Raw genomic sequence first — 47,624 nt, forward strand, 5'->3', positions numbered from 1 at the left:
CCAGGGACAACCTCAACGGCTGGGGCTTTGCCGCCCCGTTCCTGGCGTTCTTCCTGGTGTTCCTCGTCTGGCCGCTGTTGTACGGCCTGTACATGAGCCTCACCGGCAAGTCCCTCACCGGCGCCAACGACAGCCTGATCGGCCTGGCCAACTACGCCGAAGCGCTGGCCGACGCCGACATGTGGCATTCCCTCGGCAACACGCTCTATTTCACGGTGATCAGCACGGTTCCCCTGGTGCTCGTTGCCCTCGTCATGGCCGCACTGGTCAACGTCGGGCTGCCGGCGCAGTGGCTGTGGCGGCTCTCCTACTTCGCCCCGTACCTGCTTGCGTCCACCGTCGTCTCCCTCTTCTTCTCCTGGATGTACAACCCCCAGCTGGGCCTCATCAACGATTCGCTGGCGAAAGTCGGGCTGCCCAAGGTGGCCTGGCTGAACGACCCGAACGTGGCCATGTGGGCCATCGTCATCGCCACCCTCTGGTGGACCGTGGGCTTCAACTTCCTGCTGTACCTGGCCGCCATGCAGAACATTCCCGCCCAGCACTACGAGGCGGCATCGCTGGACGGCGCCGGAGCGTGGCGGCAGTTCTTCTCCATCACCCTGCCGCAGCTCACCCCCACCACCGTGATGATCGTGCTCCTGCAGATCCTGGCCTCGCTGAAAATCTTCGATCAGGTGTACCAGATGACGGCCGGCGGACCCGCCGGTTCCACCCGGCCGGTGGTGCAGTACATCTTCGAAACCGGGTTCACCGGCTACCGGCTGGGCTACTCCGCAGCCATCTCCTACATCTTCTTCGGGCTGATCGTGGCCGTCTCGGTCATGCAGTTCTTCATCACTCGCCGCAGGAGTGCATAACCATGGCAACCCAGACCCTCACCCGCCCCGCCGCCCGCAGCGCGTCCGCTCCGCGGCTCCGCCAGCCGCGGACGAAGATGACGGCGGGCAGAACCGCAGTCCTCGCGGTCGCCGCGATCCTCGCCGTCCTCTGGCTGATTCCCTTCGCCTGGGCAACCGCCACCGCCTTCAAGAGCGAGACGGACGCCGCGGCACCGAAAGTAAGCTGGATTCCGCCGTCGGGCTTTACCGCCGACGCGTTCGTCAAGGTGTTCCAGGACGGCAACATCCCGCTGTGGACCTGGAACTCGCTCTACACCTCCGCGGCCATCACCGTGATCACGCTGGCCATTTCCGCGCTGGTGGCCTACGCCCTGTCCCGCATCGACTTCCGCGGCAAGAAAGTGCTGATGACGGTGATCATCGCCTCCATCATCATTCCGCCGCCGGTACTGATCATCCCGCTCTTCTACCAGATGGTGGCACTGCACATGATTGACACGTCGTGGGCCATCATCCTGCCGCAGGTCATCCACCCGGCAATGGTGTTCGTGCTCAAAAAGTTCTTCGACCAGATCCCGCGTGAACTCGAGGAGGCCGCGGTGATGGACGGCGCCAGCCGGATGCGGATCTTCACTCAGATCATCCTGCCGCTCTCACGCCCCATCCTTGCCGCCGTCGCGATCTTCGTGTTCATCAGCGCCTGGAACAACTTCCTCTGGCCCTTCATCTCCACGAACGACGGCTCCATCCTGACCCTGCCCGTGGGGCTGCAGACCATCAAGAGCGCCTACGGCATCCAGTACGCGCAGAACATGGCCTCCGCGCTGCTCGCGGCCCTGCCGCTCATCCTCGTCTTCCTGTTCTTCCAGCGCCAGATCATCAAGGGCGTTGCGACGACGGGACTCGCCGGCACCTGAGCCGGGCGCCTTCGCTTTGCACTGACTGTCAAGAACCTGAACCACGACCAAGGAGATACCCCACATGTCCCGCGCAAGGATCACCCTCGACCGCGACTTCACCATCGGGGAAGTACCCCGCCGCCTCTTCGGCTCTTTCGTTGAGCACATGGGCCGCTGCGTCTACACCGGGATCTACGAGCCCGGTCACCCCGAGGCCGACGAGAACGGCTTCCGCCAGGATGTGCTCAAGCTCGTCAAGGAGCTCGGTGCCACCGTCATCCGCTACCCCGGCGGCAACTTCGTCTCCGGCTACAACTGGGAGGACGGCATCGGTCCCCGGGAAAACCGCCCCCGCCGGCTCGACGGCGCCTGGCACACCTTGGAGACGAACGCCTTCGGCTTGCATGAGTTCGTGGACTGGTCCCGGCAGGCGGGCACCGAAATCATGGAGGCCATCAACCTGGGCACCAGGGGAGTGGACGCGGCCCGCGAAATCGTGGAGTACGCCAACCACCCGGGCGGCACCTACCTGTCCGACCTGCGCGCCAAGAACGGCCACAAGGACCCGTTCAACATCAAGCTGTGGTGCCTCGGCAACGAGATGGACGGACCCTGGCAGATCGGCCACAAGACTGCCGAGGAATACGGCCGGCTGGCGCAGGAAGCCGCGAAGGCCATGCGGTTCGTGGACCCGGACATCGAACTGGTGGCCTGCGGCAGCTCCAACTCCGGAATGCCCACGTTCGGCGCCTGGGAGCAGACCGTGCTGACCCACGCCTACGAGGAGGTGGATTACGTCTCGCTGCACGCCTACTACCAGGAGCACGACGGCGACGTCGGCAGCTTCCTTGCCAGCGCCGTCGATACCGACTACTTCATCGAATCGGTGATCGCCACGGCCGACGCCGTCCGCGCGAAGGGCAAGCACAAGAAGCACATCAACCTGTCCTTCGACGAGTGGAACGTCTGGTACCAGCGCGGCCTCGACACCGAGGACCAGCCGCACAACGTCTCCAAGGCCGGCTGGCGCGAGCACCCCCGCGTCATCGAGGACAAGTACAACGTGACGGACGCCGTCGTCGTCGGCACCCTGCTCAACTCGCTGCTCCGGCACGGCGACCGGGTCAAGATCGCCAACCAGGCGCAGCTGGTCAACGTGATCGCCCCGATCTTCAGCGAGGAAAACGGACCGGCCTGGCGCCAGACAATCTTCCACCCGTTCGCCCGGATGGCCGAACTGGCGAAGGGCCAGATCCTGCGCCTGTCCGTCGACTCCGACAAGTACGGGAATGCCCGCTTCGGCGACACCGACCTCGTCGACGTCAGTGCGACGTGGAACGAGGAAACCGGCCGGGTGGCGCTGTTCTTCGCGAACCGCGGCCTGGAGGAGGCGGCCGATGTCGAGGTGGCCCTGCGTGGCTTCGACGCCCGGCAGGTGCTCCGCGCCGAGGTCCTGGAAATCCCGGAGGGCGGGGACCGCTTCACGATCAATGCCCAGGGCAGCCCGGACCGCGTGGGCCTGAAACCGCTCGAAGGGGCGAAGGCAAGCGGCTCCGAGCTGCGCCTGAGCCTGCCGGCCCTGTCCTGGGCCGTCGTCGAGCTGGACGTGGTCAAGAACTAGAGGGGAGACGACGACGGCGGGTGGTCCCGCCGTCGTACGTCCCTACACTTTGCGTGCCTACGCAGGGTAGACGGCGATGGCCGTGGCTTTGATGACGAAGTAGACGGTCATCCCGGGGGTGAGTCCGAGGTCTGCCGAGGCTGCCGGGGTGATGTCCGCGGACAGCCCGCCGGCGTGGACGCGGATCTGGTCGCCGTGGGGTTCCAGGTCCGTGACGGTGACGGCGAACGAGTTCCGCGGGCTGCCGTGTTCTGCGCTCAGGAAGACCGAGACCGCCGTCGGCGAAAAGACGGCGACGCCGTCCTGGCCGGGGACGGCACCGTCCTCGGGGTGCGCGGTGATGTCCAGTCCGCCGTCGGACGTGAGCCCACGGCCGGTGATAATGCCGGGAAGGAGGTTCATGCCCGCCAAACCGGCGGCGAACTTGCTGCGAGGTTTCTCCAGGACGCCGCGGGTGGGTCCGGCCTCGGTGATCCGCCCTCCTTCGACGACGATGGCCCGGTCCGCGAGCATGAGGGCGTCCAGGACGTCATGGGTGATGATGATGGCCCGGCGGCTGGCGAGGACGCGTTTGAGGAGCCTGCGCAGCATGGGGGCGGCGTGGATGTCGAGGGCGGCCATGGGTTCGTCGAGGAGCAGCAGCTCGGGGTCCGTGGCCAGGGCACGGGCGACGGCGACGCGCTGGGCCTGTCCGCCGGAGAGCTGGCCGGGCCGCCGGTCAGCGAACTCCGACGCTTCCACCTCGGCCAGCCAGTGCCGCGCCGTCTGCAGCGCACTGGCCCGGTTCGCGCCGGCCGCCCGCGGTCCGAAGGCGACGTTCTCCAGCACGTTCATGTGCGGAAACAGCAGCGGTTCCTGGGCGAGCAGCGCTGTTCCCCGGGTGTGCGGCGGCAGACAGTGACTGTTCCCGGCGTCGAGGTTGAACAGCGTTTTGTCTCCGAGAACTGCATGCCCGCTGTCCGGACGGATGAGCCCGGCGATGATACCCAGCAGAGTCGACTTGCCGGCTCCGTTGGGCCCCAGCACCGCGACGGTTTCGGCCGGTCCGAGGCTGAGGGAAACGTCGAAGTTGCGCGCGTGCAGCGCGGCGTTGAGTGTGAAGGTCATGCTGTTGGTGCCGGCTCCGCCGCCAGCGCCCGTGGGCGCCGGTAGGAAAGTCCGACGACGGCAACGGCCACCGCCACCAGCACCAGTGAGAGCGCGACGGCGGCGTCGGCGTCGGTTTCGCGCTGCAGGTAGATTTCCAGCGGCAGGGTGCGCGTGACCCCCTGCAGGCTGCCGGCGAACGTCAGGGTGGCGCCGAACTCCCCAAGGCAGCGCGCGAAGGACAGCACGGCACCGGAAGCCAGCCCCGGCAGCACCAGCGGGATGCTGACGCGGCGCAGTACCGTGGTGGGGCGCGCGCCCAGGGTTGCCGCGACCGCCTCGTATTTGGTGCCGGCGGTGCGCAGGGCGCCCTCCAGGCTGACCACCAGGAACGGCAGCGCCACGAATGTCTGCGCGAGAACGACGGCGGTGGTGGAGAAGGCGATCTGGATTCCTGCGAAGTCCAGGCTCCGCCCGAGCAGTCCCTGCCGGCCGAACGTGTAGAGCAGGGCGATGCCGCCGACAACAGGCGGCAGGACCAGGGGGAGCAGCACGAACGCCCGCAGCAGCCGCTGGCCCGGGAAGCTGGCACGGGCCAGGACGAGGGCCAGCGGCACGCCAAGTGCGATGCACAGCAAGGTGCTGGCGGCCGAGGTCCGCAGGCTCAGGCCCAGTGCGGTGAGGGAGGATTCCGAGGTGATGAGCGGGACGAACTGTCCCCAGTTCACCTTGGCCACCATGGCGGCAAGAGGCAGCAGGACAAACAGGGCTCCTGCTCCCGCGAGGACGAATACCCACGGCGGGACGCCGGTGTAGCCGGTGTCCCGCCTGTTTATTGTGCGGGCCGTCCAGGCCGTGCTACGGGGTGCCGAAACCGGCGTCACTGAGGACCTTCCTGCCTTCGCTGCCCGTGACCATGGCGATGAAGGCCTTGGCCAGTTCCTTGTTCCTGCTGCTGCCCACGGTGGCGATCGGGTAGGTATTCACAGCCTGGTCCGACTCGCTGAACGTGATGCCTTTGACCTTCCCGCCTGCGTTTCTGACGTCGGTGACGTAGACCAGGCCGGCGTCGGCTTCCCCGGAGGTGACCTTACCCAGGACATCTGTGACGGAGGATTCCTCACTGACGGGTTTCAGGGTGGTTCCGGTGGCCTGTTCCACCTTCTCGGTGGCGGAGCCGCAGGGCACCTGCGGCGCGCAGACAACCACCTTGAGGCCCGGCTTCGCCAGGTCGGCGAAGGACCTGATCGACGCCGGGTTGGCTGGTGGAACCGCGATCTCCAGGACGTTGGTGGCGAAGTTGCGCGCCGTTCCGTCTATGAGATTTGCGTCGGAGAGCTTGGCCATGTTCTTGGTGTCGGCGGCGGCGAATACGTCCGCCGGGGCCCCCTGGCTGATCTGGGTGGCCAGGTCAGAGGACCCGGCGAAGTTGAGCGTCACCTTGGTGCCCGGGTTCGCGGCTTCGAATTCGGAGGCGATCTTGGTGAAGGTCGCCTTCAGCGACGCGGCGGCAAACACGGTCACGGTGCCGGCCGCCGTCGAACTGCCACGCCGGGCTGCCCCGTTAGGGGTATTGCCGTTCGCGGTAGTGGAAGTGGCGCAGCCGGACAGCCCGGCGGCAAGGAAGCCGGCGGCCAGCAGGGCGCTGATGCGCTCGCGGCTGATGCTCATATGATGCTCTTTCCCTGGGGTGTTTCGATGATGACCGTGGTGGCCTTGACCACGGCGGTGGCCACGGACCCGAGTTCCAGGCCGAGTTCGCGAACGGCTTCGCTGCTCATCAGGGAAACGACGCGGAACGGGCCGCACTGTAGCTCTACCTGTGCCATGACCTTGTCCGCAGTGATGCCGGTGACGAGGCCAACGAACCGGTTGCGGGCAGAGCTGCCCACGCGGGTGGGGTCCTCGGGCAGCTGCGCCTGGTCGCGGGCGAGGTGCGCGAGTTCAAGCCCCTCAACGGCCAGCCGGCCCGAGGCGTCCTTCACCGGGGTCAGGGTCCCGTTCTCGGTCCAGCGCCGGACGGTATCGTCGCTGACGCCCAGAAACCGCGCTGCTTCGGAGATGCGGATTTTCGGCATGACACCATATTCCACTATTTGCGGTTATTTCCGCAGTTTTTTACCGCGAATCAGAATCTGACTACAAATCCTGCTCGCCGGTAGGCTGCTGAGGATTGTCATTCAATCTAGGTAGTGACACTATCTATGAGTGAGCGGAATCGACTGGCTGCAGGAGCTGACCCGGGCTGCTCTCCCGCATGCGGTGCTAGGGCTCTTGGCGAACGGGGAGATGCACGGCTATGCCATGATCGAAGTCCTCCGCTCCGGAGGGTTCCCGCGGACCCAGGGCGGGACTTTGTACCCGCTCCTGCGGCGGCTGGAGGAGCAGGGGCTGGTCAGCCATGTGTGGCAGCACGACGCAGCTGGGCCCGGCCGCAAACAATTCACCATCACCGAAGAAGGCCGCGCGGAGCTGACGCGCGCGGCGGAGGCCTGGCAGCAGATGGATGACGCACTCAGCAGGCTTCGAACCAGCAGACAGGACAACCCATGACGTACGAGCGCGACCTTGCCTTCAACCTTCGGATCCGCGGCATCCCGGAGTGCGAGATCGCCGAAATAATGGCGGAAGTGCGGGCCCATGAAGCGGCCACCGGGACGCCGGCAAAGGACGAGTTCGGAGCCGCCCAGGAGTATGCCAAGCAGTTCCCGAAGGGCAAGAGCCGGTCACGGGGAACGGCCATCACCGCCGTGGCAGTGGCAGCGTCCCTCGTGTACGTTCTGGCCGTCGTCGTCACGCCGTTCCTTGGCGTCGATATCCGGGAATCCGTGGGGCCCATGACCCTGCTGCCGGCGCTCGCCGTATCCCTGGGAGGCGTCCTCGCCGGATTCCTCACCGACTGCCTCCGCCCGGTGTCTTCGTCCTCCCAAGCCTGAACGAGCTGCCCGAAACTGACGTGATGGCGGGATTCGAACCCGCGTCAACGGTTTTGCAGACCGCTCCCTGGCCACTCGGGCACACCACGTACCGGTAGCCTAGGCAAGCCCCGGCCCGATGTCGCCTGTATGTAGAACTCGGTCTTGGCATTGCGGCTGACTACGCCGCGGCCGGCTTTACGCCGCCTGATAACCCGTCAGGTCCAGCGTGTACACCACCAGCTGGACTTTCGGAGCGGGCCGGGGCCGCTCCCGTTCCGGCCGCCGGACAAAGCCGAAGCGCCGATAGAGCTGCTGCGACCGCTCGTTGTCCGCCCCGGTGTCGAGCACCAGGCCGCTGGCACCGGTGGCTTGCGCGAGGTTTGCCGACTCGGCGAGCAGCCTCCAGCCGATGCCCGAGCGGCGGGCCTGCGGCAGCACCGCCAGCAGCCGCAGCTCCATCTCGCCGTCGAGTGCCTGGCGGGCCAGGGATGAACCAAAAGGCAACAGGCTCGCGGTACCTACCAGGCCGCCGTCGGCCGCGTCCTCAGCAACCAAAAGCACGCCCTCCCTGGCCCGTGAAGCGGCGTCGAGCAGCAGTTCCAGGCGGTCGGGCGCAGGCTCCGGGGCGCCGGGAAGATGGTGCCCAAAGCCTTCATAGGTCAGGCGTCCGACGGCGTCGAGCTCCGACTCCGCGGCCTCGCGGATCCGGTACTGCGTTGCTGTTCCTGGCAGTGTCACGCGTGGACTCCTTTGAGGTTGAGGGGCTGGCCGCCAGCCTGCATCACAGGCTAAACGCGCCGCCGGGACGGTTCCCACAGCAGCGACATCCCCCGACGTTCTTCGTCACCCAAGGCCTGATTTTGGACTGTTTTTGTTACGCCCCGCTTCGGCCGGTGAAGCTGCGTTTCCATGCGCGTCAGTTCGTTGCAGCCGGGGTTTGGAAGCGGGCAGCGAGGTGCTTCATTGGGAGTACACGCTTCGAAAGGACACGCCATGACGGAACTCTCAGACCTCAGCCCGCGCCGGATCCGCAACGTGCTGGGCCACTTCGCAACGGGCCTGACCGTGATCACCGCGGCCACCGAGAACGGCCCTGCCGGGTTCACCTGCCAGTCCTTTGCGTCCCTCTCGCTGGAACCGGCGCTGGTGACTTTCAGCCCGGCACGGACCTCCAGCACCTGGCCGCTGCTGCGCCGGGCGGGCCGCTTCACCATCAACATCCTCCCCGCCGGCCACCAGCACCTCGCGGCCCAGTTCGCGCGGTCCGGTGCAGACAAGTTCGCCGGCGTCGACTACTCGCCGTCGCCTCTCGGCAACCCTGTCCTCGACGGCGCCCTGGCCTGGGTGGACTGCGAGCTGCACCAGGAGTACGACGGCGGGGACCACACCATTGTGGTGGCCGCGGTCCGCGCGCTGAGCGCCCGTTCGGACGTCGATCCCCTCCTCTTCTTCAAGGGCGACTACGTCTCCGTGCAGCCACGGGCGAAGATCCTGGAGGGCGCCGCATGACACGGGGCGCCGCATGACACGGGTCAAGGCCACGTCCCGGCGGCGCGGCCGCCGGCATGCGCAGCCGGAAACCAGCGACGAGGCGTTGCAGCCTGCGGAGGACTGGGCAGCCATCGAGGTGGGGGCCACGGTTGAAGTCACGCTGGCCGCCGGGCACTCCTACACCGGCCACATCGATTCCAAGACGCACGATTCCGGCTTGGTGTGGGTCATTGATTCCGCCGGGCAGGGCCGCCAGATGTACGGCAACCGCGACGGCGTCCGCCTCCGGCCGCATTAGGCAGGCGGGAATGAGCGTCCTCCTGCTGTCCGCGGCCTTCATTGTTTGCCTCGCGGCGGGCGGTGTTTGGTCGGCAGTGCCGCTGCTGACCGGCGCGGCCGATGCACTCCCCGCTAAACCGGACACGTATTCCGCAGATCTGGATTCCCGGGACGCGGCCCCCGGATTCCCCCTCTACCCCTACGGCTGGCCGCCGTAGGGGTATTTTCCGCTGTCCGCCGCCGGGTTTCTGGTGCCCCGGGGTAGCGGACCCCGGGTCACCTAGCCACCGGTCACCCGGGCCGCAGGTCACCAGCCGCCGGTCACGGCGCCGGCGATGCGGCCGTCGACCAGGAGGGCCAGCAGATCGCCGTCCGCCCGGACGCCGTCTGGCAGTACGTCCGCCAGCAGTTCACCGGTCCCGACGGCGGTGAACGCAACCCCGTGCCGTGCCGCCGGTTCCTGCGCCTGGGACGGTCCTGCCGACAGGGCGGCCTGCAGCGAACCCAGTGTCACGGCAGCCGCCACCTCCCGCGGGTGGACACTGCCGAATGGGGTTCCGCGGTCCAGTGCGATGAAGGCCGGCTCGCCGTCCTCCAGGCCGCGCCGCTGCAGCTCCGTATGGGCCTCGGATACCGTGCAGGAGACTGGCAGAATGTGCACGCCTGCGGCGGGGGACGAAAGCAGGCTTCCGGCGGTGCCGTCCGCCGCCGCCGGCCTAAGGAAGCCCGCGGAGGTCAGCCAGCCGTCGTCGAAATATGTGGAGAGGTAGTTGCGCCCCGAATCGGGGATGATCACCACGATCGTGTGGCTTTCGTCCAGCTCCGCGGCAAGCCGGAGGGCTGCGGCCAGCGCCGTGCCGGCCGTGCCGCCGATGAGCAGGCCCTCTTCGCGGGCCGCCTTCCGGGCGGACAGGATGGATTCCTTGTCGCTGACCCGCACGTAGCGGTCCACCAGGGAGGTATCGAATGCCTGGGGCCAGATGTCCTCGGCTGAATCAGGGTGGACGGCGTGGCCGGCCCCTTCGACGTACTTGGCGGCCCCGTCGCCGCCGCCATATGCGGAGTGGTCGGGGTCAGCGGCCACCACCTGCACTGATCCGCCGCTTGCCTGTTTGAGGAAGCGGCCCGTCCCGGTGATGGTCCCGCCGGTGCCCACGCTGGCCACCAGGTGCGTCACTGTGCCGTCCGTATCTCGCCAGATCTCCGGTCCTGTCGATTCCACATGGGCGCCGGGGTTGGCCGGGTTGTCGTACTGCTGCGCCAGCCAGGCTCCGGGTGTGGCTTCGGCGAAGCGGGCGGCCCGGTTGGCCAGATGGTCCGGGTGGCTGCGCGGAACGAAGTCGGCCACGAGGTGCACCTCGGCGCCGTAGGCGCGCAGCAGCCGGATCTTCTCGGCCGCGGTGGCCGCGGGGGCGAACACCACAGCGCGGTAGCCGAGGTGGGCCGCCACGAGGCTCAGGCCGACACCCGTGTTGCCGCTGGTTCCTTCCACCACGGTGCCGCCCGGGCCCAGCAGGCCGTCCCGCTCCGCCGCGCGGATCATGGACAGGGCGGCGCGGTCCTTAACGCTGCCGCCGATGTTCTGGAACTCCAGCTTGGCGTAGATGCGCGGCCGCAATGACGCTGCAAGCCGGGTGAGCCTGACCAACGGGGTGTTGCCGATGCCGTCCAGCACCGACTCATGGACCGTCATGGCCGCGGCTCCCGGCAGGCCGGCTTCAGTGCGCGTAAAACCCTGCGCGGACAGGTTGTTTCGTGGCATGGCTGGAACGTTAGGCCGCCCGGCAGCCTGCCGCAAAAGGCCTGAAGCCTTGTTGCCAAGCGTGTCTTCCCGTGAGCTGTTATGTCGGTTTTGCTGCCGTGGATGTCGGAGTACGACGGCGGTTGGCCGGGTTCCGTCACCGGCGTTCACCGTGGTTCATCCTCCGACCCTCGATGCGGGGACGGCCGTCGGCCCACCTTAGAGTCCGGACATGGGGCGGGCAGCAACAGAAACGGACACATCAGCACGCGCCGGCCTGTGGCTGTGCCTCGGGGCCGGTTTCATCACGCTCCTTGACCAGTCAGTCTTCGTCCTCGCTGTTCCGGCAATGACCGCCGGACTGGGCGCTGACACCGCACAGGTGCAGTGGATCCTGGCCAGCTACTCCCTGGCGTTCGGAGCGGCGCTGGTACCGGCAGGACGGCTGGGGGACGTCCTGGGCCGCCGGGCGCTCTTCATGGCGGGAATCGCGGTGTTTGGCGCCTTCAGCCTGATGGGCGGGCTGGCCTCCGACCCGGCGCTGGTCATCGCGGCGAGGCTGCTTCAGGGGCTCGGCGCAGGCACCTTGAATCCGCAGGTCCTGGGGCTCCTCCAGGATCTGTTTTCCGGAACCTGCCGGGCCAAGGCCCTGGGGTACTACGCCGCGGCCGGGGGCTTCGCCGCCGTGTGCGGCCCCCTTCTTGGCGGCCTGGTCCTTTCCGCAGCCGGGGACACTGCCGGATGGCGGGTGCTCTTCCTCATCAACGTCCCTCTGGTGGTGCTCCTGGTGCCGCTGGCTTTCCGTTTCCTGCCGGCGCGCCCCGGGCGTGACCACCGCGCCGGTCCCGCCTCCGTCGACGGGGTAGGAGCCCTGCTGCTTGGTGCCGTGGTGGTGGCCTTCCTCCTCCCCACGGTCCACGGCTCGCCTGAGTCTGCCCCGGCATGGCTGGCTGCGGGGGCAGCGGTGCTCCTGTGTTTTGCGGGCTGGGAGCTGCTCTATCACCGGCGGGGCCGCACGCCCCTGCTCAGTGCAGGGCTGGCCCGTTCCAAGGGCTACCTGCTGGGCACGGTGGTGGCGCTGTGCCAGTTCGGCGTGGGCGCGGCGATGTCCGCGGTCACCGCTTTCTATTTCTTGTCGGGAAGCGGCCTCGCCCCGCTCGCCGCGGCAGGCGTCCTGGCACCGCAGGCCGCCGGGATGCTGCTGGCCTCGGGGTCCAGCTGGCGGTTCGTCGCGAGGTTCGGCAGGGCGGGCATTGTCTTTGCTTTGGCGGCCAGCCTTGCCACCCTGGTCGCGAAGGACTTTGCCGTGCAGCACCTGGACCACTCCGCGGCGGCACTCGCGGTTGCCGCGGTGGGCCTGGTCCAGGGCGCGGCGACGGGCCTTGTGGTGGCGCCGAACCAGGCCCTGACGCTGGCGCATGCGCCCGCGGGCACGGCCGGGGTTGCTGCCGGCTTCTACCAGCTGAGCCAGCGCTTCTCAGCGGCGCTGTGTTCGGCCGCGGTGGCCGGGCTGTTTCTGCACGCCGGCCCCGGTCTGGCCGGCGTCAGCGGGGCCATGGCAGTGGACGGCGGGTACCGCGGCGCGTTCCACAACGGCATCCTGCTGTGTTCGACGCTGACCGCCGTTGCCATCGCCGCCGGCAGCCTCGACTGGATCCGCACTGCGAGGGCGCGCCGCCAAAACGGCAAGGCCGCCCGCCCCTTGGACCAGGCTCTGGCGGACTCCCGTTAGACGGCCGCCGGCTGGGCCGGCGCGTTCGGCGAGGCCGGCACGTTCGGCTGGGCGGGCTCGTCGGCTTCAGCGGCCGGGCCAGTGGTGGCCACCCCGGCGGAGCGCAGTGCCGGGAACCCGCCGTCGACATGCACGGCACGGGAGTAACCCAGCAGCCTGAGCTTCTCCGCCACGGGACGCGACCCGTTGACCGAGCCGCAGAAGACGACGATCTGCTGGTCCGTTCCGGTTACCCCGGGGAGGCGGACGGAGGACTCCGGCCCAAAGTCCTTGGCCACGTTCTCGCGGTCCACCACTACAGCCCCCGGAACGCTGCCGGTGCTTGCCCTGCCCTTGTCACTCCGGACGTCGATCAGGAGGGCTCCCTCGCCGATAAGCCGGGCTGCCTCGTCGGCGCTGACCAGCCGTGGATCGTTGGTGGTGTTTTCGGTGCTCATTTGGTGCTCCTTCGAATGTTGTCGGTGGTGCGGGAAGTGCTAGGAGAGTCCCCATGCCTGCGCGAGCAGCTCCTGGGACCGGATCCGGTCGGACTGGTGGTGGGTGATGGTGGTGACCAGCAGCTCATTGGCTCCGGTGGCGCGCTGCAGGGTCCGCAGCCCCTCCGCCACCTGTGCGGGGTGGCCCACGAACCGGGTGTCCAGCCTGTCCTGGATGAGCCACGCCTCGGCGGGTTCCAGCTCCGGCTGGCGGCCGGCATCTTCGGGCACCGGGTAGGGAATGGCGCCGCGGCCTGTTCTGATGCTGTGGACCCAGTCCGCGTATCCGGCTGCGATGGTCCTGGCCAGGGATTCGGTCTCCGCCACCACGACGTCGGCGGAGACCGCCACGTATGGCTTAGCCAAGGTGGCGGACGGCTTGAAATGCGACCGGTATTCCCCGATGGACTCCATGACCGCCGCCGGGGCAACGTGGTAGTTCGCCCCGAAAGGCAGCCCAAGCTTCCCGGCGAGGCGGGCACTGGGGCCGGCGCTGGACCCGTGGATCCAGAAGTCCGGGGCATTGCCCTGTGCCGGGTGCACGGTAACTTCCGTGCCTTCCGCTGCACGGAATTCGCCGGCGAAGAACGCGATGATGTCCTGGACGTCGTTTTCGAAGTTGTCCGCATCGCCGGGCACCCGGCCGAGCAGATCGGCCTGAACCTGGAAGCGCTCGGGAAACTTCTTGCCGAAGAGCGGCCGCGGGGCCGGGATCAGCAGGCCGTCCACCACCCGGTTGCCGGTGGGCGCCGGCGAAGCGACCGGCGGCCTGGGGTCCCCGGGGCCGGTTTCGTCGGCCGGCGCCTTGGGCACGCCGGACCTGCCAAAACCCAGGTCCACGCGTCCCGGATACAGGGCGGACAGCGTCCCGATGTTTTCGGCGATCTGAACCGGCCGGTAGTTTCCCAGGATCGTGGCCGCAGTACCCACCCTGATGGTGCTGGTTGCCGCGGCGATGACGGCGGACAGGACGTGCGGGGCGGACCCGGCTACGCCCGGACTCAGATGGTGTTCGGCCAGCCAGTAGCGGCTGTATCCCAGCGCCTCTGCCGAGACGGCCAGGTCAATGGTGTTCCGCAGGGCGTCTGCGGCGCACTGGCCTGCGGAGACGGGGCTGAGATCGAGGACCGAAAGGGGAACCACGGAAGGCTTGGACATGGCAGAACACTACGGAGCCGCAGTCGCCGGCCAAACTCCTCCGTCACCGTCCTCAACGTCCGGAAACCGGGGGTCACCGGAGCCCAAAATCCGTCACAAAAGACGGGCACGCGTGACGGAATGCGCCACTGCTTGACGCTGCATTTCCCGAATTGACACCGCGTGGCAGACGGTTTGGACATGTCCCGGCGGCCCTTTTAGATTCGACGTCTAGGTCCAGAGTCAGCACGCCAAGGACCGGCTCGTGCTGCGGCAACCCTCAGGCATTTGATGGCGGGGTGCTCCGGAAACAGACCTGGCCGCACTTGCGGCAAGTGAATGTCGAGACGGCCGTCCGCGGCCCCTAAAAGAGGGAACCATGCCTTCATCGCCCACACCCAAAAACCGTTCCGCCGTGCTCGGCATCGAGCTCGACGGCGACGGCGCCCACCCGGCCGCCTGGCGGTTCGCCGCGCACGAGCCCGGCGCGCTGCTGACCGGCACACGCATCCGGGAAACCGTACAGGCAGCGGATATCGCTGGCTTCCACCTCGCCACCTTCCACGATTCGCGGACCACGGACACGGGAGCCGCCGGGATCGCGGGACGGATCGACGCGGTGCAGCGTGCGGCCTTCGCCTCGCCGGTGACCCGCTCGATCGGTCTGGTGCCCGAGGTGGGCGTCATTTACACGGAGCCCTTCCACGTGGCCACCCAGCTGGCGAGCCTGGACTATTCCTCCCGCGGCCGGGCAGGGTGGCTGGTCAGCGCCGAGAACACGCTCCAGGAGGCACGTTCGGTGGGCCGCGACGTCCTTCCTGCCGGGGAGGTCGGCGCGGAAGCGGCGGACGTCGTCGAAAGCGCCCGGCGGCTGTGGGACTCGTGGGAAGACGACGCCGTGATCCGGGATGCGGCCACCGGCCGTTACCTTGACGCCGGCAAACTGCACTACGCGGATTTCGAGGCGGGCCGGTTTTCCGTGAAGGGGCCGTCCATCATTCCCCGCCCCTTCCAGGGGCAGCTGCCGGTCTTTGCCCCGGCGGCGCTGCTGCCCTCCGTCGAAGCCGACGTGGCACTGGTGTCCGCGGCCACGCCGGAGGAACTGGCGCCGGAAGCGGAGGCTGCACGGAACGCGGGTGCCCCGCGCACGCTCCTGGAACTGGACGTGGTCCTCGACGCCCGCGGCTGGCGGGCGGCTGACCGGCTGGCTGAGCTGGACGCGCACGGACATTGGGACGGCGGAGCCCGCTACGTGGGAAATGCGGCCGGGCTGGCGGAGCTGCTGGCCGAGCTGTTCCAGCAGGGCGACGGCGTCCGGATCAGCCCCGCGGTGCTGGACACCGACCTGCCGGAGCTGGCTGCCCTGGTGCTCCCGGAACTTCGGCGGACGGGCCTGCTGTCCGGCCCCGTCCCGGGCGGCACACTGCGTGAATCCTTCGGCCTGTCCCGCCCCGCCAACCGCTATGCCGCCGCCGCGGCCCTCTAGAGAGGCCAGACCCATGAGCACATCCCCACGCACTCCCGGCAACGGCCAGATCCAGTTCGGCGTCTTCTTCCAGGGCGTCAACCACACCACCGTCTGGCGTGATCCAGCCAGCGGATCCCAGACGGACTTCGAATCGTTCCGCCGGGTGGCACAGACCGCAGAACGTGGCCTCTTCACCGCCTTCTTCCTGGGCGAAGGGCTGCGGCTCCGTGAACACCTGGGCCGGATCCACGAGCTAGACGTCGCCGGCCGGCCGGACGCGCAGACCGCGCTCGCCGCCCTGGCCGCGGTGACCACCAATATCGGCCTGGTGGCCACGCAGAACACCACCTACAACGATCCCGCGGACCTCGCCCACCGGCTGTCCAGCCTGGACCTTCTTTCCGGCGGCCGGGCGGCGTGGAACATTGTGACCACGGACAACGCCTGGACCGGCGCCAACTTCCGGCGCGGCGGCTTCCTCGCCCACGAGGACCGCTACATCCGGGCCGAAGCCTTCGTCCAGACGGCTAAGGCGATCTGGGACTCCTGGGCTGACGGCGCAATCGCCGGGTCCCGGGGCTCCCGCCAGTGGCTGGCCGAGGACGCCATCACCCCTGTCCGCCGCAAGGATGCGAGTTTCGACGTCGAAATCACCGGCAGGCTTCCGCGGTCCGGCCAGCTGCATCCTGTCCTGTTCCAGGCTGGCGACTCCCCGGAGGGCCGCGACTTTGCGGTCCGCAACGCGGACGTCATCTTCTCGCGGCACGCCGGGCTGGAGGCGGCCAAGAAGTTCCGCGAGGACATTGTGGCCCGCACACTGAAAGCAGGCCGTCCGGCGGATGACGTCAAGATCTTCCCGGGGCAGGAGTTCATCCTGGCACCCACCGCCAAGGAAGCAGAGGAAAAGCACCAGTGGGTCCGCGAACGGCAGGTGGGCCCGCAGACCGCCATCGCGTTCCTGGAACAGTTCTGGGGCCGCCCCCTAACCGAATATGACCCCGACGGCCCGCTTCCCGACGTCGACCCGGTTGTGGACGTCACCGACCCCACCCGGGGCAACGCGTTCCACGGAAAGAACGCCCGGGAGCTTGCAGCGGAATGGCGGGCTGAGGCGGAGGATAAGGGCCTGTCCATCAGGCAGTTCGTCTCCGGTCGCGCCCAGCTCAACGGCCGGGGTCTGGTGGGCTCCTACGACGACGTCGCCGACCTGTTGGCCGAATACGCACACTCCGGGGCCGTGGACGGCTTCAACATCACGCCATGGATAGTCCCCTCCGGCCTCGATGACATCGTGAACGAGCTTGTCCCCAGGCTCCAGGATCGCGGCGTCTACCGGACCGAATACGAGGGAACCACCCTCCGGCAAAACCTGGGGCTCCGTGCCCCGCTGTCGCACCGCAACGGCTCGCTGGCCGCGGTGGACCAGACCCAGAGCGAGGAAGTCGCATGAACGCCCGAAACACCACCACTGAGCCCGGAACTGCCGGGCCGGACCTTGCCGGGCCGGACCTTGCCGGGCCGGCACGTGGCCGCCGGATTAGCCGAACAGCGGCAGCCGGAACGCTGCTGGGAACCGTGGCGCTGCTGATCGCCTCCTGCGGCGGCACGTCCGACGCCGGATCCCAGCCGGGTGCCGGCACCGGCCCCGTGCGGGGCGGCAACCTCAACTTCGCGATCTCGGTGGACCGGGGGTGCATCGATCCCCAGCAGGTAGGCAACAATGACGCGATCGCCGTCGCCCGCCAGACCGTGGCGTCACTGACTTCCCAGGACCCGAAGACCGGCGAGATCGTCCCCTGGCTGGCTGAGAAGTTCGAGGCGAACAAGGACGCCACCAGCTTCACCTTCACCCTCCGCAGCGGAGCAACATTCGCGGACGGGACGGCCATCGATGCGCAGTCCGTAAAGACCAACTTCGAGGCGATCAAGGCCCTCGGTGCCAAAGCCACCCTGGGTTCCACGTACCTGAGCGACGTCAGCGGCATCACGGTCAAGGACCCGAAGACCGTGGTGGTGGATTTCGCCAAGCCCAACGCCCAGTTCCTGCAGGCCACCTCCACGTTCACGCTCGGGCTGCTCTCCCCGGCGTCGGCGAAACTCAGCGACGCCGACCGCTGCGCGGGCAAATTCGAAGGGTCAGGCCCGTTCACCGTGAAGAGCTACACGGTGGACAAGGAAGCGGTTCTGGAACGCCGGGAAGGCTACGCCTGGCCCGCGGCCACGAACAGCAACAAGGGTGAGGTTTACCTGGACACCGTCACTTTCAAGATCATCCCGGAAGCAGGCAACCGCACCGGGAGCCTGCAGTCCGGGCAGATCGACGCCACGGCCGCCATCTCCGCTGCGGACATCAAGCTTTTTGACGGCAACGGCTTCTGGAAGGAGACCAGGGCCAACCCGGGGGTGGTGTACAACCTGTACTCCAACGAGTCCACGCCGAAGCTCAAGGAGACGGCGGTGCGCCAGGCGATCTCCAAGGCCATCAACCGCGAGGAAATCACCAAAACGCTGCTGACCGAGGCGGACCAGCCCGCCAAGGGCGTGCTGTCCCACACCACGCCGTTCTTCAAGGACTTCAGCGAACTGCTGAAGTTTGATCCCGACGGCGCCAAGAAACTACTGGACGACGCCGGGTGGAAGCCGGGGGCGGACGGCATCCGCGCCAAGAACGGCCAGCGGCTCTCCTTCTCGGTCACCTACTGGCAGTCTCCGAAGGAAGTCCTGGAACTCGTGCAGCAGCAGCTCAAGGCGGTGGGCATCGACCTCCAGCTGAAGTTCACCACCATCGCTGACGTCACGGCGGCGCAGGCGAACAAGGACTACGACTTCTCCTACGGCAACCTGACCCGCAGCGATCCGGATGTCCTGCGGACCGTCTTTGGCGCGAACACGGCACGCGGCGGAAGCAACCTCCGCCCTGCTTTGCCGGTGGACACTACCCTTGGTGAGCAGGCTGCCGCACTCGACAAGAATGCGCGGCAGAGGCTCGTGGACCAGGCCCAGGAGGCCCTCATCAAGGACGCGCATTCCATTCCGCTGTACGAGCTTTCCACCACGATCTCCGCCAGCGAGAAGGTTCACGACCTGAAGTTCGAGGCCTCCAGCCGCCTGGACTTCTACGACGCCTGGCTGAGCAAGTAGCTATGCTCCGGTATGTCGGGCAACGTCTCCTGCAGGGCGCCTTTGTCCTCTGGGCGGCCTACACTGTCTCCTTTTTCATCCTGTACCTGCTCCCGGGCGACGCCGTCAGCATCATGGCCAGCGGCGATGAGCAGAATGCCGTGGACCCAGCGCTCGTGGCGAAGCTGCGCAGCGAATACGGGCTGGACCGGCCGCTCTACGAGCAGTACTTCATCGCCCTGGGCAGGGCACTGCAACTCGATTTCGGCATTTCCATCAAGAACGGGGTGGCGGCCACCCGGTCCGTGGCCGAGGTCCTGCCCGAAACCATCAAGCTCGCCGCCGCGGGATTCGCGCTCGCCGTGCTGCTCGGCAGCGCCCTGGCCACTGCGGCCACCTTCAGCCGGAACCCCTGGGTGCGGCAGGCCCTCGGCTCGCTGCCGCCGCTCGGGATCGCCGTGCCGACGTTCTGGATCGGGCTCCTGCTCCTGCAGTTGTTCTCCTTCCGGCTTCGCCTGTTCCCGGCGATCGGCAACGACGGCGCCGCCAGCATCGTCCTGCCCGCGCTCACCCTCGCCATCCCGACGGCGGCCGTGATCGCCCAGCTGCTGTCCCGCAGCCTGCGCCAGACCCTCGGCGAGCCCTATATAGAGCAGGTCCGCGCCAAGGGGGCCAGCGAAGCGCTCATCAACTTTGGACATGCCCTCCGCAACGCCGCCATTCCCACCCTGACCATGCTTGGCATCCTGGTGGGCAACCTGCTGGCCGGCGCCGTGGTCAGCGAAACGGTGTTCTCGCGGGCAGGCATCGGCCGCCTCACCGTCACGGCAGTCAACAGCCGGGATATCCCCGTGGTGCAGACGCTCGTTGTCCTCGCGGCCGTCATCTTTGTGGTCACCAGCCTGGTGGTGGACCTGATCTACCCGCTCGTGGACCCCCGCATCAACATCGGCAAGACGGCCAAGGCCTAGGAGGCACCATGTCACAGCAGCTTCTGCGGGAAACGGACCCGGACCTCCTTGCGGCCGAGTATCCCGGCCCGGCCGCCAGCAGCGAAGAGTTTCCGGCCGCTCCCGAGAACCCGCGGTGGAGCGGAGCGGCAGGGCATATTCTCCGCCTGCTGCAGCAGACCGCCCGGCAGTCCCTGCGGCAGCCCGGACTGTTTTTGGCGGTGCTGGTCCTCGGCACCACACTGCTCTGGGCCGCCGTCCCGGCGGCCTTCACCTCCTGGCCGCCGGACACCGGGATCCCCGCGGACCGGCTGCTGCCGCCGTCGGCCACGCACTGGTTCGGCACGGACAGCCTGGGCCGCGACCTCTTCTCCCGGGTGGTCCACGGTTCGGCGACGTCGCTGGCCGCCACCGCCGTCGCCGTGGCCGTTGGCCTCGTGGCCGGTTCGGCTCTCGGGCTGCTGGCAGGGTTTGTGCGCGGCTGGGTTGATGACGCCATCATGCGCCTCATGGATGTCCTGCTCGCGATTCCCAGCCTCCTGCTCTCCCTCGCCCTGATTACGGTGCTCGGCTTCGGCACGGTCAACATTGCCATTGCGGTGGGCGTGGCCAGCGTGGCCAACTTCGCACGCATCATGCGCTCGGAATCGCTGCGGGTGGGAACAGCGGTGTACGTCGAGGCGGCGCGTTCCGCAGGCGTGCGCTGGCACACCATCCTGCTCCGGCATGTCCTGCCCAATGCGGCCGGGCCGGTGCTGGCCTTGTCCGCGCTGGAGTTCGGCGCGGCCGTACTGTCCATCTCATCGCTCAGCTTCCTGGGTTTCGGCGCCCCGCCGCCTGCCTCGGAATGGGGGTCCCTCGTGGCCGGCGGCCGCGACTACCTCGTGGCCGCATGGTGGCTGGTGACCCTGCCCGGCGCGGTGATTGCCGCCGTCGTGCTTTCCGCCAACCGCATCTCCCATGCCTTCCAGACAAGGACCAGCCGATGACCGCCAGTACCGCAGCCCCCGCCGGAGCGCCCCTGCTGACGGTCGAGGAACTCAAAGTCTCCTACCTGGTGGACGGCGAGCCGCAGCCCGCCGTCCAAGGGGTGAGTTTCCAGGTCTACGCCGGCGAGGTGGTGGCCATCGTGGGTGAGTCAGGATCGGGCAAGACCACCACCGCGCACTCCATCATCAACCTCCTTCCGGGCAACGCCCGCCGTGACTCAGGGAAGGTTCTGTTCGGGGGCGCTGACCTCACCCGCCTGATGCGCAAGGAATGGCAGAACGTGCGCGGTAAGGACATAGGCCTGATCCCGCAGGACCCGACGGCGTCGCTGGACCCGCTGCAACGGGTGGGGGAGCAGGTGGCCGAGTCGCTGACTATCCACCGCATCCAGCCGAAGAAGGCTGCCCGCGAGGCCGCCGTCCGGCTGCTCGAGGAGAGCGGGATCCGTGACGCCGCGGCGCGTGCCCGCCAGTACCCGCACCAGTTCTCGGGCGGAATGCGGCAACGGGTCCTCATTGCCGCCGCGCTCGCCGCCAGGCCCCGGCTGGTCATCGCCGATGAGCCCACCAGCGCCCTGGACGTGACGGTCCAGCGGCAGATCCTGGACAACATCGCGGCACTGACAGCGGAGCGCGGAACCGCCGTGCTGCTCATTACGCACGACCTCGGCGTGGCCGCGGACCGGGCGGACAGGATCATTGTGATGCGGCAGGGCGTCGTCGTGGAGCAGGGCCCCACGGCTTCCGTCCTGACCAACCCGCAGGACGGATACACGCGCTCGCTGATCGCAGCCGCGCCGGGCCTAAGCCCGCGGCGGCTGAGGAGGACGGTTTCGCCGATCAGTCCGGCGTCTGCCGGAGATTCCCCTGTCGCCGGAAAAACCCCGGGAGCCCGGCCGCCACTGGTGGAAGCCGCGGGGCTGCGCAAGGTGTTCAGCCTGCCGCGCGCTGCGGGCAGCGCCAGGACCATCACCGCGGTCGACGGCGTTTCCCTTGATATCCGCAAAGGGGAGACCCTCGCGCTGGTGGGCGAGTCGGGATCCGGCAAGAGCACGGTGGCCCGGCTGCTGCTGCGCCTCGAGAAGCCCAGCGGCGGCAGCGTGCTGTTCGACGGGCAGGATCTGGCCACGGCGAGGGGTGAAAACCTCAGGCTGCTGCGCCGCCGGTTCCAGGTGGTGTTCCAGAGCCCCTTCGCCTCACTGGATCCGCGCTTCAGCGTGTCGGACAGCATCGCGGAGCCGCTCCGCGCCTTCGCCGAGGGAAGCCCGGGCGAGCAGCGCGGGCGGGTCGCAGAGCTCCTTGACGCCGTTCAGCTGCCAGCGGGATTCGCGCGGCGGCTCCCCGCGGAGCTCTCCGGCGGGCAGCGCCAGCGCGTGGCCATCGCGCGCGCCCTGGCCCTGCGGCCGGACCTGGTGGTCCTGGACGAAGCGGTGTCGGCGCTGGACGTTTCGGTGCAGGCACAGATCCTGGACCTCCTCGCCGGGCTCCAGGAACGGGACGGCTTGAGCTACCTGTTCATTTCCCACGACCTCGCCGTGGTCCAGCAGATTTCCGACCGGGTGGCCGTGATGCGGGCTGGAAAGCTCGTGGAGCTCGGAGCCACTGCGGAGATCCTGGGGAACCCCGCACACGAGTACACGCGGCAGCTGATCAGCGCCATTCCCGGCCGGCAGGTGCTGGCGGTCTGAGATTGAGAAGGGGCGAAACAGCAAGAGGGTGGGCATCCGGCTGGACGCCCACCCTTTTCGTTTTGGCCCGAGTTCGCTCAGTTCTGCGGCTCGGGCTGCTCCGGTTCGCCGAGGGACAGCATGAGCCGGTTGGCCCAGTTGAAAAACGCGCTGCCGTGGATGACGTCGGCCAGCTCCAGGACGTCCAGCCCCTCGTCCTGCAATGCCCGGATGTGGGCAACGTTCAGCTGTGGCGGTGTCTGGGCGAGTGCAGCCGCGGCCGCCACAACGGCATTCCAGCGCGGGCCAAGGTCCGCGGAGGTGCCCTCGTCGAGGAGCCGCTGGACGTCGTCGTGCCGGTCCGCGTGGTGGGAGGCGAACCGGGCGTGCACGGAGGCGCAGAAGACGCAGCCGTTGACACGGGAGGTAGCCGCTGCAGCGAGTTCACGCTCGGCGCGGGGAAGGCCTTCCTTGGTGTTGTAGAAGATGTCCTTGTCGGTCCGCGTCCGTGCGCCCAGAATCTCCGGATCACGGGCCAGCAGCCGGAAGTAGTCACTTCCGGCGCGTCCGCGGTCCACCAGCCCGGCATACTGGCGCTCGGTCAGGTCTGCGGCGTCGGGGGCCTGGAGCCAGGGCCGCCAGCCCAGTCCATCCTGTGTGAAGGCCTCCGGGCGGTTCAGGGTGGGGTAGGTGGTCACCAGTTCGTCGGTCATGATCCGGTCCTTACGGTCTGGGCGGCAGCCGGGTTGGCGGGAATGTCAGCGGTGGCGGGCACCGTCTGGGCCGCTGCCAGAAGCCGCAGCCCGGAAACCACCCGGAGCTGATAGGCGAGGAAAGCCACGAGCTGGGAGAGCGTGACGATCCCTGTGGTGGACCAGCCAGCTTTCACGAGGGAGCCGAGGGCCGCCGGAGAAGCTTCCCGCGGCCGGAATACCAGCAGGTGCGCGTGTTCCAGTGCCGCGCCCAGCTTTTCGCCCAGAGCCTCCCTGATTGCGGCAGGCGTGGCCCACCGCAGCCCCGGACGGTTTTCGTCCTGCAGGCCGGGTTCGCGGTACTCGCCGTACGGCCCGAGCGCGGCACCCGACTTCGCTGCTTCGAAGACGGCAGTGTGCAGCGCGTCGTCGGACCCGGCCGCCTTGAGCCCCTGCTGGTAGAAGGCGGTCGCCTCAGCATCTCCGTGCAGCGCCGCGACAAACACGCCGACGGCGAACCGTTCGGGCAGGCTCGCATCGCTGAGCACATCAGGCTCGAACAGGGCCAGGTAGCTGGCCTGGGTGTTGTCCCGGGTAACGGGGCGGCGCCGCCGCAGTTCATCCAGCGGCGACCCGGGGGAGACCCCCAGGATGGTGTCGACGGCGTCGTGTTCTGTGCTGCTCATTTCTCTCCTTGCTGGACGGGGACAGTGGCCGGGGCTGCTTTCCAGCCGAGCCGCGGAACCACCTCGGTGGCGGCGAGTTCGATGGAACGCAGGATGTACTGGTGCGGCGGATCGATCGAGTGGACCTGGAAGGAAATGTCCGTTGCGCGCTGCAGGGAGCTGTCGCCGGCCAGGGATTCGACGACGTCATCCACCGTTCCGACGTGCGCATCCGTGGCCTTGATCAGGCTTTCGGCGTCGTGGCCTTCAATGACGTGGCCTTGGCGCTCGAAGTGCGGGACGATCCGGCGCAGCCCGGCTTCGGCGAAGCGGAGCGCCTCCGCCCGGCTGTCGGCCACAAAAAGGGTTCGGGAGGCGAGGATCCGCGGGGTTGCTCCTACCGGAAGCGCCGCCAGATAGGCGTCGATGATCGGATTCTGCAGCTCGTCCAGGGGCGCCGACGGCTCCTCGGGGGACCGGGGCTGGGTGCGGGAGAGCATCACGCCGTCGCCCGCCCAGCCGGCGCGCTCGCCGCCGGCCACGGAGAAGGTGGCCTGCCAAATCCGCTCCAGGAGCTGCGGCGCGGCCGGGTAGAGCCGGTCCGTGGACGTTCCGAGCTCCTTCCCGCCCCAGGCCTCGGCGAGCAGCTGCAGCTTGTCCGCGAACAGGCTTCGCCGTTCGTCGGAGTCCAGGCCGAACGCCGTAAAAGCGGACGGCGTGCCGCCCGTTCCCACGCCGACTTCCAGCCGTCCGCCGGAAAGCAGGTCCAGCACGGCGGCGTCCTCGGCCGCGCGCAGCGGGTCCTCGAGGGGAAGGGTGATAATCCCGGTTCCCAGCCGGATCCCCGAGGTCCTCGCCGCAACGTGCGAGAGGAACACCAGCGGTGACGGGAGCCCGCCCTCCGACCCGTTGAAGTGGTGCTGGGCCACCCACGCGGAATCGAACCCCAGCTCTTCGGCCCTGACGATCTGTTCGAGGGCGAGCCGGTAGCGTTCTGCGGGCCCGGCGTCGTCCAGCAGCCGGGTGAAGAAGCCGATCCTCTTGGCGGTGCCGGTGCGGGTCATGGCTGTGCCTTTCGGTTTCCGGGAATCGCGTCGATCAGCTCCCGGGTGTAGGAATGCTGCGGGTTCAGGAACACCTCGGAGACGGTGCCCTGCTCCACCTGGCGGCCGTTGCTCATCACGGAGACGGTGTCCGCGATCTGGCGCACCACGGCAAGGTCATGGGTGATAAAGACGTAGCTCAGGTCCAGTTCGCGCTGCAGCTCCTCAAGGAGTGCCAGGATCTGGGACTGAACCGTCACGTCCAGGGCGGACACCGCTTCGTCCAGGATCAGAACTTCCGGATTCAGCACCAGTGCCCGGGCGATCGCCACTCGCTGGCGCTGGCCGCCGGAGAGTTCCCGCGGATGCTTGGCGAGCAGCGATTCCGGCAGGCTGACGCGCGCCAGCAGGTCCCGCACCGCAGCGTCGCGCCGCTGCCGGGGGACGGCGTCGAAGTTCAGCAGCGGTTCCTCAATGATCCGGGCAATGGTCTGCCGCGGATCCAGGGACGTGAACGGGTTCTGATAGACCAGCTGCACGTGCTTGCGGAACAGCCGCAGCCCCTTTGCGTCCAGCGCCGAGAGGTCCTGGCCGCAGATGATAATGTGGCCGCCACTGGGGCGCTGGAAACCGGCGAGGGCACGCGCCGTCGTCGTTTTTCCGGATCCTGACTCACCCACGATGGCGTGCGTGGTGCCCCGCGGGACACTGAAGGTGACGCCGTCCACCGCCCGGAAGGCGGGCAGGTTCCGTCCTGCCGCGAATTCCTGGACGAGGTTGCGGACCTCGACGGCGTTGTCCCGGCCGGCGTCAGGCAGCGGCCGGGCCTCGCCGGCGGCGACTGACGGGGCCCCAGTAATGGACGGCGCGTCGGCGATCAGCTGCCGGGTGTAGGGGCTGGTGGGGCGGGCGAGTACCTCGTAAGTGGGGCCCTGCTCCTGGATCCGGCCGCCTTGGAGGACCACTGTCCGGTCGGCGCGGTCAGCGGCGACGCCGAGGTCATGCGTGACGAACAGGACAGCCGTGCCGGATTCGGCACGCAGGTCGTCGATCAGGTCCAGGATTCGCCGCTGCACGGTCACATCGAGGGCGGACGTTGCTTCGTCGGCGATGATCAGTTGCGGCTGCAGCGCAATGGCGGCGGCGATGAGGACCCGCTGCTTCATGCCGCCGGAAAGTTCATGGGCGTACTGCCGGGCGCGGCGCCCGGGGTCCGGGATGCCCACGCGTTCAAGCAGCTCCAGGACGCGCTGCCTGCGCTCGGCTTTCGGCAGTTTGGTGTGCAGGCGCAGCACTTCCTCCACCTGGGAACCCACAGTGGCCACGGGGTTCAGGGAACTCGTGGGGTCCTGCGGGATGAGACTGATCTTGGCTCCGCGGATGGTTTCGAGCCGCTTCTGCGACCAGCCGGCGATGTCCGTCCCGTTGAGCCGGATGCTGCCGCCGTCGATCCTGCCGTTTCCGGCGAGCAGCCCGATCACGGCCTGGGCCGTCGTCGACTTTCCGGACCCGGATTCGCCCACCAGGGCGACGACCTCGCCAGGCGCAATGCTGAGCGACACGTCATGAATCACGCGGCGGTGCCTCCGGTGGCGGTCCGCGTAGGACACGGACAGGTTTTCGAGTTCCAGGACCGGGACCGTGAGTGTGGGTGCGCCGGCGGCTGCCGCCCCTGCTGTCAGGATTCCGGTCACGGCTGAACCTTTCGGATGGAGTGGCTGATGCGGTTGGCTGAGAGGACCACAGCCACCACCACCAGCCCGGGGTAGGTGGTCAGCCACCAGGACGTGGCCACGTAGTTCCGGCCTTCGGCTATCAGGAGCCCCCATTCGGGCGTGGGCGGCGGAGCGCCGTAGCCCAGGAACCCGAGGGTGGAGATCGCCAGGATCGCGGCGCCGAACTGCAGCGCCAGCAGGGCCAGGACGGAGCCGGCGGAGTTGGGCAGGATGTGGCGCCGGAGGACGGCAACGAACGTTCCGCCGCTGCCGAAGGCGGCCTCAACGAAGTCGCTGCGGCGGACCCGCAGGACCTCGGCGCGGGCGAGCCGGGCGAAGCTGGCCACCGAGCCGACGCCGACGGCGATGGCCGCGTTCACGGTGCCGAAACCGAGGATGATGATGATGCTCAGGGACAGCAGCAGGCCGGGGATGGACAGCAGGACGTCGACGATCCGCATCATCACGGCGTCGGTGACCCCGCCAAGGGAACCGGCCACGAGGCCCAGGAGCGTTCCGACGACGAGCCCCACCGCCACGGCCACCAGGGCGCCGGTCACCGAGTTGATGGAGCCGTGCACGATCCGGGAGTAGAGGTCCCGTCCCAGTTCGTCGGTGCCGAGCAAATGTCCGTCGCCGGGCGGCAGCAGCTTGTCCCGGGCCGTGCCCGAGGTGGCGCTGTGGGATGTGAAGAATCCCGGGGCGATTGTCCAGAGCGCCACAAGTCCCAGGACCAGCCAGGACAGCACGAGTCCGGGCTGCAGCCGGGAGATCCGGGGGCGGCGGGGAACGGCCGCCTCATCGGGCGCTTGCGTTTCCGGCGCCGCGGTATCCGGGGCGCCCGGTGTCTCCGGGGCCGCGGTCAGGGTCACGTGGCTCATGTGAGGGCACCTGCCTTTCGCTTGAGTCGGGGGTCCAGAACGGGGTACAGCAGGTCGACGGCGAGGTTGACCAGTACGAACGCCGCTGCGGCGAGGACGACGACGGCCTGCAGCACGGCGGCGTCCTGGCTGTTGACGGCCTCCTGCGTCAGCTGGCCTATGCCGTTGCGGCCGAACACGGTCTCTGTGACCACGGCCCCGCCGATGAGCTCGCCCAGCAGGACACCGGCGATCGTGATGGCGGGCAGCACGGCGTTCCGTGCCACGTGATGGCTCAGCACCCAGGCGTTGCTGCCGCCCCGGGCCCGTGCCACGGCAACGAAAGGCTGGGTGCGGACGTCATCGATGCTGCGGATCAACACCTGGGTCAACGGCGCCGAGACGGGGATCGCCAGGGTTGCCACCGGCAGGACCAAACCCAGCGCCTCGGGCGGGTTGATCACCGGGATGAGCTTCAGCTGGAAGGAGAAGACCTGGATGAGCACGATTCCCAGCCAGAACACGGGCACGGAGATGAAGAGGGACGGCAGCGCCTGGAGCGCGTCCCGCAGCCAGCTGAACGGAGCCAGGCTGGACAGGAACGCGATGGCGGCGGCCAGGATCACGGCGGCCAGGAATCCCAGACCCGCCAGGGCCAGGGTTGACGGCACGTTCGCCGCCAGTTGGTCCACCACCGGGACGCCCGCCTGGACCGAATATCCGAGGTTCCCGGTGAGGAAGCCGCCCAGCGACTGGACGTACTGCAGGAACAACGGGGTGTCCGCGCCGTAGGAGGCCCGGATGTCTTCGATCTCCCGGGGGCTCAGCCCCATGTCGGGATTTTGGTACTTGATCAGGAGGGCGTCGCCCGGCAGCGCCTGGAGCAGGATGAACGCGACGGTGAAGGCGGCCCACAGCACCAGGGCGGCCTGCCCCACGCGGCTAAACAGGTGGCGGCGCATGTCAGTGCTTGGCGAGCCAGACGCCGTACAGGCTGGGGCGTCCGACGGCTTCGAAGCCGAGGCCCTGCAGGTACGGTGCTGCGGCGAAGACCTGCGGCTCCTCGAAGATGGGAATCACGAGGGCCTGGTCGATCAGGTGGCTCTGGACGTCCGCGACGTCCTTGAGACGCTGGGCTGGGTCGGTGCGGGACGTTTCGGCTTCCAGGAGAGCGTTCAGCTTCTGGTCCACGAAGCTCTTCACCTTCTGGCTGCTGCCGCCCTTCTGCAGCAGGGCATCACGGTTCTTGGGGTAGAACTGGCTCTTGATGACATCCGGATCGGCGCGTCCCACCATCGCCACCGCTACCGGGGTCTTCTCCGGGTCCAGGCTGTCCACGGTCTTGCTGCCCGAGTCGCCGGCGAGGATATTGAGCCTGACGCCGATCTTCTCCCACTGCTGGGCGACCAGCTGCAGCACTGCCTTGTTCTGCGGCTGCGGCAGGGATTCGTAAATGGTCAGCGACAGCTTCTTGCCGTCCTTGCTGCGGATGCCGTCGGCACCCGGCTTCCACCCGGCGTCGTCCAGCAGTTCTTTTGCTTTGTCGGGGTCGTGGCCGAGCTTGGCGGAGAGGTCCACATAGCCAATGGCTTCCTTGGACAGCACCGAGGTGGCGGCCGGGTAGTTCTCGGAGAAGATGGTCTCCACAATCTCGGCCCTGTCGGTGGCCTTGAGCAGCGCCTGGCGCACCCGGACGTCTGCAACCAGGGCGTTGTCGGGGCGGAAGACGATGCTGTCGTTGACGCCGCGGGTGCCGGGGGCGGAGATCTTGAAGCCATTTGCTTCCACCTGCTTTTCGTCATAGGCCTGCACCTGGCGGATCAGGTCGCCCTGCCCGGCGAGCAGTGAGCCGGTGCGCACGCTGTCCTCCGGGGTCACCACGATCTTCACGGAGTCCAGGTACGCGCGGCCCTGGTGTTCGGCCGTCTTGGGTCCCCAGTTGTAGTCCGCCCTGGCGTTGAGGACAACCTCCTTGCCGAGCACCTCGCTGGCGACAGTGAACGGGCCGCTGCCGATGATGTTCTTGGCGTTGCCGAGGTCGTCGAAGTTCCGGTCCAGGGTGCTGGTGGACACGATGCCCGAACCGATGGTGGCCGTTCCCTGCAGGAATCCCGGGGAAGACTTCTTGAAGTGAAACTTCACTGTGAGGGAATCGATGACCTCGCTGTGGTCGTAGTTGTTGATCACCTCGGACACCGGCTGGTTCAGGGCCTTGTTGCCCAGGCCGTAGGTGTCGAAGTTCCGGGCGACGGCGGCAGCGTCCACCGGGGTTCCGTCCGAGAACGTGACGCCGCTGCGCAGCTTGAAGGTGTACTCCGTCAGCGAGGGGTTGCTTGTCCATGACTCCGCGAGCCACGGTTCGATCTTGAGGGTCTCCGGGTCCTGGTAGGTCAGTTTGTCGGTGATCTGGTTCAGGATGCCGCCGTTGGGGTAGAAGCCGCCGGCCGGGGGATACAGGTTGGTGTGCGCCTGCTGTTCCAGGTACGTTAGCGTGCCTCCGCTGACGGGCTTGCTGGTATCGACCGGTGCCGCGTCCGAACTGGCGCTGCACCCGGCCAGCACGGTGGCCAGGGCCAGGGCGGCAACGCCGGCAGCGAGGCTTCGGACAGGTTTCGGTAGGGCCACGGCGGGATCCTTCTCTCAGGGTGTGCGGCACTGCGTTGTCCCTGAATGGCCAGGAGCAGGAAGTGCGAACGGGGATGTCTTGCATCACCATAGGTTTCTTCTGCTCCACGGCCGAAGCCGCCTGACACCCGCGGTCACCCGGATTAGCACTACGCAAAACCGGGACATTTTCCGCAATGGAGGGCACCGGCGCCGCTACCGGCCCCAGCTCTCGAACCGTTCGTTCCGGCGGTGAGTGGCCTGCTGAACCAGTTCGATCATCCAGGGCCGGTGCCCCTGGTAGAAGGTCATCCCTTCCGGAAGTCCTTGGACGGAGGGGACGGAGTTGGCAATGTCGAAGGTGATGCGGCCGCCGCCCAGCGGCGCGTTGCTGATGTGCAGGTCCCCGAATGATTCCGGAAGAGCGGGATCCATCCACACCCCGCCGGCCGACACCACCGGGTCATACCGCATCAGGCTCGTCACCAGCTGGATCGGCGCGGTGGCTGCCCAGGCCTGCGGTGAGCACGCCGTCGGATACGGGACGGGGACGGCAAGCTGCTCCCGGCTGAAGCCGCAGAACAGCTCCGGCAGGCGGCCTTCGGAGTGCTCCGCCGCATCCATCATGCCGGTGGCGATCCGCTGCGCCTCTTCCACGAAGCCGTAGCGGAGGAGCCCGGCGGCGACGATGGCGTTGTCATGCGGCCAGACCGATCCGTTGTGGTAGCTGGCGGGGTTGTAGGCGCCCATGTCGCTGGCCAGGGTCCGCACGCCCCAGCCGCTGAACATCTCCGGGGACATCAGGTGCTCGGCCACCATCGGGGCCTTGTCCTGGTCAATGAGTCCCTGCAGCAGGCAGTGCCCCATGTTCGACGCGCACGCGTCCACCTGCCGCTTCTTGCCGTCGAGGGCAATGGCGTAATACCCGCGTTCCGGGATCCAAAACTGCTCGTTGAACTGTTTCTTCAGCCGGGCCGCGCGGTCCGTGAGCTCATCCCCCAAAGCCGTGTCTCCGGCGTCGTATGCCAGCCAGGCGCGCGAAAGGTAGGCGACGTAGACGTAGGCCTGGACCTCGCAGAGGGCGATCGGCGGCTCGGCCAGTTTGCCGTTGGCGAAGTTGATTCCGTCCCAGGAGTCCTTCCAGCCCTGGTTGATCAGGCCCTGGGGATTGAGGCGCTCGTACTCGACGAAGCCGTCGCCGTCCTTGTCCCCGTAGTTTGTGATCCACTCGAGCGCCCGGTCCGCATGAGGGAGCAACGCGGCGATAGAGTCCGCGGCGAAGCCCCAGCGACTGACCGCCCCGAGCACCATCAGGAACAGGGGCGTGGCATCGACGCTGCCGTAATAGTTGGACTTGCCGCCCAGGGACAGTCCGCTGGAGACGTCGAGCCGGACCTCGTGGAGGATCTTGCCGGGCTCCTCCTCGGTCATCGGGTCCACCACGGTGCCCTGGCGGTCGGCCAGGGTCTGCAGGGTGCCGAGGGCCAGGGACGGGTCCACCGGCATCGCCATGACCGAAGCCCACAGCGAGTCCCTGCCGAACAGGGTCATGAACCAGGGTGCCCCGGCGGCCACCACGACGCGTTCAGGGTGGTCCGGGTCCTCAATCCGAAGGGCGCCCAGGTCGTCGTAGCTGCGGCGCAGCGTCCGCTCAACCGACCGGTTGCCCATCTGCAGGACCGGGATCTTCGCCACCCACTCCCGCCGGCGGCGGTCCCGGGGCGACAGGCCGTCCCCCTCGGAATGGACGAAAGCCATCGCCGAACCGGTGCCCTCGGTGCCGGGCAGCACGGTCAGGACCGTGCTCCAGTGCCCATGCGCCGGAACCGTGGCCCGGTACATCACCGTATCCGCTGCAATATCCGCACCCGGGGCTTGGACCACCACGCCCTTCCGGATGTCCTGCCACGCGGCCCGGATGGTGAGCGCACCGCCGCCGGCCTGACGGCTTTCGTCCCAGCGCCGCAGGATGCGTGCCTCCTTCACCTCAAAGAGGTCTGCGAAGTCCGCCTCGATTCTCAGTGCGATGACGCATTCGACCGGTTCGAGGGAGTAGTTCCGAACGGTGATCTGTTCCTGGATGCCGGCCCCAACTTCCCGCAGCCGCTCGACGATCAGCGGACTGTCGGCGTAGCCGTCCGAGCGGGGAACCCGCCCGACAAACAGCGCCCGGTACGGCTCCTTGGTCTCGGCTGCCAGCGGTTCCAGCGCCAGGCCATCAACCGTCAGGCTCCAGCCCGAAAGTATGCGGGCGTCCCGCACAAAGAGGCCATGCGGATGCTCGGCACTGATGTCCCCGTTCGGCAAGGAAATGCAGAAGGACGATCCCTCAACCAGGGTGACCGTCCCGGCCCCCAACGGACCCGCCGCCGTATCAGCATTCCATCCAGCCATCGGGGCCACCTCCGGGCAACTAGCAACAGCGTGCAGTTCGACGCTACGCTTGCTGGCCCGGCCTAGCTAGGGCCTTGCCGCGTACAACGACGCCGGCGACGGCGGCCCGCCGAATTACGCCGGGATCGCTCCGGGTTCCGGCTGCACGCCCCAGGTGATTTTCCGGATAGTTTCGCGCTGCAAACCGCTGAGGGCGGCGAGTTCGTGGTCATCCAGGACTCCCCGCCGTCGTGCTCCTGCCAGGAGGTTCAGGCGGTGGTCTTCCAGAGACGTCTTGGACTCTTCAAGTTCCGCCAGCTCGGATTTGAGCTGGCGGATCTCGGCAAGGCGCTGCTCGGCCGGAAGGCCGGAGGGGACCACGTCGTCGGCAGACAGGCCCACTGTGCGGACCGCCCACCGCGAGAGCTCCGCGGCTTCGGCGAGGCGTGTGACTTTCAGTCCGTCGCAGAGCGCCTGCGCGATCTGTTGGTTCAACCGGATGGAGAGGGCGCGCATGCTGGTGGCGTTGAAGGAGATCCGCTGCTTGTTGTCCCTGAGCAGTTTGCGCGTTTTTTCCGCATGGACAGCGGTCTTATCGGGTTTCGCCGTCCCCCGGTAGCGGTAGTAGCCTTCCCGGCGGTCATCGCGGTGCAGAACAGCCAACAGCACTCCTCGGTTCGGATTTACATCGGACGGCGCCGGCTTCGGCCGGCCAAATGGCGCCCGCCAAACGGGCCCGACTTATGTAGAAGGCTAGGCAGACCGGACGGAGGTGCGGAAATACCTATAGTGCGTGGAGCCATAACCAAAAAGTTTGGTTTGTGTTCTTCTGCGGGACGTTCGACGGCGGCCCATAAGGGACGCTTATCCGTCCACGCAGATTAGGTCTTATCCATACCGGCCGGGATTCCCTAGTGTCGAAGGAACGAATATCGCTTCGTCCTGACTCCCTAGGAAGAGACCATGTCTGAATTTGAACCTGCATCGCGAGTGTCCCGCATCAAGTCTTCCGCCAGCGTGGCCGCAGCGGCCCGCGTGCGTGAGCTGAAGGCTGAAGGGCGCCGGATCCTGGACCTGACAGTCGGTGAGCCGGACTTCGATACCCCTGAACACATCAAGGCGGCAGCGGTTGAGGCGATCAGCAAGGGCGAGACGAAGTACACCTCGGTCACGGGCACACCGGCACTGCAGAAGGCGATCCTCCAGACCATTGAGCTGCGCAGCGGCCTCCGCTACGCCCCGGCTGAGATTACGATCGGCGGTGGCGCCAAGCAGGTGATCTTCACGGCGTTCATGGCTTCGCTGGACGCCGGCGACGAGGTTGTGGTGCCCGCCCCGTACTGGGTCTCCTACCCGGACATGGTGCTCGCGAACGAGGGCACTCCGGTGGTTGTCACCTGCGGTGAGGAGTCGGGCTTCAAGCTGACCCCCGAAGCCCTGGCCGGGGCGCTGAACGAGCGGACCAAGTGGGTCATCCTGAACACCCCGTCAAACCCGACGGGCGCCGTATACTCCAAGGCGGAACTACGGGCCCTCGCGGATGTCCTGGCGGACTTCCCGAACGTCTTCGTCCTGACGGACGAGATTTACGACCAGATCTACTTCGGTGCCGGCCGGATCTCGAGCCTGGTGGAGGTTGCCCCGGAGCTGAAGGACCGCGTTCTCGCCGTCAACGGCGTGTCGAAGGCCTACGCCATGACCGGCTGGCGGCTCGGTTTCGCCGCCGGGCCGGCGCCGCTGATCGCGGCGATCAACAAGCTCCAGTCGCAGATCTCCTCCTGCCCGTCCTCCGTGAGCCAGGCCGCCAGCGCCGCCGCACTCACCGGCGACCAGACCTTCGTGCGGGAGAGCGTGGAGGTCTACCGCAGCCGCCGCGACGCGGCGGTAGCCGCCCTGAACGCCGTCGACGGCCTTTCATGCGCGACGCCGGAAGGCGCCTTTTACGCCTACGTCAACTGCGGCGGCGCGATCGGCAAGACCACACCGGAGGGGAAGGTCATCGCCAACGACGAGGACTTCACGCTCTACCTTCTTGAGGCAGCCTCCGTCGCCGTCATTCAGGGCTCGGCCTACGGCCTGGGCCCGTACTTCCGCATCTCGTACGCCACCAGCCTCGACGTCATCGAAGAGTCCATCGCAGCCATCGACAAGGCCGTCCGGGCACTCAGCTAACCCCCACCAAAATGAAGGAACATTCCGTGATCCACGTAAAGACCAACATCGAACGACCCGACGCCGACGCCGTCCGTCGCCTGGCGCAGTTTTCCTCGGCCACGATCCACGAGGCACAGGGCCGCAAGGGAGCGCTCAGCTCCAGGATCAAGCCGATCGACCGCAGCATGTCCTTCTGCGGCCCTGCCACCACCGTCCGCTGCGCGCCGCGGGACAACCTCATGCTGCAGGTGGCCATCCACTACGCCGAGGCCGGGGACGTTGTCCTAGCCGCGGCCGGCGAATATGAGGAAGCCGGCACGTTCGGCGACGTCCTCGGCAACGCCATGAAGGCCAAGGGCCTCGCGGGCCTGGTGACGGACTCCGGCGTCCGCGACACCCAGGACCTCATCGAACTGGGCCTGCCCGTGTTCTCCGGCAGTGTCTCCATCAAGGGCACTGTTAAGGAGACCATCGGCCCCATCAACCACCCTGTGGTTTTCGGTGACGAGATCATCTACCCGGGTGACGTCCTGCGCGGCGACGCCGATGGTGTTGTTGTGGTCCGGAAGGACGAGATCGAGGAAGTCATCCGACTCTCCCAGGAACGTGACGACGCCGAACGCGAGCTCATCGGCCTCTACAAGGCAGGCGGAACCACCATTGAGCTGTGCAACCTGACGGAGGTCCTGAAAGCCAAGGGGCTGCTCGTCGAGCAGGCGTAGGCGCGGGGCGACGGCGGCGCTGGTCGTCGCTGGTGCCTAGACGCGCCGGTACCTGAAGGGCGCCCAGCATCTCAGGCGGGACAGTCTTCTGTCCCGCCTGAGGCGTAGCGATGTAACCGCGCTTTTGCCTCGCACGCTGTAGCTCGCATGCTTTGCTCGCCGGGCTTTGCTCCCCGCAGCCGCGGCCTGCCTGCCGCCGCCTCCGTTAGGGCGCTGAACCAGGCCGCTCGGACTGGTGCGTTTTGCGCACCACGGCTCCGGGCCGTGGCGTTCCCGGCAGTGGCGGTGCCGTTGACTGGTAGGTGTGGCCTGTGGGTGTGGTGAGTTCGATGGTGTGGCGCGGCCCGGGTCTGGGTTTGAATTTCCAGCCGGGGAGTTCTTTGGTGTGGTTGCAGGCCTCGCAGAGCCCGGCGCCGTTGGCCAGGGTGGTGGGGCCGTCGTTGTGCCAGGGGATGATGTGGTCGTGGTGGCGGATGGGGGCGTCGCAGTAGGGGGTGCGGCAGGTGTCGTCGCGGATCTGGATGAAGCGGCGCAGCGGTGCCGGGAACAGGCGCCTGCGCGAGTCCATGGCCACCAGGTCGCCGGTGTTCGGAGCGGTGTAGAGCCGCCGAAGCCAGATCTTGAGCTCCTTCAGGCCGGCGGTTGAACCGTCGGCGGCTGGCTGGACGCTGCCCTGCTTTCCTCGTCCCTGGGTGATGAGGTTGCGGGCGAAGTCTGCGGGGACGGTGCCGTAGCCGGGGATCCGGGCGGGTTCGCTGTCGCCCTGCAGGAGGGTGTGGTCGGTCATGACGAGGTTGATTTCGATACCGGTGATGCCGCCGGGGGTGCCGGTGGTCCATTCGACCAGAGTGTCGGCTTTGATCTGGCCCAAGGAGCGTGTGTCCCCGGCGGCGTGGAGGGCATCGGCGTGCCGAGTGAGGGCCGCGTAGACGGCGACGCCTTGGTGGACGGGGAGCAGTGCCGTCAAATAGGTCATGGTCTCCGGGGCCGGGCGGAGGCTCACGGACCGTTCCGACGCGGCGTGGCTCGCCCGCTGAGCGACAGAGCGGGGGTCCCTGCGCGCGGCGGCGGCGCGGACCGCCCCCACAATGGTCCGGGTCCCGGCGCCGGTGAAGGTTCCGGTGTCGGCGGCGAGTTCCTCGTCGACCGCCGCCCGGTCAGCCGGGCTCAGACAGTCGGTCTCTTTCACGACATGCATGACACACTCTTCGTTGAGCTGCCCGGTGTCCAGCGCGGCCAGGGTATGGGGCATCTGCACCAGCGCCCTCGCCATCCCAAGCAGCCGGCCGCCGCGGTTCGGGGATTCGCGCCGGGCCAGCGCGATCTGTTCGGCCGCGCCCAGGCCGTGCTCCTTGGTACGGTCTTTGCCCAGGTCTTCGGCTCTCAGTGTCCCCCGGTCGGACTGTTCCTGACGGAGCCGGGCCTCAAAGGCCACCGAAAGCCGCGCCTGTTGGCCGGCGGCCCAGCACTTGAAGTTCTCGTAAACATGGATCTGGTCGATCAGACCGGCATTGTCAGCGGTGAGGTCAGCTGCGTGCCAGGTGGTAGCGGCGGTGGAGGGAACGCCGTCATCAAAAGGGATGTCGTCAAAGAGGTCTTCGCCGAAAGGGCGGTCGGCAAACAGAACCTCGGGAAAGGGGTCCTCCGGAAACGATGCCGGAAACACGGCGTTGAGGTCATCGTCATACGGAAGCCCGTCGTCCGCGGAGGCATCCTGCGGAAAAACGGCCTCTGGAAGCAGAATGTCAGGAACCGCCGCAGCCTGCAGAACGCCGCCGCGCGGCGCCGCTCCTGCTGTCAGTGCTGAATTCCCGAACCCGTCCATGCACACAGTCTGCCAAGGGGGACTGACATTTAGACGTCCATATGGCATCAGCTAGGGACGGGATCCAAATAGTTTCTTGAACCCGCCGGAGAATGAAAGTAGGTAGCAGCTCAGGGCCTTCCCAGCCCTGAGAACGCCCTGTACTGCTACCTAGACGATATGGAGCAGGAGGTGCCGGGGCCCCGGGCGAGCCTTACCCTCGGGTGCCTGGTCCTTCTGAAGGCCATTGTCGCCGGACCGTTTCCGGAGCGTCCAGCCTTTGTGCGGGGCCTGTCCCGGCTGGTGGGTGGTGGGGACGCTCCGGATCCTGTCCCGGCGTTGATGGCCTCTGTCAGAAGGCCCAGGAAGTGTGGCTTCGTGGGCTGGAACCTCCTTTCAAAGCAAGGCGTGGGTTGCCTGCCACACTTGGCGGACAGGTAGAGCCACATTTGAAATTTGGAGGTTCCAGCTATGTTCGAGCGTACAAGCGTCGGCTTGGATGTGCATGCCCGCACCGTTGTCTCATGCGCGTTGGACGCCCAGACCGGCGAAATCATTCCGCACCGGATGACACCGGATTATGGTGAGATTCTTGCCTGGATTCTCTCCCTGCCAGGCCCGGTCAGAGTCGTTTACGAAGCAGGTCCGACGGGCTTCGGCCTGGCCCGGTTCCTCCTTGCTGCAGGGATCGACACAGTGGTCGCGGCCCCGTCAAAGCTCCAGCGCCCGTCCGGTGACCGGGTAAAGACCGACGCGAAAGATGCCCTGCATCTGGCCCGGCTGCTGAAGCTGGGCGAAGTCACGGGAATCCGGGTGCCCTCAGAGGACCAGGAAGCAGCACGGGATCTGGTTCGATCCCGTGAAGACCTGCGCGGAGACCTGATGCGTTCCCGGCACCGGATCTCCAAACTCCTGTTGCGCCAAGGCATCGTCTACTCGGGCGGCCAGGCCTGGACTGGCACCCATGAGCTCTGGCTCGCCCGCCAGCGCTTCGAGGCACCGGCCCGGCAGTTGACCTATGAGTCCTCCCTTGAGGCAATGCATGAGATCTCGGACCGACGTGACCGCCTCGATCAAGCGATCACTGCCATGGCATATGGAAGCGAATACACTCCGGTTGTCCGCGCCCTCCAATGCTTGCGCGGCATCTCGACGCTGACCGCATTTGGACTGGCCGTGGAGATCGGCGACTGGGACCGGTTCACCGGCTCCACAATAGGCGCTTACCTCGGCCTGGTCCCGACGGAGCATTCTTCCGGACAATGCCGATCCCAGGGGTCCATCATGAAAACAGGCAACAGCCATGCCCGCCGGCTGCTCGTTGAAGCGGCCTGGCACCACCGCAGGCCATATAACAACCCCTCCCGGCTCATGCGTTCACGCTGGGAAGAAGCCACCTCCGAGGCACGAACGCGCGGCCATGCCGGGAACCGGCGCCTGCACGAACGCTGGATCAGCTACCTCGAACGCCGCAAGCGCCCCGTCATCGCCAATGTTGCCATCGCACGTGAGCTTTCCGGCTGGTGCTGGTCCCTGGCGACCGGAACCTCAGAAATTCACCGAACACCCAACTGACTTCCGTTCCCTCCCCAGGAGATACGGAAAACAGCCGGGACAAGATTTGGTGCGTGGCATTTTGCAGCGCGTGGAGTAAACCCGCGATACAACTATGGGCACCCCGCAACGGGGGCCACGCCCGATATTCCTAGACCAGCGGTAGCCTCCAGCCGAACACATCGTCCTGCGGTAACCAACCCGCGCATATCAGTCTGACCGCGCCGTCGCCAACGACACGCTATGCCACTCCAACGCTAATCCCGGCAATACAAAGGAAGCAGCCCCAGGCCCAAACCTTGGGGCTGCTTCCCCATGCTCTTGACAGACGAGAACTACATATCAGTTGTACTGATCAGGGACGTTGGTTAGCCGGCTGACGGGTGGCTGGTTCCCGATGGCGGTGTGGGGCCTGTGGTGATTGTAGTAGTGGATCCAGGATGGCAGGGCGTCTCTGCGGGCTGTATCCGTTCCGTAGAACCTTGCGTAGGCCCAGCCGTCGTTGAGGGTGCGGTGGAAGCGTTCGATCTTGCCGTTGGTTTGTGGCCGGTAAGGCCGGGTCCGTTTGGCGGTGATGTGTAAGTCTGTGCAGGCCTGGGCCCAGGCTTTGGAGACGTAGGCGGAGCCGTTGTCGGAGAGCACGCGTTTGGTGCTGATGCCCTGCCCGGAGAACCATTCCACGGCCCGGCGGAGCACGGCGATGGCGGTCACGGCCTTCTCGTCGGGGTGGATCTCGGCGTAGGCGATCCGGGAGTAATCATCCAGCACGGTGTGCACGAAGGCAGTGCCGTTCCTGGGGTGTTTGCTGGAACGGGGCAGCCCGGCTCGGGCTGCCGAGGTGCGCGAGTTCTTCCCGCCTTCGTGACGACCGAGGTATCGGTGGCCGCCGCCGTCGGGGATGTTCCCGAACTTGGTGACGTCGACATGCAGCAGCTCCCCCGGGGCTTGGTGTTCGTAGCGGCGGATCGGCTCGCCGGTGACCCTGTCGATGTAACGCAGCCTGTTGATACCGCAGCGGACCAGGACCGCATGAACGTGCGAGGCCCAGCCGGCCGGCGATCTGGACCGGACCAAGCCGTTTTCGCCAGCGCAAGGCGACGATACGTTTGACGAGCGCCCGTGGTGTCCGGTTGGGACTGCAATGCGGTCTGGAGGACCGGTCCTGCATGCCGTTTGGCCCCTGCTCAACGTAACGCTGGACCCAGCGTTTGGCAGTCGGCCAGGACACCATGAACAGCTTCGCCGCTTCAGTGATCGTCCAGTGCTTATCAATGACTAAGCGGGCGAGCTTCAAACGGGCTTTTGAATCAACATTGCGTTAGCGTGGGACACGAAGGCCTCCTAGGTGTGCAGCCGGTTCTTAGACAGCTCCACTCCACACCGGGAGGCCTTCGTCATCCCGGAATTCTCACGCCGTGTCCTCACACGGCCTCAACCAACCTGCCTGAGCAGTACACCTAGTTGGGCCGCCGAAGGGTAAGAGCCGGTTAGACGCGCTGGGGGATCGGGTAGGCGGGGGCGCCGAAGACGGCGTCCTCCAGGTACCAGACCGTCGAGCCGCCGCCGCTGACCGGCATGATGCTTCCTTCGAAAACGAAGACCGGAGCTGCGGACCGGTCCTCCGGCCGCCAGAAGCCGTTGGTGGGGCAGTGGGATCCGGTTTTCGCCATGAGTCCCAGACTCGGGTCTGTAGTTCTCCTGATGGTGCTGAGCTTCTTCATGGCAAACTCCCGGATTCTGATTGTGGAAAATGCTTTTCCGCAATTTGTTAGCTTGCTGCCAATATTAGAATCCCGGGGAGTCCGTTACTAAGACAAATGATGAGTGCCCTAATAAGCGGAACCTATGAACCCCTACCGGCCATACTTATTGCTGAGCATTTCCTGCAGCATTTCCTTAAGCACCAGGAGTACAGCGGACGCCGCCTCTGAGAGGGGATCATGGTCGGGCGTGCACAGGGCGATCTTGCACTGCAGCGCGGGGTCCACGATCCGCAGCACGTGGAAGTCCTCCTCGTGGAACAACGCGTCCGCGGCCGACTTGGGCATGATGGTGGCCCCCAGGTCCGCCCGCAGGAGACGCGCGATGGACGGCACGGACTCGACCTCGCCCACGAGCTGGAGCTTCAGCCCCTTGCTCTCGAAGCCCGCCTCCACGGCCTGGCGGAGGGTGTGGATCTTTTCGGGAAGGAAGAGCCCCAGACGGGCCACCTCCTCCAGCGTGATCTCGCCGGTCTCCGCATTGACATCCGTCCTGGCGGCGTTGACCACCAGGTGCAGGTCCTCGACGATCATCGTGGTGAAGAGGACGCCCCGGATGGGCCCCGGCTCGTAGATGAGGGCCATGTCCAGCCTGCCATTCTTGATGGCCTCGCTCAGGACGCCGCCATAGATTTCCGTGACGTGCAGGACGATATCCGGGTACCGGCGGGCTACTTCGCTGATGATCCGGGGTGTCAGGCTCGAGGCCATGCTGTAGGGCGCAATGGCGATGGACACCCTGCCTGCGGGCGCGGCACCGGACTTGGCGACGTCCTGCCGGGCCTGGGCGACGAGCCGAAGGATGGACTGGGCGTGGCGGTACAGCGTGTGCCCGGCGGCCGTTGGCTGCACTCCCTGCTTGCTGCGGATCAGCAGCCGCTGCTTCAGATCAGTCTCCAGCGCCGAAACCTGCTGGCTCAGGGCCGGCTGTGCCACGTGAAGTGCGGCCGCCGCCTTGGTGATGCTCCCCGAATCCACGATCTGTACGAAGTACGCAAGTTTCCTGGTATCCACGGCCGCCCTCTCTCTTTGCGGCGCCCTGAACCCACAGAAGGTCATAACGGGTTGCTATGGAGGGACACGCAATAGGTCTTTGTGTGATCCACATCGCTGACACTAGGTTGAACCCAGAACGCTATTTCACTAAGCCTACATTCTATCCCCTCCGGTGACATGTGAATTCCTGATGGGGCCAGATGCATTTTGCATAGAAATGGACTTTATCGAAATAGGCGGCTTGTTTTACATTCCGGAAATAAATGCTCCATATCTTCAATTCAACGAGGGTGGGTCGCCAAGGCCCGAACCCTCCTTAGCGGGAAGGGGACGATCATGGACTCCAGTGCGGAGGCGGTCATAACCGGCACCTATCCCGTGACACCGATTACGTCTTTGTGTGAGCCAAATCCCGGTGTCAGACTTTTTTTGCAGAAGCCGGTAGCCCGGCAGCACCGAACCGGGAACCCTCCGCAGGGCCAGCTCGGACCCTCCTCAACACCAGCGCAGCTGATCCCTTTGCCCCGGCGGGCAGGGCCGCTGCTAAGCACCCCAGGAAGGCAGATAATGGGACCCACAGTTGATCTCGTCGCAGATCTTGGAGAAGGCTTCGGCGCCTACTCGATGGGCGACGACGCGGCCTTGCTCGAGGTGGTTTCCAGTGCCAACATCGCCTGCGGCTTCCACGCCGGTGACCCGGACATCATGCACGCGACAGTCGCTGAATGTGTCCGCCGCGGCGTCAGCATCGGGGCACACCCGAGCTTCCCGGACCTGCGTGGCTTTGGCCGGCGCGCCATGGACCTGACGGCCGACGAGGTCCGCAACGACGTCCTGTACCAGTTCGGTGCGCTGAGTGCTTTCGCCGCATACCACGGCACGAGCGTCGCCCACATTGCGCCGCACGGACGCCTGGGCAACCTCGTTGCCACCCGCTCCGACTACGCAGCGGCCGTGGCCGACGCCGCCGCCCGCCTGAACCCCGGCCTCATCGTCCTGGCACAGGACGGCGAACTGGCCTCCGCCGCTGCCGAACGGCAGCTCCCGGTGGGCATTGTCGGCATCGCCGACCGCGCCTACGAAGCCGACGGCACCCTGGTGCCCCGCGGCCGCCCCGGCGCCGTGATCCATGACCCTGCCGCCATCGTGGAGCGCACCGTGCGAATGGTGTGCGAAGGCCTCATCGAGACCGTCGCCGGAACGGACCTGCCGATTATTGCCGACACCGTCCTCCTGCACGGTGACACGCCCGGCGCCGTGCAGCTGGCCCGCCAGGTCCGCGCCGAACTGGAGAACGCCGGCGTGACCATCGCCCCGCTGGCCCAGGTGCTGGCCGCCAAAGAGAAGGTCGCCTGACGTGGCTGCCACCCCAAATCCAACTCCCGTGGAGATCTTCGAGTCCGGGGATTCCGCCCTGCGGGTCGTCGCCTCCTCCGCTGACACGGAGGCCAACTGGAGCAGTGTCCACTCCCTCGCTCAATGGCTTGAGACTGCAGGGGCCGACGGCGTACACGGCGCAGTGCCGACGTACGACTCGCTGCTCGTGGAATTTGACCCCGGGGTCACCTCGGCGCGACAGGTCCGGGCCTTTGTCCTCCTTGGCCTGCGCCAGCTTGAGCACACGGGTGCACCCGCCCGCACGCCCCGTGAGTTCAGCGTCCCGGTGGTTTACGGCGGCGAGTACGGCCCGGACCTGGCGCGCGTCGCCGAGCACGAGCAACTCACCGTGGAGGAGATCATCTCCCTGCACACGGCCAAGTCCTACGTCATCCGTTGCCTCGGCGCCCCTGCGGGTTCACCCATGATGGACGGCCCCGATTTTCCGCTCCCCGTTCCGCGGCTGAAGGACCCCCGGCTGTCCGTTCCGGCAGGTGCCGTGGCCGTCGCCGGCCGGCAGGCCGTCATCGCCCCGGCGGTGGCTCCCGGCGGATGGTGTGTCATCGGCCAGACACCGCTGACCGTCCTTGACGCCGCCAGTGAGCCGCTGGTTCCCTACCTGCCCGGCGACCTCCTGACGTTCCGCCAGATCCAGCCGGAAGAGTTCGCGGACTACGAGGGCCGGAAACTGGAGGCGGCACGATGAGCGGATCACTGATCATCCAGCAGCCCGGAAACTCCGTGGTCACGGACCTGGGCCGCTTCCGCGGACCCCGGTTCGGCCTTCCCGTCAACGGGGCGCTCGACCAGTTCTCGGCACGGGCGGCGAACATCCTCGCCGCCAACGCGGACAATGCCCCGCTGCTGGAAATAACCGCGCTGGACTTCCGCATGCGGGCCACCACGGACCTCCTCATCGCCGTCACCGGCGCACCGCTGACCCTCACGGTCGGCGGGCGCGAATGCCCGCAGTGGGAACCGGTATCCGTGCGTGCGGGGGAGACCGTTGCGGTGCGCGGCATCACCGGCGGCCTCCGCGCCTACCTTGCCGTCCACGGTTCGGTTGAGGCGCCGGCCCTGCTGGGAAGCTCCGCCCCGGATACTGTCGTCGGGTTCGGCCTCCGGCTCTCCGAGGATACCGAGCTGAAGACCTCCAGGAGCGTCGGACCCATCCGGCAGCCATACTTTGACCTTCCGCTGTTCAGGCTGGGGCTGACCAGGCCCGAATACAGCAGCCGGGCGGTCATTGACGTCACGGACGGTCCGGACGTCGACGAATTCGGCGACACAGCAGAGCTGCTGTTCAACACCGAATACACCGTCAGCGCCCGGAGCAATCACATCGGGCTGCGCCTCGGCGGTGCCCTGCCCGAACGCCAAACGTCAGCCGAAGTGCTGTCGCGCGGCGTTCCGGTGGGTGCCATCGAGGTTCCCTCCAGGGAAGAACTGCTGGTGCTGCACCGCGGACGCGGCGTCACCGCCGGCTATCCCGTCCTGGCAGTGGTCACCAGCCGCTCGCTCGACACCCTTGCCCAGGCCCGGCCCGGGCACACCATCACCTTCCGCAAGACCACCGTCCCCGAAGCCACAGCAAAGCATCGGGCCGCAATACGGGAACTGGAAAACCTCCGTTCCCGAGTCAGCACAGTCTTCGCCCTCCTTGGCATCGGCAAAGAGCCCGGCTGGCCGGAACTCATACCGGCAGCCGGCAGCTAAGGACCACCGATGAACTCCCCTCGAACCAAGTCCAAGATAGGAATGAAAATGTCTACATCAACGCGTGCGGGTGCACCGCAGCATGACCGCCTCGATGCGAGGCAGACCCGTAAGGTCGTGACCGCCGGGTGCGTCGGAATCTTTGTGGAGCTGTACGACAACGGCATTTTCGCCTTCATGGCCGGAACCCTTGCCCTTGTGTTCCTGGCTCCCGGCAACCCGGATAACGCCCTGCTGTTCGTCTTCGCCGGCTACGCCGTTTCCTTCTTCGTCCGCCCCCTCGGCGCCGTGGTCTGCGGCATCCTGGGAGACAAGATCGGCCGACAGAAACTACTGGTCTTTGTCATCCTTCTGATCAGCGTGGCGACGGCGGGCATCGGCCTGCTGCCCGCTTACTCAGCCATCGGCATCGCAGCACCGGTGCTGCTCGTGCTGCTTCGCCTGCTCCAGGGCTTCTCCGTTGGCGGCGAGGCTGCCGGTGCCATGACCTTCCTCGCCGAGCACGCCCCTGAAGGCAAGCGCGGCATCATCACCTCCTACGCCCAGATCGCCTCCTTCGCTGCCCTGCTTACCGGTACGCTGGTTGCCTACTCCATGTCGCCATGGCTCACCCAGGCAGCGATCGACGGCGGCGGCTTCGGTTCCTTCGCATGGCGCATTCCATTCCTGGTTGCCATCCCCATGGGCGTCATCGGCTGGTACATCCGCAAGGCCATCAGCGACACCCCGAACTTCCAGAAGCTGAAGGAAGAGGGCGGGCTGTCCAAGAACCCGCTGAAGGAAGCCTTCGCCTCGGCCGAACACCGCCGCGCCATGGTGCTGGCTCTGTTCATCCCGCTCATGAACGGCTCCGGTTACTACGTCCTCTTCTCGTACATGCCCACGTTCCTCAAGGGCAAGCAGCTCAACTTCACCATCGGTGAGGCCCTCCTCGTCACGGCCTGCAGCCTGGTGGTCATCTGCATCGCGATCCCCTTCATGGGTGCCCTCTCCGACCGCATCGGACGCAAGAAGGTCATCGCCGGCGCCGCCATCGCCATGGCTGTCCTGGGCATCCCTGCCTACGCCCTCATCGCCACCGGCAACATGGCGCTGGCCATCCTGGGCGCCTGCATCATGGCCGTTGTCTTCGCCGGGCACACCGCGGTGATCCACATCCTGATCGTGGAGCTGTTCCCCACCCGCGTCCGGTACTCGGCCTACGGACTGGGCTACAACATCTCCTCGGCACTCTTCGGCGGAACTGCCCCGCTGCTGATGACCTGGCTGATCTCGTCCACCGGCAACGTCTACATGCCCGCCTTCTACGCCGTCATCACCGCGCTGGGCACGCTGGCAGCCGTCAGCACCGTCAAGGACCGCGCGCACCTTCCGCTGCGCGACGCCTAACACTTACTACTGCACAACCAGGAGACTTAAATGCCGTTTTCAGACTACTCAACCGCCCTCGTCACCGGCGCCTCAACCGGGATGGGCGCCGCGATCGCCGAGCGCCTGGCCAAGCGCGGACTCACGGTCCACGCAGTGGCACGCAACGAGGAACGCCTGAACGACCTGGCCGACAAGACCGGGGCCATTCCCCACGTCGTCGACCTGACCGACACCGCGGCCCTGACTGCCGCCGTCGGTCATCTCGAAGTCGACGTCCTGGTGAACTGCGCCGGAGTGTCCCGGCCCGGCAACATCCTGGACTCCTCGGAAGACGACATCGACGAGCTCATTGACGTCAATCTCCGCGGCCTGCTCCAGCTGACCCGCCTGGTTCTGCCGGGCATGGTGGAACGCGACCGCGGCCATGTCATCAACATCAGCTCCATCGCCGGCCTGTACAACTTCTACGGCCATACGGTCTACCACGCCACCAAGGCGGCCGTGCACCAGATCTCGCGCCAGCTGCGCAACGACACCGTGGGCAAGCGCATCCGTGTCACCGAGATCTGCCCCGGACGCGTCGAGACGGAGATCTTCGGCCGCAACATGGGGGGCACGCCTGAGGCCATGGAAGAGGCCTGGAAGACGTACTACGAGGGCTACGAATCCCTCACCACCGACGACATTGTCAATGCCATGGATTACGCCATCGAAACACCGCGCCACGTGAACGTTGGCATGCTGGAACTTATGCCCACCTTCCAGGTCCCCGGCGGGCTCACGTTCGACCGGCGCTAACCGCCCCGGACCCACCAGAGTCCGCCCGCCCAATCCGCCCCAGATCCACAGAAACAGGTTTCCGATGCAACCAGTACGCACCATCAGCTTCCCCGACCGGCAACTTCTCGCCGATCTCACACCCCTTCCGGAGGGGCTGAGAGGCGTTGTCTGGGACATGAAGTCGGATCCCGAAAACGCGACGCTGGGCGAGATCGACGGCGTCATCCTCCCGTACATCAACGCCGGCGCGGTTCTGGGATCGCTCGCCCAGGTGGACGAACTGAAGTTCGTCCAGACGCAGTCCACCGGATACGACGGCGTCATTGAGGCCGCCGGTCCGGCGGCCGGCGTCGCCAACGCCTCCGGCGTTCATGCGGCGGCGACGGCGGAACTGGCGGTGGGGTTGATCCTCGCCAAACTGCGCGGCATCGACCAGGCCGTCCGAGACCAGCAGTACGGCCTCTGGCGGCCGGAACGGCGCCAGTCCCTGGCGGACCGCCGCGTGCTGCTGGTGGGCGTCGGCGGGATCGGCCACGAGATCGCCCGCCGGCTCGAGCCCTTCGAGGTCACGGTCACCCGGGTGGGAAGCACGGCGCGGACCGACAAGCACGGCGAGGTCCACGCCTCGGCGGACCTGGCCGCGCTGGCCGCCACGCACGACATCCTGGTCACAGTGCTGCCGCTGAACGAGCACACCCACTACCTGATCGGCGAGGAAGTCCTCGCCGCACTGCCCGACGGCGCCCTCGTGGTGAACGTGGGACGCGGCCCGGTGGTGGACACGGCAGCCCTGACCAAGGAAGTCCTGTCAGGCCGCCTGCAGTGCGCCCTCGACGTCGTCGACCCCGAACCGCTGCCGCAGGACCACCCGCTGTGGTCCGCGCCCAACGCCCTGATCACACCCCATGTTGGCGGCAACACGTCCGCCTTCGAGCCGCGGATCCTGAAACTCCTGCGGCACCAGCTCGTAGCGCTGGCCGCGGGACAGACCCCCGCCAACCTGGTTCAGAAGGGCCCCTTCG

At 67.0% G+C, this 47,624-nt stretch carries 44 protein-coding genes, 1 tRNA gene, 1 pseudogene and 1 riboswitch; of the genes and pseudogenes, 24 read left to right on the forward strand and 22 right to left on the reverse strand.

Features of this window, described 5'->3' with window-relative positions:
• From ARGLB_RS00055 to arfA, 3 genes are all read left to right on the forward strand, one after another.
• A partial coding sequence (locus ARGLB_RS00055; protein WP_003797468.1) for a carbohydrate ABC transporter permease occupies positions 1-860 on the forward strand: 860 nt, incomplete at its 5' end.
• A gap of 2 nt (positions 861-862) precedes the next feature.
• Positions 863-1,759: a carbohydrate ABC transporter permease gene (locus tag ARGLB_RS00060; RefSeq protein ID WP_003797470.1), complete on the forward strand. Its 897-nt coding sequence runs from the start codon at positions 863-865 to the stop codon at positions 1,757-1,759.
• Positions 1,760-1,823: 64 nt separating this feature from the next.
• The gene (arfA, locus tag ARGLB_RS00065) at positions 1,824-3,362 is read left to right on the forward strand and encodes an arabinosylfuranosidase ArfA (RefSeq protein WP_003797472.1); all 1,539 of its coding nucleotides are present in this window, start codon (positions 1,824-1,826) and stop codon (positions 3,360-3,362) included.
• A 57-nt stretch (positions 3,363-3,419) separates the two neighbouring features.
• On the opposite strand, the gene ARGLB_RS00070 is transcribed toward arfA, so the two are convergent.
• The 4 genes from ARGLB_RS00070 to ARGLB_RS00085 are packed head-to-tail and all read right to left on the reverse strand — an operon-like array spanning position 3,420 to position 6,526.
• Positions 3,420-4,469 carry a sulfate/molybdate ABC transporter ATP-binding protein gene (locus ARGLB_RS00070; RefSeq protein WP_003797474.1) on the reverse strand — a complete coding sequence of 350 codons (1,050 nt, stop codon included), beginning with the start codon at positions 4,467-4,469 and terminating at the stop codon, positions 3,420-3,422.
• Positions 4,466-5,284 (reverse strand): ABC transporter permease, encoded by an 819-nt coding sequence (locus ARGLB_RS00075; protein ID WP_043417536.1) that lies wholly within the window; start codon positions 5,282-5,284, stop codon positions 4,466-4,468. Before ARGLB_RS00075 ends, ARGLB_RS00070 begins: the two co-directional genes overlap by 4 nt.
• A 22-nt stretch (positions 5,285-5,306) precedes the next feature.
• Positions 5,307-6,119, reverse strand: a complete 813-nt coding sequence (gene modA / locus ARGLB_RS00080; RefSeq protein ID WP_003797478.1) for a molybdate ABC transporter substrate-binding protein — start codon at positions 6,117-6,119, stop codon at positions 5,307-5,309.
• A complete protein-coding gene (locus ARGLB_RS00085; protein ID WP_043417530.1) occupies positions 6,116-6,526 on the reverse strand; it encodes a TOBE domain-containing protein in 411 nt (136 codons plus the stop codon). Before ARGLB_RS00085 ends, modA begins: the two co-directional genes overlap by 4 nt.
• 130 nt (positions 6,527-6,656) lie before the next feature.
• Here ARGLB_RS00085 and ARGLB_RS00090 point away from each other — a divergent pair, with 130 nt between their 5' ends.
• Both ARGLB_RS00090 and ARGLB_RS00095 read left to right on the forward strand, forming a co-directional pair.
• A complete protein-coding gene (locus ARGLB_RS00090; protein WP_003797481.1) occupies positions 6,657-7,001 on the forward strand; it encodes a PadR family transcriptional regulator in 345 nt (114 codons plus the stop codon).
• Positions 6,998-7,384: a hypothetical protein gene (locus ARGLB_RS00095; protein ID WP_003797484.1), complete on the forward strand. Its 387-nt coding sequence runs from the start codon at positions 6,998-7,000 to the stop codon at positions 7,382-7,384. Before ARGLB_RS00090 ends, ARGLB_RS00095 begins: the two co-directional genes overlap by 4 nt.
• Before the next feature lie 18 nt (positions 7,385-7,402).
• Here the strand turns inward: ARGLB_RS00095 and ARGLB_RS00100 are convergent.
• Both ARGLB_RS00100 and ARGLB_RS00105 read right to left on the reverse strand, forming a co-directional pair.
• A tRNA-Cys gene (locus ARGLB_RS00100) sits at positions 7,403-7,473 on the reverse strand.
• Between the two features lie 88 nt (positions 7,474-7,561).
• Positions 7,562-8,104, reverse strand: a complete 543-nt coding sequence (locus ARGLB_RS00105; protein WP_003797485.1) for a GNAT family N-acetyltransferase — start codon at positions 8,102-8,104, stop codon at positions 7,562-7,564.
• Positions 8,105-8,359: 255 nt separating this feature from the next.
• Here ARGLB_RS00105 and ARGLB_RS00110 point away from each other — a divergent pair, with 255 nt between their 5' ends.
• The 3 genes from ARGLB_RS00110 to ARGLB_RS00120 are packed head-to-tail and all read left to right on the forward strand — an operon-like array spanning position 8,360 to position 9,354.
• A complete protein-coding gene (locus ARGLB_RS00110; protein ID WP_003797487.1) occupies positions 8,360-8,875 on the forward strand; it encodes a flavin reductase family protein in 516 nt (171 codons plus the stop codon).
• Between the two features lie 13 nt (positions 8,876-8,888).
• A complete protein-coding gene (locus tag ARGLB_RS00115) occupies positions 8,889-9,155 on the forward strand; it encodes a hypothetical protein (RefSeq protein WP_003797489.1) in 267 nt (88 codons plus the stop codon).
• Between the two features lie 10 nt (positions 9,156-9,165).
• Positions 9,166-9,354, forward strand: coding sequence for a hypothetical protein (locus tag ARGLB_RS00120; protein WP_003797491.1), 189 nt, complete (start codon positions 9,166-9,168; stop codon positions 9,352-9,354).
• A gap of 89 nt (positions 9,355-9,443) precedes the next feature.
• Here ARGLB_RS00120 and ARGLB_RS00125 read toward each other — a convergent pair whose 3' ends face one another.
• The gene (locus ARGLB_RS00125; RefSeq protein ID WP_003797493.1) at positions 9,444-10,898 is read right to left on the reverse strand and encodes a PLP-dependent cysteine synthase family protein; all 1,455 of its coding nucleotides are present in this window, start codon (positions 10,896-10,898) and stop codon (positions 9,444-9,446) included.
• A gap of 211 nt (positions 10,899-11,109) precedes the next feature.
• Here ARGLB_RS00125 and ARGLB_RS00130 point away from each other — a divergent pair, with 211 nt between their 5' ends.
• Positions 11,110-12,609 carry an MFS transporter gene (locus ARGLB_RS00130; protein WP_083839566.1) on the forward strand — a complete coding sequence of 500 codons (1,500 nt, stop codon included), beginning with the start codon at positions 11,110-11,112 and terminating at the stop codon, positions 12,607-12,609.
• Here ARGLB_RS00130 and ARGLB_RS00135 read toward each other — a convergent pair.
• A complete protein-coding gene (locus tag ARGLB_RS00135) occupies positions 12,606-13,046 on the reverse strand; it encodes a rhodanese-like domain-containing protein (RefSeq protein ID WP_003797497.1) in 441 nt (146 codons plus the stop codon). The two genes, ARGLB_RS00130 and ARGLB_RS00135, sit on opposite strands and share 4 nt — an antisense overlap.
• Before the next feature lie 39 nt (positions 13,047-13,085).
• On the reverse strand, positions 13,086-14,243 hold the full coding sequence (locus tag ARGLB_RS00140) for an LLM class flavin-dependent oxidoreductase (RefSeq protein ID WP_003797499.1): 1,158 nt from the start codon (positions 14,241-14,243) through the stop codon (positions 13,086-13,088).
• 213 nt (positions 14,244-14,456) lie between these two features.
• A riboswitch (SAM riboswitch) is annotated at positions 14,457-14,566 on the forward strand.
• A 35-nt stretch (positions 14,567-14,601) separates the two neighbouring features.
• On the opposite strand from ARGLB_RS00140, the gene ARGLB_RS00145 reads away from it, so the two are divergent.
• Genes ARGLB_RS00145 through ARGLB_RS00170 form a run of 6 tightly spaced genes read left to right on the forward strand, consistent with a single transcriptional unit; the run spans position 14,602 to position 22,437 of the window.
• Entirely contained in the window at positions 14,602-15,708 is a 1,107-nt protein-coding gene (locus tag ARGLB_RS00145; protein WP_003797502.1) for an LLM class flavin-dependent oxidoreductase, read from the forward strand.
• Positions 15,709-15,721: 13 nt separating this feature from the next.
• Positions 15,722-17,140, forward strand: coding sequence for an NtaA/DmoA family FMN-dependent monooxygenase (locus ARGLB_RS00150; RefSeq protein WP_003797504.1), 1,419 nt, complete (start codon positions 15,722-15,724; stop codon positions 17,138-17,140).
• Entirely contained in the window at positions 17,137-18,831 is a 1,695-nt protein-coding gene (locus tag ARGLB_RS00155) for an ABC transporter substrate-binding protein (protein WP_003797506.1), read from the forward strand. The genes ARGLB_RS00150 and ARGLB_RS00155 overlap by 4 nt, the downstream gene beginning before the upstream one ends.
• Before the next feature lie 2 nt (positions 18,832-18,833).
• Positions 18,834-19,781, forward strand: a complete 948-nt coding sequence (locus tag ARGLB_RS00160; protein ID WP_003797508.1) for an ABC transporter permease — start codon at positions 18,834-18,836, stop codon at positions 19,779-19,781.
• Positions 19,782-19,789: 8 nt separating this feature from the next.
• Complete coding sequence (locus ARGLB_RS00165; protein ID WP_003797510.1) at positions 19,790-20,749, forward strand: ABC transporter permease; 960 nt, start codon at positions 19,790-19,792, stop codon at positions 20,747-20,749.
• On the forward strand, positions 20,746-22,437 hold the full coding sequence (locus tag ARGLB_RS00170) for a dipeptide ABC transporter ATP-binding protein (RefSeq protein ID WP_003797512.1): 1,692 nt from the start codon (positions 20,746-20,748) through the stop codon (positions 22,435-22,437). Before ARGLB_RS00165 ends, ARGLB_RS00170 begins: the two co-directional genes overlap by 4 nt.
• A 77-nt stretch (positions 22,438-22,514) precedes the next feature.
• On the opposite strand, the gene ARGLB_RS23885 is transcribed toward ARGLB_RS00170, so the two are convergent.
• The 9 genes from ARGLB_RS23885 to ARGLB_RS00215 form a co-directional block, all read right to left on the reverse strand.
• Positions 22,515-23,129 (reverse strand): alkylhydroperoxidase domain protein, encoded by a 615-nt coding sequence (locus ARGLB_RS23885; protein WP_003797514.1) that lies wholly within the window; start codon positions 23,127-23,129, stop codon positions 22,515-22,517.
• Complete coding sequence (locus ARGLB_RS23890; RefSeq protein WP_003797516.1) at positions 23,126-23,794, reverse strand: CMD domain protein; 669 nt, start codon at positions 23,792-23,794, stop codon at positions 23,126-23,128. The genes ARGLB_RS23885 and ARGLB_RS23890 overlap by 4 nt, the downstream gene beginning before the upstream one ends.
• Positions 23,791-24,837, reverse strand: coding sequence for a putative FMN-dependent luciferase-like monooxygenase (locus ARGLB_RS00185; protein WP_003797518.1), 1,047 nt, complete (start codon positions 24,835-24,837; stop codon positions 23,791-23,793). The genes ARGLB_RS23890 and ARGLB_RS00185 overlap by 4 nt, the downstream gene beginning before the upstream one ends.
• Positions 24,834-26,510, reverse strand: coding sequence for a dipeptide ABC transporter ATP-binding protein (locus tag ARGLB_RS00190; protein WP_003797520.1), 1,677 nt, complete (start codon positions 26,508-26,510; stop codon positions 24,834-24,836). The genes ARGLB_RS00185 and ARGLB_RS00190 overlap by 4 nt, the downstream gene beginning before the upstream one ends.
• Positions 26,507-27,412: an ABC transporter permease gene (locus tag ARGLB_RS00195; RefSeq protein ID WP_003797521.1), complete on the reverse strand. Its 906-nt coding sequence runs from the start codon at positions 27,410-27,412 to the stop codon at positions 26,507-26,509. The genes ARGLB_RS00190 and ARGLB_RS00195 overlap by 4 nt, the downstream gene beginning before the upstream one ends.
• Positions 27,409-28,353 (reverse strand): ABC transporter permease, encoded by a 945-nt coding sequence (locus ARGLB_RS24250; protein ID WP_003797523.1) that lies wholly within the window; start codon positions 28,351-28,353, stop codon positions 27,409-27,411. The genes ARGLB_RS00195 and ARGLB_RS24250 overlap by 4 nt, the downstream gene beginning before the upstream one ends.
• Before the next feature lies 1 nt (position 28,354).
• Positions 28,355-30,016: a TIGR04028 family ABC transporter substrate-binding protein gene (locus ARGLB_RS00205; RefSeq protein ID WP_003797526.1), complete on the reverse strand. Its 1,662-nt coding sequence runs from the start codon at positions 30,014-30,016 to the stop codon at positions 28,355-28,357.
• A 195-nt stretch (positions 30,017-30,211) separates the two neighbouring features.
• Complete coding sequence (locus ARGLB_RS00210) at positions 30,212-32,389, reverse strand: amylo-alpha-1,6-glucosidase (RefSeq protein WP_003797528.1); 2,178 nt, start codon at positions 32,387-32,389, stop codon at positions 30,212-30,214.
• 114 nt (positions 32,390-32,503) lie between these two features.
• On the reverse strand, positions 32,504-33,031 hold the full coding sequence (locus ARGLB_RS00215; RefSeq protein WP_003797531.1) for a hypothetical protein: 528 nt from the start codon (positions 33,029-33,031) through the stop codon (positions 32,504-32,506).
• A gap of 300 nt (positions 33,032-33,331) precedes the next feature.
• Between ARGLB_RS00215 and ARGLB_RS00220 the strand changes: the two genes are divergently transcribed.
• Both ARGLB_RS00220 and ARGLB_RS00225 read left to right on the forward strand, forming a co-directional pair.
• Complete coding sequence (locus ARGLB_RS00220) at positions 33,332-34,540, forward strand: aspartate transaminase (protein WP_003797533.1); 1,209 nt, start codon at positions 33,332-33,334, stop codon at positions 34,538-34,540.
• A gap of 26 nt (positions 34,541-34,566) precedes the next feature.
• Complete coding sequence (locus ARGLB_RS00225; RefSeq protein WP_003797535.1) at positions 34,567-35,244, forward strand: 4-carboxy-4-hydroxy-2-oxoadipate aldolase/oxaloacetate decarboxylase; 678 nt, start codon at positions 34,567-34,569, stop codon at positions 35,242-35,244.
• Between the two features lie 205 nt (positions 35,245-35,449).
• Here ARGLB_RS00225 and ARGLB_RS00230 read toward each other — a convergent pair whose 3' ends face one another.
• Complete coding sequence (locus tag ARGLB_RS00230; RefSeq protein WP_003797537.1) at positions 35,450-37,069, reverse strand: HNH endonuclease; 1,620 nt, start codon at positions 37,067-37,069, stop codon at positions 35,450-35,452.
• Between the two features lie 450 nt (positions 37,070-37,519).
• On the opposite strand from ARGLB_RS00230, the gene ARGLB_RS00235 reads away from it, so the two are divergent.
• Entirely contained in the window at positions 37,520-38,623 is a 1,104-nt protein-coding gene (locus tag ARGLB_RS00235; protein WP_003797540.1) for an IS110 family RNA-guided transposase, read from the forward strand.
• A gap of 321 nt (positions 38,624-38,944) precedes the next feature.
• Here ARGLB_RS00235 and ARGLB_RS00240 read toward each other — a convergent pair.
• The 3 genes and pseudogenes from ARGLB_RS00240 to ARGLB_RS00250 all read right to left on the reverse strand — a co-directional run bounded on the left by ARGLB_RS00240 (position 38,945) and on the right by ARGLB_RS00250 (position 41,376).
• A pseudogene (locus tag ARGLB_RS00240) lies at positions 38,945-39,934 on the reverse strand (IS481 family transposase).
• Between the two features lie 155 nt (positions 39,935-40,089).
• A complete protein-coding gene (locus tag ARGLB_RS00245; RefSeq protein ID WP_245531437.1) occupies positions 40,090-40,272 on the reverse strand; it encodes a hypothetical protein in 183 nt (60 codons plus the stop codon).
• Positions 40,273-40,455: 183 nt separating this feature from the next.
• Entirely contained in the window at positions 40,456-41,376 is a 921-nt protein-coding gene (locus tag ARGLB_RS00250; protein WP_003797546.1) for a LysR substrate-binding domain-containing protein, read from the reverse strand.
• Positions 41,377-41,925: 549 nt separating this feature from the next.
• Between ARGLB_RS00250 and ARGLB_RS00255 the strand changes: the two genes are divergently transcribed.
• The 6 genes from ARGLB_RS00255 to ARGLB_RS00280 form a co-directional block, all read left to right on the forward strand.
• Positions 41,926-42,714 (forward strand): LamB/YcsF family protein, encoded by a 789-nt coding sequence (locus ARGLB_RS00255; protein WP_043417532.1) that lies wholly within the window; start codon positions 41,926-41,928, stop codon positions 42,712-42,714.
• A 1-nt stretch (position 42,715) separates the two neighbouring features.
• Entirely contained in the window at positions 42,716-43,441 is a 726-nt protein-coding gene (locus ARGLB_RS00260) for a 5-oxoprolinase subunit B family protein (RefSeq protein WP_003797549.1), read from the forward strand.
• The gene (locus ARGLB_RS00265; protein ID WP_003797551.1) at positions 43,438-44,451 is read left to right on the forward strand and encodes a 5-oxoprolinase subunit C family protein; all 1,014 of its coding nucleotides are present in this window, start codon (positions 43,438-43,440) and stop codon (positions 44,449-44,451) included. Before ARGLB_RS00260 ends, ARGLB_RS00265 begins: the two co-directional genes overlap by 4 nt.
• Before the next feature lie 48 nt (positions 44,452-44,499).
• A complete protein-coding gene (locus tag ARGLB_RS00270) occupies positions 44,500-45,840 on the forward strand; it encodes an MFS transporter (protein ID WP_043417534.1) in 1,341 nt (446 codons plus the stop codon).
• 30 nt (positions 45,841-45,870) lie between these two features.
• Positions 45,871-46,620: an SDR family oxidoreductase gene (locus ARGLB_RS00275; RefSeq protein ID WP_003797554.1), complete on the forward strand. Its 750-nt coding sequence runs from the start codon at positions 45,871-45,873 to the stop codon at positions 46,618-46,620.
• Positions 46,621-46,684: 64 nt separating this feature from the next.
• The coding region (locus ARGLB_RS00280; RefSeq protein WP_003797556.1) for a 2-hydroxyacid dehydrogenase at positions 46,685-47,624 on the forward strand (940 nt) is incomplete at its 3' end.

The sequence above is a fragment of the Arthrobacter globiformis NBRC 12137 genome (genome assembly GCF_000238915.1).
GTDB classification, from domain to species: Bacteria; Actinomycetota; Actinomycetes; order Actinomycetales; family Micrococcaceae; genus Arthrobacter; species Arthrobacter globiformis.

Bases quoted from the DNA above. Each gene is read 5' to 3' on its own strand.
- ARGLB_RS00195 (WP_003797521.1), bottom strand. From the start codon at position 27,412: ATGAGCCACGTGACCCTGACCGCGGCCCCGGAGACACCGGGCGCCCCG.
- ARGLB_RS23890 (WP_003797516.1), bottom strand. From the start codon at position 23,794: ATGAGCAGCACAGAACACGACGCCGTCGACACCATCCTGGGGGTCTCC.
- ARGLB_RS23885 (WP_003797514.1), bottom strand. From the start codon at position 23,129: ATGACCGACGAACTGGTGACCACCTACCCCACCCTGAACCGCCCGGAG.
- ARGLB_RS00110 (WP_003797487.1), top strand. From the start codon at position 8,360: ATGACGGAACTCTCAGACCTCAGCCCGCGCCGGATCCGCAACGTGCTG.
- ARGLB_RS00135 (WP_003797497.1), bottom strand. From the start codon at position 13,046: ATGAGCACCGAAAACACCACCAACGATCCACGGCTGGTCAGCGCCGAC.
- ARGLB_RS00185 (WP_003797518.1), bottom strand. From the start codon at position 24,837: ATGACCCGCACCGGCACCGCCAAGAGGATCGGCTTCTTCACCCGGCTG.
- modA (WP_003797478.1), bottom strand. From the start codon at position 6,119: ATGAGCATCAGCCGCGAGCGCATCAGCGCCCTGCTGGCCGCCGGCTTC.
- ARGLB_RS24250 (WP_003797523.1), bottom strand. From the start codon at position 28,353: ATGCGCCGCCACCTGTTTAGCCGCGTGGGGCAGGCCGCCCTGGTGCTG.
- ARGLB_RS00130 (WP_083839566.1), top strand. From the start codon at position 11,110: ATGGGGCGGGCAGCAACAGAAACGGACACATCAGCACGCGCCGGCCTG.
- ARGLB_RS00140 (WP_003797499.1), bottom strand. From the start codon at position 14,243: ATGTCCAAGCCTTCCGTGGTTCCCCTTTCGGTCCTCGATCTCAGCCCC.
- ARGLB_RS00230 (WP_003797537.1), bottom strand. From the start codon at position 37,069: ATGGACGGGTTCGGGAATTCAGCACTGACAGCAGGAGCGGCGCCGCGC.
- ARGLB_RS00275 (WP_003797554.1), top strand. From the start codon at position 45,871: ATGCCGTTTTCAGACTACTCAACCGCCCTCGTCACCGGCGCCTCAACC.
- ARGLB_RS00125 (WP_003797493.1), bottom strand. From the start codon at position 10,898: ATGCCACGAAACAACCTGTCCGCGCAGGGTTTTACGCGCACTGAAGCC.
- ARGLB_RS00265 (WP_003797551.1), top strand. From the start codon at position 43,438: ATGAGCGGATCACTGATCATCCAGCAGCCCGGAAACTCCGTGGTCACG.
- ARGLB_RS00160 (WP_003797508.1), top strand. From the start codon at position 18,834: ATGCTCCGGTATGTCGGGCAACGTCTCCTGCAGGGCGCCTTTGTCCTC.
- ARGLB_RS00150 (WP_003797504.1), top strand. From the start codon at position 15,722: ATGAGCACATCCCCACGCACTCCCGGCAACGGCCAGATCCAGTTCGGC.
- ARGLB_RS00245 (WP_245531437.1), bottom strand. From the start codon at position 40,272: ATGGCGAAAACCGGATCCCACTGCCCCACCAACGGCTTCTGGCGGCCG.
- ARGLB_RS00210 (WP_003797528.1), bottom strand. From the start codon at position 32,389: ATGGCTGGATGGAATGCTGATACGGCGGCGGGTCCGTTGGGGGCCGGG.
- ARGLB_RS00060 (WP_003797470.1), top strand. From the start codon at position 863: ATGGCAACCCAGACCCTCACCCGCCCCGCCGCCCGCAGCGCGTCCGCT.
- ARGLB_RS00120 (WP_003797491.1), top strand. From the start codon at position 9,166: ATGAGCGTCCTCCTGCTGTCCGCGGCCTTCATTGTTTGCCTCGCGGCG.
- ARGLB_RS00235 (WP_003797540.1), top strand. From the start codon at position 37,520: ATGTTCGAGCGTACAAGCGTCGGCTTGGATGTGCATGCCCGCACCGTT.
- ARGLB_RS00155 (WP_003797506.1), top strand. From the start codon at position 17,137: ATGAACGCCCGAAACACCACCACTGAGCCCGGAACTGCCGGGCCGGAC.
- ARGLB_RS00145 (WP_003797502.1), top strand. From the start codon at position 14,602: ATGCCTTCATCGCCCACACCCAAAAACCGTTCCGCCGTGCTCGGCATC.
- ARGLB_RS00070 (WP_003797474.1), bottom strand. From the start codon at position 4,469: ATGACCTTCACACTCAACGCCGCGCTGCACGCGCGCAACTTCGACGTT.
- ARGLB_RS00095 (WP_003797484.1), top strand. From the start codon at position 6,998: ATGACGTACGAGCGCGACCTTGCCTTCAACCTTCGGATCCGCGGCATC.
- ARGLB_RS00255 (WP_043417532.1), top strand. From the start codon at position 41,926: ATGGGACCCACAGTTGATCTCGTCGCAGATCTTGGAGAAGGCTTCGGC.
- ARGLB_RS00170 (WP_003797512.1), top strand. From the start codon at position 20,746: ATGACCGCCAGTACCGCAGCCCCCGCCGGAGCGCCCCTGCTGACGGTC.
- arfA (WP_003797472.1), top strand. From the start codon at position 1,824: ATGTCCCGCGCAAGGATCACCCTCGACCGCGACTTCACCATCGGGGAA.
- ARGLB_RS00115 (WP_003797489.1), top strand. From the start codon at position 8,889: ATGACACGGGTCAAGGCCACGTCCCGGCGGCGCGGCCGCCGGCATGCG.
- ARGLB_RS00270 (WP_043417534.1), top strand. From the start codon at position 44,500: ATGTCTACATCAACGCGTGCGGGTGCACCGCAGCATGACCGCCTCGAT.
- ARGLB_RS00085 (WP_043417530.1), bottom strand. From the start codon at position 6,526: ATGCCGAAAATCCGCATCTCCGAAGCAGCGCGGTTTCTGGGCGTCAGC.
- ARGLB_RS00220 (WP_003797533.1), top strand. From the start codon at position 33,332: ATGTCTGAATTTGAACCTGCATCGCGAGTGTCCCGCATCAAGTCTTCC.
- ARGLB_RS00165 (WP_003797510.1), top strand. From the start codon at position 19,790: ATGTCACAGCAGCTTCTGCGGGAAACGGACCCGGACCTCCTTGCGGCC.